This is a genomic window from Duganella caerulea (genome assembly GCF_040362985.1).
Lineage (GTDB): Bacteria > Pseudomonadota > Gammaproteobacteria > Burkholderiales > Burkholderiaceae_D > Rugamonas > Rugamonas vulcania.
Genome location: NZ_BPWJ01000004.1, coordinates 510,931 through 564,950, shown reverse-complemented (window position 1 = coordinate 564,950; position 54,020 = coordinate 510,931). Strand labels below are relative to the sequence as shown.

56 protein-coding genes, 1 tRNA gene and 2 pseudogenes (2 of these 59 only partly in view) are annotated in these 54,020 nt (G+C 65.1%); 28 read left to right on the top strand and 31 right to left on the bottom strand.

Annotated features, from left to right (window positions below; all coding sequences use genetic code 11):
- Positions 1-250: the beginning of a symmetrical bis(5'-nucleosyl)-tetraphosphatase gene (locus ACUJB0_RS15360; protein ID WP_444845979.1), read on the bottom strand. Its footprint begins 614 nt before the window's first position; the window shows 250 of its 864 coding nt (coding positions 1-250); it begins with the start codon at positions 248-250; the stop codon falls past the left edge of the window.
- A gap of 140 nt (positions 251-390) precedes the next feature.
- Here ACUJB0_RS15360 and rfbB point away from each other — a divergent pair, with 140 nt between their 5' ends.
- The 9 genes from rfbB to waaA all read left to right on the top strand — a co-directional run bounded on the left by rfbB (position 391) and on the right by waaA (position 9,194).
- The gene (gene rfbB, locus ACUJB0_RS15355; protein ID WP_444845978.1) at positions 391-1,464 is read left to right on the top strand and encodes a dTDP-glucose 4,6-dehydratase; all 1,074 of its coding nucleotides are present in this window, start codon (positions 391-393) and stop codon (positions 1,462-1,464) included.
- Positions 1,461-2,357 (top strand): glucose-1-phosphate thymidylyltransferase RfbA, encoded by an 897-nt coding sequence (gene rfbA, locus ACUJB0_RS15350; RefSeq protein WP_161089262.1) that lies wholly within the window; start codon positions 1,461-1,463, stop codon positions 2,355-2,357. Before rfbB ends, rfbA begins: the two co-directional genes overlap by 4 nt.
- Positions 2,354-2,902 (top strand): dTDP-4-dehydrorhamnose 3,5-epimerase, encoded by a 549-nt coding sequence (gene rfbC / locus ACUJB0_RS15345; protein WP_444845977.1) that lies wholly within the window; start codon positions 2,354-2,356, stop codon positions 2,900-2,902. The genes rfbA and rfbC overlap by 4 nt, the downstream gene beginning before the upstream one ends.
- Positions 2,899-3,756 carry a dTDP-4-dehydrorhamnose reductase gene (gene rfbD, locus ACUJB0_RS15340; RefSeq protein ID WP_444845976.1) on the top strand — a complete coding sequence of 286 codons (858 nt, stop codon included), beginning with the start codon at positions 2,899-2,901 and terminating at the stop codon, positions 3,754-3,756. The genes rfbC and rfbD overlap by 4 nt, the downstream gene beginning before the upstream one ends.
- A 191-nt stretch (positions 3,757-3,947) precedes the next feature.
- The gene (locus tag ACUJB0_RS15335; protein ID WP_444845975.1) at positions 3,948-5,042 is read left to right on the top strand and encodes an MraY family glycosyltransferase; all 1,095 of its coding nucleotides are present in this window, start codon (positions 3,948-3,950) and stop codon (positions 5,040-5,042) included.
- Positions 5,043-5,110: 68 nt separating this feature from the next.
- Positions 5,111-5,428 carry an H-NS histone family protein gene (locus ACUJB0_RS15330; protein ID WP_444845974.1) on the top strand — a complete coding sequence of 106 codons (318 nt, stop codon included), beginning with the start codon at positions 5,111-5,113 and terminating at the stop codon, positions 5,426-5,428.
- 80 nt (positions 5,429-5,508) lie between these two features.
- The gene (locus tag ACUJB0_RS15325) at positions 5,509-6,891 is read left to right on the top strand and encodes a phosphomannomutase/phosphoglucomutase (RefSeq protein WP_444845973.1); all 1,383 of its coding nucleotides are present in this window, start codon (positions 5,509-5,511) and stop codon (positions 6,889-6,891) included.
- A gap of 4 nt (positions 6,892-6,895) precedes the next feature.
- On the top strand, positions 6,896-7,903 hold the full coding sequence (gene waaC / locus ACUJB0_RS15320; protein ID WP_444845972.1) for a lipopolysaccharide heptosyltransferase I: 1,008 nt from the start codon (positions 6,896-6,898) through the stop codon (positions 7,901-7,903).
- Position 7,904: 1 nt separating this feature from the next.
- Positions 7,905-9,194 (top strand): lipid IV(A) 3-deoxy-D-manno-octulosonic acid transferase, encoded by a 1,290-nt coding sequence (gene waaA / locus ACUJB0_RS15315; RefSeq protein WP_444845971.1) that lies wholly within the window; start codon positions 7,905-7,907, stop codon positions 9,192-9,194.
- On the opposite strand, the gene ACUJB0_RS15310 is transcribed toward waaA, so the two are convergent.
- Both ACUJB0_RS15310 and ACUJB0_RS15305 read right to left on the bottom strand, forming a co-directional pair.
- On the bottom strand, positions 9,191-10,249 hold the full coding sequence (locus ACUJB0_RS15310; RefSeq protein WP_444845970.1) for a patatin-like phospholipase family protein: 1,059 nt from the start codon (positions 10,247-10,249) through the stop codon (positions 9,191-9,193). The genes waaA and ACUJB0_RS15310 overlap by 4 nt on opposite strands.
- 122 nt (positions 10,250-10,371) lie before the next feature.
- Positions 10,372-10,926 (bottom strand): cytochrome b, encoded by a 555-nt coding sequence (locus tag ACUJB0_RS15305; protein WP_444845969.1) that lies wholly within the window; start codon positions 10,924-10,926, stop codon positions 10,372-10,374.
- A gap of 170 nt (positions 10,927-11,096) precedes the next feature.
- Between ACUJB0_RS15305 and ACUJB0_RS15300 the strand changes: the two genes are divergently transcribed.
- Positions 11,097-11,417: a type II toxin-antitoxin system RelE/ParE family toxin gene (locus ACUJB0_RS15300; RefSeq protein ID WP_444845968.1), complete on the top strand. Its 321-nt coding sequence runs from the start codon at positions 11,097-11,099 to the stop codon at positions 11,415-11,417.
- A complete protein-coding gene (locus ACUJB0_RS15295; RefSeq protein WP_444845967.1) occupies positions 11,414-11,668 on the top strand; it encodes a hypothetical protein in 255 nt (84 codons plus the stop codon). The genes ACUJB0_RS15300 and ACUJB0_RS15295 overlap by 4 nt, the downstream gene beginning before the upstream one ends.
- Before the next feature lie 33 nt (positions 11,669-11,701).
- Here ACUJB0_RS15295 and ACUJB0_RS15290 read toward each other — a convergent pair whose 3' ends face one another.
- The 11 genes from ACUJB0_RS15290 to ACUJB0_RS15240 all read right to left on the bottom strand — a co-directional run bounded on the left by ACUJB0_RS15290 (position 11,702) and on the right by ACUJB0_RS15240 (position 25,008).
- Entirely contained in the window at positions 11,702-12,829 is a 1,128-nt protein-coding gene (locus ACUJB0_RS15290; protein WP_444845966.1) for a hypothetical protein, read from the bottom strand.
- Between the two features lie 6 nt (positions 12,830-12,835).
- Positions 12,836-15,379: a hypothetical protein gene (locus tag ACUJB0_RS15285; RefSeq protein WP_444845965.1), complete on the bottom strand. Its 2,544-nt coding sequence runs from the start codon at positions 15,377-15,379 to the stop codon at positions 12,836-12,838.
- A gap of 114 nt (positions 15,380-15,493) precedes the next feature.
- Entirely contained in the window at positions 15,494-16,441 is a 948-nt protein-coding gene (locus ACUJB0_RS15280) for a M48 family metallopeptidase (protein ID WP_444846057.1), read from the bottom strand.
- 17 nt (positions 16,442-16,458) lie between these two features.
- A complete protein-coding gene (locus ACUJB0_RS15275) occupies positions 16,459-17,151 on the bottom strand; it encodes a lysophospholipid acyltransferase family protein (RefSeq protein ID WP_371875034.1) in 693 nt (230 codons plus the stop codon).
- Between the two features lie 66 nt (positions 17,152-17,217).
- Entirely contained in the window at positions 17,218-17,784 is a 567-nt protein-coding gene (gene gmhB / locus ACUJB0_RS15270) for a D-glycero-beta-D-manno-heptose 1,7-bisphosphate 7-phosphatase (protein WP_161089250.1), read from the bottom strand.
- 15 nt (positions 17,785-17,799) lie between these two features.
- Complete coding sequence (gene glyS / locus ACUJB0_RS15265; protein WP_444845964.1) at positions 17,800-19,908, bottom strand: glycine--tRNA ligase subunit beta; 2,109 nt, start codon at positions 19,906-19,908, stop codon at positions 17,800-17,802.
- Between the two features lie 14 nt (positions 19,909-19,922).
- Positions 19,923-20,840: a glycine--tRNA ligase subunit alpha gene (gene glyQ / locus ACUJB0_RS15260; RefSeq protein ID WP_444845963.1), complete on the bottom strand. Its 918-nt coding sequence runs from the start codon at positions 20,838-20,840 to the stop codon at positions 19,923-19,925.
- A gap of 101 nt (positions 20,841-20,941) precedes the next feature.
- The gene (gene lnt / locus ACUJB0_RS15255) at positions 20,942-22,513 is read right to left on the bottom strand and encodes an apolipoprotein N-acyltransferase (protein ID WP_444845962.1); all 1,572 of its coding nucleotides are present in this window, start codon (positions 22,511-22,513) and stop codon (positions 20,942-20,944) included.
- Positions 22,513-23,397, bottom strand: coding sequence for a CorC family transporter (locus ACUJB0_RS15250; protein ID WP_117012017.1), 885 nt, complete (start codon positions 23,395-23,397; stop codon positions 22,513-22,515). Before ACUJB0_RS15250 ends, lnt begins: the two co-directional genes overlap by 1 nt.
- Before the next feature lie 89 nt (positions 23,398-23,486).
- Positions 23,487-23,951, bottom strand: coding sequence for an rRNA maturation RNase YbeY (gene ybeY, locus ACUJB0_RS15245; protein ID WP_444845961.1), 465 nt, complete (start codon positions 23,949-23,951; stop codon positions 23,487-23,489).
- Positions 23,935-25,008: a PhoH family protein gene (locus ACUJB0_RS15240; protein ID WP_444846056.1), complete on the bottom strand. Its 1,074-nt coding sequence runs from the start codon at positions 25,006-25,008 to the stop codon at positions 23,935-23,937. The genes ybeY and ACUJB0_RS15240 overlap by 17 nt, the downstream gene beginning before the upstream one ends.
- A gap of 149 nt (positions 25,009-25,157) precedes the next feature.
- On the opposite strand from ACUJB0_RS15240, the gene ACUJB0_RS15235 reads away from it, so the two are divergent.
- Positions 25,158-25,496, top strand: coding sequence for a hypothetical protein (locus tag ACUJB0_RS15235; protein ID WP_444845960.1), 339 nt, complete (start codon positions 25,158-25,160; stop codon positions 25,494-25,496).
- A gap of 346 nt (positions 25,497-25,842) precedes the next feature.
- The gene (locus ACUJB0_RS15230) at positions 25,843-26,175 is read left to right on the top strand and encodes a hypothetical protein (protein ID WP_008451968.1); all 333 of its coding nucleotides are present in this window, start codon (positions 25,843-25,845) and stop codon (positions 26,173-26,175) included.
- A gap of 95 nt (positions 26,176-26,270) precedes the next feature.
- Here the strand turns inward: ACUJB0_RS15230 and ACUJB0_RS15225 are convergent, their stop codons facing one another.
- Together ACUJB0_RS15225 and ACUJB0_RS15220 are read right to left on the bottom strand one after the other, a co-directional pair.
- Positions 26,271-27,116 carry an HDOD domain-containing protein gene (locus ACUJB0_RS15225; RefSeq protein WP_444845959.1) on the bottom strand — a complete coding sequence of 282 codons (846 nt, stop codon included), beginning with the start codon at positions 27,114-27,116 and terminating at the stop codon, positions 26,271-26,273.
- Complete coding sequence (locus ACUJB0_RS15220) at positions 27,109-27,456, bottom strand: hypothetical protein (RefSeq protein ID WP_444845958.1); 348 nt, start codon at positions 27,454-27,456, stop codon at positions 27,109-27,111. The genes ACUJB0_RS15225 and ACUJB0_RS15220 overlap by 8 nt, the downstream gene beginning before the upstream one ends.
- A 167-nt stretch (positions 27,457-27,623) precedes the next feature.
- On the opposite strand from ACUJB0_RS15220, the gene ACUJB0_RS15215 reads away from it, so the two are divergent.
- From ACUJB0_RS15215 to ACUJB0_RS15205, 3 genes are read left to right on the top strand one after another with little or no spacing between them, the layout of a single operon-like run.
- Complete coding sequence (locus ACUJB0_RS15215; RefSeq protein WP_444845957.1) at positions 27,624-29,213, top strand: sensor histidine kinase; 1,590 nt, start codon at positions 27,624-27,626, stop codon at positions 29,211-29,213.
- A 10-nt stretch (positions 29,214-29,223) separates the two neighbouring features.
- A complete protein-coding gene (locus tag ACUJB0_RS15210; RefSeq protein WP_444845956.1) occupies positions 29,224-29,628 on the top strand; it encodes a DUF3224 domain-containing protein in 405 nt (134 codons plus the stop codon).
- 28 nt (positions 29,629-29,656) lie between these two features.
- On the top strand, positions 29,657-29,827 hold the full coding sequence (locus ACUJB0_RS15205) for a hypothetical protein (protein ID WP_444845955.1): 171 nt from the start codon (positions 29,657-29,659) through the stop codon (positions 29,825-29,827).
- A gap of 9 nt (positions 29,828-29,836) precedes the next feature.
- On the opposite strand, the gene ACUJB0_RS15200 is transcribed toward ACUJB0_RS15205, so the two are convergent.
- Positions 29,837-30,184: a PEP-CTERM sorting domain-containing protein gene (locus ACUJB0_RS15200; RefSeq protein ID WP_444845954.1), complete on the bottom strand. Its 348-nt coding sequence runs from the start codon at positions 30,182-30,184 to the stop codon at positions 29,837-29,839.
- A 242-nt stretch (positions 30,185-30,426) separates the two neighbouring features.
- On the opposite strand from ACUJB0_RS15200, the gene ACUJB0_RS15195 reads away from it, so the two are divergent.
- The 5 genes from ACUJB0_RS15195 (at position 30,427) to ACUJB0_RS15175 (ending at position 35,680) form a co-directional block, all read left to right on the top strand.
- Positions 30,427-31,308, top strand: a complete 882-nt coding sequence (locus tag ACUJB0_RS15195) for a ChaN family lipoprotein (RefSeq protein ID WP_444845953.1) — start codon at positions 30,427-30,429, stop codon at positions 31,306-31,308.
- 4 nt (positions 31,309-31,312) lie between these two features.
- Positions 31,313-31,633 (top strand): thioredoxin family protein, encoded by a 321-nt coding sequence (locus ACUJB0_RS15190; protein WP_444845952.1) that lies wholly within the window; start codon positions 31,313-31,315, stop codon positions 31,631-31,633.
- A gap of 80 nt (positions 31,634-31,713) precedes the next feature.
- Entirely contained in the window at positions 31,714-33,006 is a 1,293-nt protein-coding gene (locus ACUJB0_RS15185; protein WP_444845951.1) for an MFS transporter, read from the top strand.
- Between the two features lie 191 nt (positions 33,007-33,197).
- The gene (locus ACUJB0_RS15180) at positions 33,198-34,598 is read left to right on the top strand and encodes an MFS transporter (RefSeq protein WP_444845950.1); all 1,401 of its coding nucleotides are present in this window, start codon (positions 33,198-33,200) and stop codon (positions 34,596-34,598) included.
- A gap of 89 nt (positions 34,599-34,687) precedes the next feature.
- Positions 34,688-35,680, top strand: coding sequence for a LacI family DNA-binding transcriptional regulator (locus ACUJB0_RS15175; RefSeq protein WP_444845949.1), 993 nt, complete (start codon positions 34,688-34,690; stop codon positions 35,678-35,680).
- Position 35,681: 1 nt separating this feature from the next.
- Here the strand turns inward: ACUJB0_RS15175 and ACUJB0_RS15170 are convergent, their stop codons facing one another.
- From ACUJB0_RS15170 to ACUJB0_RS15150, 5 genes are read right to left on the bottom strand one after another with little or no spacing between them, the layout of a single operon-like run.
- A complete protein-coding gene (locus ACUJB0_RS15170; RefSeq protein WP_444845948.1) occupies positions 35,682-36,593 on the bottom strand; it encodes a dihydrodipicolinate synthase family protein in 912 nt (303 codons plus the stop codon).
- A gap of 43 nt (positions 36,594-36,636) precedes the next feature.
- A complete protein-coding gene (locus ACUJB0_RS15165) occupies positions 36,637-37,902 on the bottom strand; it encodes an FAD-dependent oxidoreductase (RefSeq protein ID WP_444845947.1) in 1,266 nt (421 codons plus the stop codon).
- Entirely contained in the window at positions 37,899-38,153 is a 255-nt protein-coding gene (locus ACUJB0_RS15160) for a 2Fe-2S iron-sulfur cluster-binding protein (protein ID WP_444845946.1), read from the bottom strand. Before ACUJB0_RS15160 ends, ACUJB0_RS15165 begins: the two co-directional genes overlap by 4 nt.
- The gene (locus tag ACUJB0_RS15155; RefSeq protein ID WP_444845945.1) at positions 38,146-39,252 is read right to left on the bottom strand and encodes an NAD(P)/FAD-dependent oxidoreductase; all 1,107 of its coding nucleotides are present in this window, start codon (positions 39,250-39,252) and stop codon (positions 38,146-38,148) included. The genes ACUJB0_RS15160 and ACUJB0_RS15155 overlap by 8 nt, the downstream gene beginning before the upstream one ends.
- Complete coding sequence (locus ACUJB0_RS15150) at positions 39,249-40,181, bottom strand: 4-hydroxyproline epimerase (protein ID WP_444845944.1); 933 nt, start codon at positions 40,179-40,181, stop codon at positions 39,249-39,251. The genes ACUJB0_RS15155 and ACUJB0_RS15150 overlap by 4 nt, the downstream gene beginning before the upstream one ends.
- Before the next feature lie 48 nt (positions 40,182-40,229).
- Here ACUJB0_RS15150 and ACUJB0_RS15145 point away from each other — a divergent pair, with 48 nt between their 5' ends.
- The gene (locus ACUJB0_RS15145) at positions 40,230-41,066 is read left to right on the top strand and encodes a helix-turn-helix domain-containing protein (RefSeq protein WP_444845943.1); all 837 of its coding nucleotides are present in this window, start codon (positions 40,230-40,232) and stop codon (positions 41,064-41,066) included.
- Between the two features lie 13 nt (positions 41,067-41,079).
- On the opposite strand, the gene ACUJB0_RS15140 is transcribed toward ACUJB0_RS15145, so the two are convergent.
- Positions 41,080-42,084: a YeiH family protein gene (locus ACUJB0_RS15140; RefSeq protein WP_444845942.1), complete on the bottom strand. Its 1,005-nt coding sequence runs from the start codon at positions 42,082-42,084 to the stop codon at positions 41,080-41,082.
- A gap of 98 nt (positions 42,085-42,182) precedes the next feature.
- On the opposite strand from ACUJB0_RS15140, the gene ACUJB0_RS15135 reads away from it, so the two are divergent.
- From ACUJB0_RS15135 to sorB, 3 genes are read left to right on the top strand one after another with little or no spacing between them, the layout of a single operon-like run.
- Positions 42,183-43,085, top strand: coding sequence for a LysR family transcriptional regulator (locus ACUJB0_RS15135; RefSeq protein ID WP_444845941.1), 903 nt, complete (start codon positions 42,183-42,185; stop codon positions 43,083-43,085).
- A 33-nt stretch (positions 43,086-43,118) separates the two neighbouring features.
- Entirely contained in the window at positions 43,119-44,372 is a 1,254-nt protein-coding gene (gene sorA, locus ACUJB0_RS15130) for a SorA family sulfite dehydrogenase catalytic subunit (protein ID WP_444845940.1), read from the top strand.
- A gap of 10 nt (positions 44,373-44,382) precedes the next feature.
- Positions 44,383-44,721 (top strand): SorB family sulfite dehydrogenase c-type cytochrome subunit, encoded by a 339-nt coding sequence (gene sorB, locus ACUJB0_RS15125; RefSeq protein WP_444845939.1) that lies wholly within the window; start codon positions 44,383-44,385, stop codon positions 44,719-44,721.
- A gap of 4 nt (positions 44,722-44,725) precedes the next feature.
- Here sorB and ACUJB0_RS15120 read toward each other — a convergent pair.
- The 4 genes and pseudogenes from ACUJB0_RS15120 to ACUJB0_RS15105 all read right to left on the bottom strand — a co-directional run.
- Positions 44,726-45,658 (bottom strand): annotated as a pseudogene (locus tag ACUJB0_RS15120) (purine-nucleoside phosphorylase); the annotation flags it as partial.
- 54 nt (positions 45,659-45,712) lie between these two features.
- Positions 45,713-46,723, bottom strand: a pseudogene (locus ACUJB0_RS15115) (purine-nucleoside phosphorylase); the annotation flags it as partial.
- Positions 46,724-46,767: 44 nt separating this feature from the next.
- The gene (locus ACUJB0_RS15110; RefSeq protein WP_444845938.1) at positions 46,768-47,304 is read right to left on the bottom strand and encodes a glycosyl-4,4'-diaponeurosporenoate acyltransferase CrtO family protein; all 537 of its coding nucleotides are present in this window, start codon (positions 47,302-47,304) and stop codon (positions 46,768-46,770) included.
- A 75-nt stretch (positions 47,305-47,379) separates the two neighbouring features.
- Positions 47,380-47,456: transfer RNA gene (locus tag ACUJB0_RS15105), tRNA-Met, on the bottom strand.
- Positions 47,457-47,603: 147 nt separating this feature from the next.
- On the opposite strand from ACUJB0_RS15105, the gene ACUJB0_RS15100 reads away from it, so the two are divergent.
- Positions 47,604-48,011, top strand: coding sequence for a VOC family protein (locus ACUJB0_RS15100; RefSeq protein WP_161089221.1), 408 nt, complete (start codon positions 47,604-47,606; stop codon positions 48,009-48,011).
- Here the strand turns inward: ACUJB0_RS15100 and miaA are convergent.
- From miaA to ACUJB0_RS15085, 3 genes are read right to left on the bottom strand one after another with little or no spacing between them, the layout of a single operon-like run.
- Positions 48,008-48,964 (bottom strand): tRNA (adenosine(37)-N6)-dimethylallyltransferase MiaA, encoded by a 957-nt coding sequence (gene miaA, locus ACUJB0_RS15095; protein WP_444845937.1) that lies wholly within the window; start codon positions 48,962-48,964, stop codon positions 48,008-48,010. The genes ACUJB0_RS15100 and miaA overlap by 4 nt on opposite strands.
- A gap of 1 nt (position 48,965) precedes the next feature.
- Positions 48,966-50,975, bottom strand: a complete 2,010-nt coding sequence (gene mutL, locus ACUJB0_RS15090) for a DNA mismatch repair endonuclease MutL (RefSeq protein ID WP_444845936.1) — start codon at positions 50,973-50,975, stop codon at positions 48,966-48,968.
- Between the two features lie 53 nt (positions 50,976-51,028).
- Positions 51,029-51,952, bottom strand: a complete 924-nt coding sequence (locus tag ACUJB0_RS15085) for a peptidylprolyl isomerase (protein ID WP_444845935.1) — start codon at positions 51,950-51,952, stop codon at positions 51,029-51,031.
- A gap of 136 nt (positions 51,953-52,088) precedes the next feature.
- Between ACUJB0_RS15085 and ACUJB0_RS15080 the strand changes: the two genes are divergently transcribed.
- Complete coding sequence (locus ACUJB0_RS15080; protein ID WP_444845934.1) at positions 52,089-52,733, top strand: VTT domain-containing protein; 645 nt, start codon at positions 52,089-52,091, stop codon at positions 52,731-52,733.
- 105 nt (positions 52,734-52,838) lie between these two features.
- The gene (locus ACUJB0_RS15075; RefSeq protein WP_444845933.1) at positions 52,839-53,864 is read left to right on the top strand and encodes a carbonic anhydrase; all 1,026 of its coding nucleotides are present in this window, start codon (positions 52,839-52,841) and stop codon (positions 53,862-53,864) included.
- Positions 53,865-53,871: 7 nt separating this feature from the next.
- On the opposite strand, the gene ACUJB0_RS15070 is transcribed toward ACUJB0_RS15075, so the two are convergent.
- Positions 53,872-54,020, bottom strand: partial view of a D-hexose-6-phosphate mutarotase gene (locus ACUJB0_RS15070; protein WP_444845932.1) — the 3' end only. The gene runs 694 nt beyond the window's last position; only the last 149 of its 843 coding nucleotides appear in the window; its start codon lies off the right edge, out of view; the stop codon is at positions 53,872-53,874.

Genomic DNA, 54,020 nt, shown 5'->3' with positions numbered 1-54,020 from the left:
CCACCGCCAGCAGGTGCAGGTCGTGGTTGCCCAGTACGCTGTCGATGCGGCCGCCGCTGCCCATGGCCAGCGCGCGCACGTGGCGCAGCGTGGCCAGCGAGTCGGGGCCGCGATTGATCAGGTCGCCCGCGAAAAAGATGCGGTGCTCGACGCCGGGATCGCGCTCGGCGGCGTCGGCGTTGACGCGTTCCAGAAGGGAAAGTGTTTGCTCATGGCAACCTTGAAGGTCGCCAATCAGATAGGTTCTCATTGTTTGACCTGTTTGCGTGGAAGCGGACGTGAAATATCGTCCAAAAAGCGTTAGCACTGGAACGATTTTTCGCACCAGTGAGCGCAAGATCACATAAAATTGTAGCCATTGCTAAATTAACTTGCTCTTCGGGATACTAAATGATTTTTGTAACGGGTGGTGCTGGTTTTATTGGTTCAAATTTTGTGTTGGACTGGCTGGCGCAAAGCGATGAACCAGTCCTCAATTACGATAAGCTGACGTATGCGGGCAATCTGAACAACCTGGCCTCGCTCAAGCAGGACGCGCGTCACATCTTCGTGCGCGGCGACATCTGCGATCAGGCCCAGGTGCTGGCGCTGTTCCAGCAGCACAAGCCGCGCGCGGTGGTGCACTTCGCCGCCGAGAGCCATGTGGACCGCTCCATCCTCGGACCTGGCGAGTTCATCAACACCAACATCAACGGCACCTTCAGCCTGCTGGAAGCCACGCGCGCCTACTGGTCGGCGCTGCCGGCCGACGAGCAGGCCGCCTTCCGCTTCCTGCACGTGTCCACCGACGAGGTCTACGGCACGCTGGGCCCGGACGACGCGCCGTTCAGCGAAACCACCGCGTTCGCGCCGAACAGCCCGTACTCGGCGTCGAAGGCCGCCTCCGACCACCTGGTGCGCTCGTATCACCACACCTACGGCCTGCCGGTGCTGACCACCAACTGCTCCAACAACTACGGCCCGTACCACTTCCCGGAAAAACTGATCCCGCTGATCATCGCCAACGCGCAAGCCGGCAAGCCGCTGCCGATCTACGGCGACGGCCAGCAGGTGCGCGACTGGCTGTACGTCAGCGACCACTGCGCGGCGATCCGCCGCGTGCTGGAGGCCGGCCGCCTGGGCGAGACCTACAACGTCGGCGGCTGGAACGAGATGGCCAACCTGGACGTGGTGCACACGCTGTGCGACATGCTCGACAAATTGAAACCCAAGGCGGACGGCGCCAGCTACCGCGCGCAGATCACCTACGTCAAGGACCGTCCCGGCCACGACCGCCGCTACGCCATCGACGCCCGCAAGCTCGAGCGTGAACTGGGCTGGAAGCCGGCCGAGACCTTCCAGACCGGCATCGCCAAGACCGTCCAGTGGTACCTGGACAACCAGGCCTGGGTGGCCGACGTGCAGTCGGGCAGCTACGCCAAGTGGGTGGAAACCAATTACTTTAATCGCGAAGGCCAGCAATGAGCATTTCTAACCGCAAAGGCATTATCCTGGCAGGTGGCTCCGGCACCCGGCTGTATCCGGTGACGATGAGCGTCTCCAAGCAGCTGCTGCCGATCTACGACAAGCCGATGATCTACCACCCGCTGACGGTGCTGATGTTGGCCGGCATGACCGAGATCCTGCTGATCTCGACGCCGCAGGACACCCCGCGCTTCCAGGACCTGCTGGGCGACGGCAGCCAGTGGGGCATCAGCATCAGCTACGCGGTGCAGCCGTCGCCGGACGGGCTGGCGCAGGCCTTCATCATCGGCAAGGAATTCGTCGGCGACTCGCCGTCCGCGCTGATCCTGGGCGATAACATCTACTACGGCAACGACCTCGACGCGCTGCTGCGCCATGCCACCGAGCAGACCGACGGCGCCACCGTGTTCGCCTACCACGTGCAGGACCCGGAACGCTACGGCGTGGTCGAGTTCGACGGCGACCGCACCGCGGTGTCGATCGAGGAAAAGCCGCTCAAGCCGAAATCGAACTACGCCGTCACCGGCCTGTACTTCTACGACAACCAGGTGTGCGACATCGCGGCCGGCATCAAGCCGTCCGCGCGCGGCGAGCTGGAGATCACCGACGTCAACCGCGTCTACCTGGAGAAGCGCCAGCTCAACGTCGAAGTGATGGGGCGCGGCATGGCCTGGCTCGACACCGGCACCCACGACTCGCTGCTGGACGCGTCGCAGTTCATCGCCACCATTGAAAAACGCCAGGGCCTGAAAGTGGCCTGCCCGGAAGAGATCGCGTACCGCAAGGGCTATATCGACGCCGCCCAGCTGCGCAAGCTGGCCGAGCCGCTGAAGAAAAACAACTACGGTCAATACCTGTTGCAAATCCTCGAAGATAAGGTCGTGCCACGATGAATGTGATCGCTACACCGTTGGAAGGCTTGCTGGTGCTGGAGCCGCGCGTGTTCGGCGACGACCGCGGTTTTTTCTATGAGAGCTTCAATGCCCGCCGTTTCGCCGAGCTGACCGGCGTGACCCTGCCCTTCGTGCAGGACAACCATTCGCGCTCGGCCAAGGGCGTGCTGCGTGGCCTGCACTACCAGATCCAGCAGGCGCAGGGCAAGCTGGTGCGCGCCACCGCCGGCAGCGTGTTCGACGTCGCCGTCGACATGCGCAAGAGCTCGGCGACCTTCGGCCAGTGGTACGGCATCGAACTGTCGGCCGAGAACAAGAAGCAGATGTGGATCCCGCCCGGCTTCGCGCACGGCTTCGTGGTCACCAGCGACGCCGCCGAATTCCTCTACAAGACCACCGACTACTGGGCGCCCGAGCACGAGCGCTCGGTGCTGTGGAACGACCCGGCCATCGGCATCGAGTGGCCGGCGCTGGACGCGGCGCCGCTGCTGTCGGCCAAGGACCAGGCCGCCGTGCTGCTGGCCGACGCCGAGGTGTTCGCATGAAGGTGCTGCTGACCGGCAGTACCGGCCAGGTGGGCTATGAACTTGCGCGCAGCCTGCAGGGCATCGGCGAGGTGGTGGCGGTGGACCGCAACGTGATGGACCTGTCCGACCTGGACCAGGTGCGCGACGTGATCCGCCGCGAAAAGCCGGGCCTGATCGTCAACCCGGCCGCCTACACGGCGGTCGACAAGGCCGAGAGCGAGCCCGAGCTGGCGCACCGCATCAACGCCGAGGCGCCGGGCCTGATGGCGCAGGAAGCCAAGCTGCTGGGCGCGGCCATGGTGCACTACTCGACCGACTATGTGTTCGACGGCGGCCAGCCGTCGGCGCGCAGGGAGGACGACCCGACCGGCCCGCTCAACGTCTACGGCGCCAGCAAGCTGGCCGGCGAGCAGGCCATCGCGGCGGCCGGCATTCCGCACCTGATCTTCCGCACCAGCTGGGTGTACGGCATGCGCGGCAAGAACTTCCTGCTGACCATGCTGCGCCTGGCCAAGGAGCGCGACGAGCTGCGCGTGGTGGCCGACCAGCACGGCGCGCCGACCTGGAGCCGCACCATCGCCGACACCACCGCGCTGGTGCTGTCGCAAGCCCACGCGGGCGGACGCGAGTGGTGGGTGCAGAACAGCGGCGTGTATCACCTGAGCGCGCAGGGCCAGACCACCTGGTTCGACTTCACCCGGGCCATCGTCGAGGCGGCCGGGCTGGAGTGCCGCGTGCTGCCGATCACCAGCGCCGAGTATCCGGTGCCGGCCAAGCGCCCGCAGTACTCGGTGATGTCGTCCGAGCGGCTGATGGCGCGTTTCTGCCATTTGCCGGACTGGAAGGAAGCCCTGCGCCTGTGCATGGGCTAAGTTGTATCGGTTGGTAAGCCCGTTTCATCCCGCCCCCTCGCTGCTGCTATCATGCCGACGCGCCAATACCGCGCGCCGGCAGGATGGCAAGCCATCAATTCCGGCCAGGCCGGCTTAATCCGGTACAATCCCCAGTTAGCGTGCAATCCATCCTTATCGGTTAGCGCCCCGGTAATTTTGTATAGAAAAATATGTTTTCCTTTTTACTGAGCTTTGTCGCTTCCGCGCTGCTAACCCTGCTGGTGATTAAAGAAGCGAGATTGCACGGTCCTGCGCTCGATTCCGATTTCATGGGGGTGCAAAAAGTGCACGCCCACCACGTCGCCCGCATCGGCGGCTTATCGATATTCCTGTCGGTGGCGCTGAGTTCTTTCATTTCCATTTGGCGGGTGCCCGCCATGACGCAATTGCTGATGTCGCTATTGGCCTGCTCGGCCGTGGCATTTGTCGGCGGCATCGTCGAGGACTACACCGGCCGCGTCAGCGCCGGCCGCCGCCTGCTGCTGACCATGGCCGCCGCCGCGCTGGGCTATTTCCTGCTCGACGCCCGCGTTGACCGCATCGACTGGATGTTCACCGCCTGGCCGCTGCAATACATGTGGCTGACCCTGCCGCTGACGGTGCTGGCCGTGGCCGGCATCGCCAACGCGGTCAACATCATCGACGGCTTCAACGGCCTGGCCAGCGTGGTGTGCATCTGCATGCTGCTGTCGCTGGGCTACGTTGCGCTGCAGGTCAACGACATGTTCGTGCTGATCGCGGCCCTGATGGTGGCGGGCGCCACCGCCGGCTTCCTGATCTGGAATTATCCGGTCGGCATGATTTTCCTGGGCGACGGCGGCGCGTATTTTATCGGTTTCATGCTGGGGGAGCTGACCCTGCTGCTGGTAATGCGCAATCCGCAAGTTTCCACATGGTACGCGGCGTTGCTGTTAATCTACCCGACCTTTGAAACCTTGTTTTCCGTTTATCGCCGGATGTTTGTCCGTGGAAAATCTCCGGCCATGCCGGACGGTATCCATTTGCATAGTTTAATCTTCCGCCGCATCGTGCAATGGGCGGTCGGCCGCAAAGAAGCGCGCGCGCTGATACGCCGCAATTCAATGACCTCGCCTTATTTATGGCTGTTTTCATTGATGGCGGTGATACCGGCCACGGTATTCTGGCGCTATACCTGGGCATTAATGGTGTGCTGTATTTTGTTTATCGGCAGTTACATCTGGATTTATGTGCGCATTGTCCGATTTAAAGCCCCGCGCTGGATGATACGCCATAAGAAAAGCTGATATTTTTATGTTGATGTAATATATTCCCGCCGGGCTTTATATATCACTTCACTTAAAAGGAATATCCAATGGATCTGTCGAATATGTCCTCCGCGGATTTACGCGATCTGCAAGAAAAAGTTAAACGCGAATTAAAACAGCGCGAAAGCCAGGACCTGGCCAAGGCGCGCGAGCAGATACTGGCCATCGCCCAAAGCGTGGGCGTGCCCTTGAAAGACCTGGTGGGCGGCGCCAGCGGCGGCACCCGCGCCAAGACCGGCAGCGTGGCGCCACGCTACCGCAACCCGGCCGACCCCACCCAGTTGTGGACCGGCCGCGGCCGCCAGCCAAAATGGGTCAAGGAGTGGGTCGATGCCGGTAAAGACATCGCCGGCTTAAAGGTTTAAACTGTTGGCACTTCGATCACCCGGCGGCCGGATAGGCCGGCCGCCGGCTTCAACCATCCTCGCAACTACATTCCCACACTATGGTTTCCTTATCTAAAACGATCTTCAAGGCTTACGACATCCGCGGCATCATCGATAAAACCCTGGATGCGGGCGTCGCCCGCCAGATCGGCCAGGCGTTCGGCCAGGCCGCATTGGCCAAGGGTGAAAAGAAGGTCGTGATCGGCCGCGATGGCCGCCTGTCCGGCCCGGTGTTGGCGGCGGCGCTGGCCGAAGGCCTGCAGGCGGCCGGCGTGGATGTGATCGACCTGGGCGTGGTGGCCACGCCGATGGTCTACTTCGGCACCCACGTGCTGGGCGCGGCGTCCGGCATCATGGTCACCGGCAGCCACAATCCGCCGGACTACAACGGCTTCAAGATGGTGCTGGCCGGCGAGGCCATCCACGGCGAGGCCATCACCGCGCTGTACCAGCGCATCGTCGACCATGACGGCTCGTCGGCGGCCACCAAGGGTGCCTACAGCACCCATGACATCCGCGCCCAGTACCTGGAGCGCATCATCGGCGACGTCAAGCTGGCGCGCCCGATCAAGATCGCGGTGGACTGTGGCAACGGCGTGGCCGGCGCGTTCGCGGGCGACCTGTTCCGTGGCATGGGCTGCGAAGTGATCGAGCTGTTCTGCGAAGTGGACGGCAACTTCCCCAACCACCACCCAGACCCGGCCCATCCGGAAAACCTGCAGGACCTGATCCGCTGCCTGCAAGAGACCGACGCCGAGCTCGGCATCGCCTTCGACGGCGACGGCGACCGCCTGGGCGTGGTCACCAAGGATGGCCAGATCATCTACCCGGACCGCCAGATGATGCTGTTCGCGGCGGACGTGCTGAGCCGCCATCCAGGCGAGCAGATCCTGTACGACGTCAAGTGCACCCGCCACCTGGCGCCGTGGATCAGCAAGCACGGCGGCGTGCCGCTGATGTACAAGACCGGCCACTCGCTGGTCAAGGCCAAGCTGCGCGAGACCGGCGCCCCGCTGGGCGGCGAGATGAGCGGCCACATCTTCTTCAAGGACCGCTGGTACGGCTTCGACGATGGCCTGTATTCCGGCGCCCGCCTGCTGGAGATCCTGACCCGCGAAGCCGATCCGTCCAAGCTGCTGAACTCGCTGCCGCAGTCGGACAGCACGCCCGAGCTGCACCTGCACCTGAGCGAAGGCGAGAACGTCATCGTGATGGACAAGCTGCGCAGCGACGCCAAGTTCCCCGGCAATGTGCAGATCATCACCATTGACGGCCTGCGCGTGGAGTACGAGGACGGCTTCGGCCTGGCGCGTTCGTCCAACACCACGCCGGTGATCGTGATGCGCTTCGAGGCCGAAACGCCGGCCGCGCTGGCGCGCATCCAGGGCCAGTTCAAGAGCGTGATCCAGGCCGCCAAGCCTGACGCGGAACTGCCGTTCTAAGCGCATGACGGCGCAAGCGGGCGGCCGCAAGCCGCTGAACATTCTGCTGGTGCGCGTCTCCTCGCTGGGCGACGTGCTGCACAACCTGCCGATGGTGGCCGATATCGCCCGCCATTTCCCGGACGCGAACATCGACTGGGTGGTGGAGGAGGGCTACGTCAGCCTGGTGCGGCTCAACGCGCGCGTGCGCACCATCATTCCGTTTGCGCTGCGGCGCTGGCGCAAGAGTCTCGGCAAGCCCGAGACGCGCGCCGAGATCAAGAACTTCTTCCGCACGCTGCGCCAGCAGCAGTACGACTACGTGTTCGACACGCAGGGATTGCTCAAGACCGGCATCATCATGGGCGCGGCCCGCGTGGTGAAGGGCGGCCGCAAGGTCGGCCTGGCCAACGGCAGCGAAGGTTCCGGCTACGAGGGCATCTCGCGCATCTTCCACAACCTGAGCATCCCGACCGACCCGCGCACGCACGCGGTGGCGCGCGGCCGCCTGGTGGCTGCTGCGGCGCTGGGCTACGAGGTCGACACGCCGGCCGATTTCGGCCTGCCGGAAGTCTCGGCCAGCGAGCCGCGTCCCGAGTGGATGCCGGCCGAGCCGTATGCCGTCTACTTCCACGGCACCGCGCGCGATCCGAAGAAGTGGGCGCCGGAGAACTGGATCGCCCTGGGCCGCGAACTGGCGCCCATGCCCATCCTGCTGCCATGGGGCTCGCCGAAGGAAAAGGCCGAAGCCGAAGTGCTGGCCGCCGGCCTGCCGAACGCGCGCGTGCTGCCCAAGTTGTCGATGGCCGACGCCATGCTGCTGGCGCGCCACGCCGGCCTGGTGATCGGTGTCGACACGGGACTGACCCATATCGCCGCTGCCTTCGTGCGGCCGACGGTGGAAATCTACGCCGACTCGCCGCGCTGGAAGACCGAGGGCAACTGGTCGCCGCGCATCATCAACCTGGGCGACCGCGGCACGCCGCCATCGGTGGCCGAAGTGCTGTCCGCAGCCCGCAGCCTGCTTGCATAGTATGCGTATTTTCTATTCCGTGATGTGGTTGCTGGCCTTGCCGCTGGTGCTGACCCGCTTGTGGCTGCGCGGCCGCAAGGAGCCGGGCTACCGCCAGCACTGGGGCGAGCGCCTCGGCTTCTACAGCGGCGCCGCCTCCTCGGCGCCAACGCTGTGGGTGCATGCCGTCTCCGTCGGCGAGACGCGCGCCGCCGAGCCCTTGATCGACGCGCTGTTGGCCGAGTATCCGCACAGCCGCATCGTCCTCACCCACATGACGCCGACCGGCCGCGCCACCGGCAAGACGCTGTTCGCCAAACATGGCGCACGGCTGGTGCAGTCCTACCTGCCATATGACACCGCGAGCATGGTGGGTCGCTTTATTAAACACTTCAAGCCTGCGGTCTGCATCCTGATGGAGACCGAGGTGTGGCCGAACCTGATCGCCGTATGCGGCAAGCGCGGCGTGCCGGTGGTGCTGGCTAACGCCCGCCTGTCGGAACGCTCGCTGCGCAGGTCGCGCCGCTTCGGTTCCTTGCTGGTGGACGCCGCGCGCGGCATCTCGCTGGTGGCCGCGCAGACGGCGGCCGACGCGGAGCGCGTGCGCTCGCTGGGTGTGCAGCGCGTGGAGATCACCGGCAGCATCAAGTTCGACGTGGTGGTGCCGGATGCGGCGCTGGCCATCGGCGCCGCATTGCGCGGTGTGACCGGCGGCCGTCCGGTGCTGCTGTGCGCCAGCACGCGCGAGGGCGAGGAAGAGCTGATACTCGATGCGTTCCGCCGCGAGCGCGCCGCGCTGCCGGCCAACGTGCTGCTATTGATCGTGCCGCGCCATCCGCAGCGTTTCGATGAAGTGGAGAAGATGATGGGCGCCCACGGCCTGAACGTGCAGCGCCGCAGCAAGCTGGCGCTGGATGGCGGCGATGCCGTGTTGCCGGGCTTTGTCGATGTGCTGCTGGGTGATTCGATGGGCGAGATGTTCGCCTATTACGCGGCCTGCGATGTGGCCTTCGTCGGCGGCAGCCTGCTGCCTTTGGGCGGCCAGAACCTGATCGAGCCGGCGGCGCTGGGCAAGCCGGTGCTGATCGGTCCACACACCTTCAACTTCGCGCTGGTGACGGAAGACGCGCTGGCCGCAGGCGGCGCGCAGCGCGTCGCCGACGCGGCGGAGCTGATGACCGCCGCAGGGCGCCTGCTGAACGACGAAGCGGCGCGCGCGGCGATGGGCCTCAACGCGCTGGCCTTCGCCAACCAGCATCGCGGCGCCACGCGCCGCACACTGGCCTTGCTGCCGCCGCTGGTCAGGCTTTAACCCGCCAGCTCCGCCTCTTCGGCGTAGCGCAGCACCGTGGAGTGCTGGCGGCAGAAGCGCGTCGCCGCCTTGTAGCCGATATCGAACAGGAACTGCATGTTGGACGTCGACCAATCCATCGTGTTCGGCATGTGATCGTCCGGCACGGCGGCCATCAGTTCCAGCTTCAGCATGCGGCGCTTCGGCAGGCCGGTCTTGCGGTCGGTGTTGTGTTCCAGCTCGAACAGGCGGATCTGGTTCTGCGAAATCTTCACCAGCGGCGTGATCATCGAACCCACCCACGCGTCATACAGGTTGCGCGGCTTGCGTAGCAGGCGCTCGTCGCCGAGGATGTCGAGCACGATCAGCGTGTCGGTGTCGTGGTGCGCGCCTTTGCCCTCGATGAAGGGATCGAAGTTCAGCGTCTCCAGCGCGGCGCCCTCGATGTATTCCTCGCCGTCGATTTCGGTCGGCGCATACAGGAAGGGGAAGGACAGCGCGGCGCGCACATGCTCCGCCTTGATTTCATGCTTGTCCCAGATCGTCATCCGATGCTGGTTCAGGTTGTAGGCGTTGATGTAGAATTCCGGTTTCATGCCGGCGATGGCGGAGAAGTCGACCGCGCCTTCCAGGAACGGCGCGTGCGCGCACAGGCCCAGGCTCTTGGCGGACAGGTTGGACGGCGACATGGTCGACATCAGCAGCTGGGTCCAGTCGGTCCACGGCACCTGGCCGAAAACATTTTGCATCGCACCAAAGACCGGATGGCTGGTGGCCGGCGCGAAAGCGTTGCGGAAGGCGTCCGCCTCCTGGCCCGGTTTATGGAAGACCTTGTAGTTCACCGGCATCATCTTGTAGATGCTGTCGGAGACGCCGGTATCGGCCCAGCGTTTCAGCGCCTGGCGTGGCGAGCCTTCCAGCGGCGCCGCATACAGCAAGCCCATCAGAACGCCCGCGCCCGAGGCGGAAATCACGTCGAATTCGACTTCCTGGTCGAGGAAGGCAGCCAGCGCACCGGCGATCAAAGGCGAGTTCGGCGCGCCTCCACCCAAGACCAGGCCGGTCTTCTTTTTCATGGTTTGTTGCATTAAATTTATCCTTTATGCGGCAGTGCAGCATAAGTTATCATGATAAATTCCGTGCAGCAACTTTTATTATGGAATGAAGGATATTTGCGGAACGGATAACTGTCTTGTCTTTATGTTGATTCCGGGGCGCGGCCCAGCATGCGCTTCAGGGTGGCATCCTTGTCGATCAGATGGTGCTTGAGCGCGGCGGCGGCGTGCAGCACGATCAGCAACAGCAGCAGGTAGCCGAGGAAGCCGTGCATGGTCTGGCCGAAGTCGGACCAGCGGGCGCTGAGCGGTACGGCCTGGCCGGCCACTTCGTGGCTGGGGAAGAGCTGCCAGTCGAAGATGCCGAAGCCGTGGCCGCTGGCGCCGGAGAACAGCATGCCGGTCAGCGGCAGCACGACGGTCAGGATCAGCAGCACCACATGCGCCGCCACGGCGGTCACATGCTCCAGCCGCGACACCGGCCGCACCGGCTGCGGCAATCCATTGCGCCAGCGCCAGGCCAGCCGCGCCAGGATAGCCACAAACGCCAGCAGGCCGATCGATTTGTGGATGTCGTACAGGTGCCAGGATTCCGTCTCGACCATGTAAATGCCGAGCGCAATCAAGCCAATGATGGTGGCCGCCACCAGCCAATGCAGAACGATGGTGGTGCGGCTGAATTTTTGTAAAGTATCCATCGCGACAAGGTACGTCGAGGTGATAGAAGCGTCAATTGGTTTTTGGTGGCGTGAAAAATCAGAAGCAGCTTTGATTTTGCCGAAACCGGCGCGAGGTAACGACCGCATACTGATCTATTGGGATGGCTTGCATACCAACAGAATAACTTCTAAGCTGCAGATGCGCGATCATGCAAATTCTTCGATACACGCCTGATAATGTGCGCGTTCCTTTTAGCGCATGGCTCGATGGCTTGCGCGATAAGACAGCGCAAGCTCGTATTCGTTTTCGTTTACGCCAGCTGGAAAACGGGAACTTCGGTGATGTGGCGCCAGTCGGACGGGGCGTGCTTGAGATGCGTATCCACGTGGGCGCCGGTTATCGGTTGTACTATGGACGGCACGGCGACGCGGTTGTAGTGCTGCTTTGCGGTGGCGGTAAGCGCGGGCAGGCTGCGGATATAAAAACGGCCAAGATATACTGGGCTGACTGGAAACGGAGGCAGAAATGAGCAATTTCTTTGCCAGTGTCTCTCATCATGAGTGCGAAGTGATGGAACTGCGCGCCGACCGGGAGCTGGCGGTCGAATACATGAAGATGGCAATACAGGCGCTGGGGAATCCTGATGAGTCTGCGTCTGCTTTACGCGTGCTACAGGCATTGGCCGAGGCATACGGCGGGCTGGAATCATTGCGGCCGGACGCCGGCGTCAATGGTTCCGATTGGCAGAGCGCAACGGCGGCCTTAGCTTTGCATAACTAGGAAATAGCACAGGCCGCTCCCGCGCGCTGTGGTTCAGAACATCAAATACAAGCCCGTCTCCAGGCTGAACGCATGCGCTTCGCTGAACGGCAGGCGGTCGGTGCGCAGACGCAGGCGGAACGGGCCCTGTTCGTAGCCCAGCCCCACCATGTTGAAGCGCGTGTCGTAGCTGGTGCTGAACGTGCCCCACTGGCTGGCGTAGCTGCCGATGGCTTCCGGTATGGTGGTACCGGCGATGCGCTGCGCGCCAACTCGCACCGTCCATTGCTGGTGGCGGTAGGTGAGGTTGAGCGCAGTGCTGGCGCCGATGGTGCCGGTGCGTTCGATCAAGCTGTTCTGGCCCACGATGTACGGCTTGTAGTTGACGTAGCCGTCGCCGTCGACCGTGCGCACATCGGAGGCGATGTTTTTCACCACCGACGGCAAATTGGTCCAACGCATGCGGCTCCACAAGTCGTTGACCGCCAGGTTGGCGGTGAGCTGGCTGCTCAGCGGCCATTGCAGGGCCGCCGAGATGCTGGCTCCCGATGATTTTTGCGTCGCCTCGGGCATGAACGGATAGGCGTAGTCGGTGTTCGAATTCGCATACGTTCCGTCGATCCGGTACGCGGTGTCGGTCTTGTAGACGACTTTGCCCGACACGCCGCTGTCGTGATTGCGGGCGTGCCCATACACCGCAGCCGAAACCATCAGCAGGGGACTGCCGGCGCCCTGGTCGGGCAGGGCGAAGGTGCGGCCTACGCGCGCGCCCGCCGCCGCCCACTGTTTCGAATGGGCGTCCGCCGTGAACTCGCGTGACTTGTCGGGCGTCCGGTGGCTCTGGTAGACATGGTACAGGTCCACCGTGTCGCGGTTCGCATCCAGCGTCAGCTCCAGCCGGTATTCCGCGCCGACGCGCCAGCCGTCCTTCTCCACGCCGAACTCCACGCGGTCGCGCTGCAGGAAGGCGTTGCGGCCGTCGCGTGGCGTGTAGCTGCCGCCCCAGTCGCGGCCCAGGTCGCGGATCGGCACCGCGTCGTAGGCCGCCCAGGCCTGGGCCTTGGCATAGGGTTGCCAGCTGGCGCTGGGGGCGTGCAGCGCGATGTCGCTATCGGCGACGGACGATTGCGCGGCAGCCCCGCCCGCGACGAGCAGGGTGCCCAGTAAAAAAATCAAGCGCATGATGGATCAGTTCAGTGTCTCGAAGCTGCCATCGATGTAGTTGATCATCCTGGTGCCGGTATTGATCAGCGCAGTCTTGCCGTTGTTCTTGTAGACGTCGAGGTACTTCGCGCCGTCCACCAGCGTGACCGTTACGCCGGTGGCGCTGGCGATGTGGATCGTCCTTGGCAGGGAGTTGTCGCCGTCGAAGGAGATGGCGTTGGTGCCGTCGTTGTAGGTCGCATTGAACTCGTTAATCCGGTAGCCCGTGGTGCGGGCGGCGAACGTCACCGCCAGCGTCGGACGGCTGACGATCTTCAGGCTGCCCTTGAACGATGCGTTGGCGAGAACGAAATTGGTCGCCGACAGCGTGACGGCGCTGTCGTAGTTCTTGTAGTTCGACGCTTCGGCCGTGATGACGCCGTTGAAGTTCTCCGAACGGCTGTTGGTGAAGCTGCCGGTGAACTGCGCGTAGTTGGGCAGGTAGCGGTTGCCGTGTTTGTCGGTGTCGAATTTGCTCAGGTACAGGGTGCCGTTGACGGTGCTGCTGGCGGTGGAGATTTCGATGCCCAGCTTGCCTTCGGTGACGCGGTACGTGCCGCCGCTGTTGGACGCGCGGAAGTAGGACGTGTCGGCGATCTTGACGCTGCCCAGCGTCGCGCCGTTCTTGACCGCGCTGATGGTGCCGGAGAACGCATAGTTGTTGATGCCGCCCGCCTCCGCCGTGGTGGAGGTTTTGATGCGCCACGTTTCGTAGTCGGTGAGGACCATGCCGCTGGCGTCGGTGCGGGCGGGCATGGTGCCTTCGATCAGCGCGCTGGTGACGGTGTTGCCGTTCATCGCGTAGGTGATCGTGCCGCTTGCCGCGCTGCCGATGCTTGCCACGCTGCCCGAGAGCCGGATGTTGTTGGGACCGTTCTGGTCCTTCTGGTATTCCTGCGAGAAGCGCAGCGTCTGGGCAGTGTAGCTGAAGGTGCTGTTGGCCGACGGCACCAGCGTGATGCTTCGGCCGATCATGGCGCGGGTGTAGGTGCCGTTGCCCGTGGCGCGCTCCGAGCTTTCGGCGACTTTGCCGTTCAGCGTGCAGGAGACGCTTGCCGGCGTGACCGTGCCCGACCACGCTTCGCTGTCCGTCATGGCGATGGTGGCTGCCGAGTCCTTGTAGAGCGTGCAGGAACCCAGCGCCGACGCTGCCCAGCCGTCATTGACGGTGACGGCGTGGGACTTCTTCTGGATGAAGTCGTTGTACAGCTTGATGCCGCGGCCGGAGACAACGGTCCAGTCAGCCAGGCTCTGGTCCAGCGGCGATACGGCGGTGTCGAAATCGGCCTTCATCGCGTCCAGGCTGTTGCGCAGGCCGCCGCCGTCCTTGCCCGCGTCCGACCAGGCCTGCAGGTTGGTGCGCAAGCTGGCGAACAGGGCTTTCGTGTCGGCGACTGGGGTGGACGGTGTTGGCGTTGGCGTCGGCGTTGGAGTAGGCGTCGGGGTTGGTGTCGGCGTTGGAGTAGGCGTCGGCGTTGGCGTCGGTGTTGGAGTCGGCGTAGGCGTAGGCGTTGGGTCAGGAGTCGGCGTCGGCGTTGGAGTAGGCGTCGGAGTTGGAGTAGGCGTTGGCGTCGGCGTAGGTGTTGGGTCAGGAGTCGGCGTAGGCGTAGGCGTCGGCGTCGGAACGGGAACCGGCGCAGGGGTATTGATGGCCACGTCCGAGAACAGCTTTTGGCCATCCAGCGTTTTGATCGTTGTCTTGTTGACGTTGGCGTCGCCGGCCACTGCCGTCAGCGCGTTGAGCAGCGCGTTCTTGGCGCCACCGGAAATGCTGACGGCGCCATTTTTCATCGTCGCGGTGCCGGTCGTTGCGGCGACTGCGCATTTGACTTTTTCGCCCGGCGTGCCGGCGCATCCCAAGCCGTTGGCGTGGGCAATCTGCGAGATCGCCGCCAGCGCCACGGACTGCAATTTTTCCGACGCGTTGTTCGTGGTGGCGGCCGCGTCGCTGTTGGAATTGAGCGGCTTGGTGGTCAGCGGATTGAAGCCCAGGATCTTGGTCACTTCGGTCTGGGCCGACGCCACGTTCGCCGTGGTCAAGCCATTTGCCGTGCCGGCGCTCATCGCGGCGGTCACCAGCATGTCGGTGAACGGCGTCACATGGCCGGTCACGGTAGTTTCGCTGCCGCTGTCGAGCTGGACCAGACTACGCATCGTCATCGTGGCGGGCATGGAAATCGTGCCGCTGTACTCGTCTTCCATGGTGGTGCTTGCGTCGGCGCTGATCTCCACGGTGAACAGGCCGGTGCGGTTACCCAAATTGATCGAATAGCTGCCGTCGGTCCTGGACGTGCGTCCGGTGGCGACCGGCGCCGCGGAGCGGTTGCCTGCGGCATCGTAGGCATAGACGTTGACGATACCGTCCTTGATGAGGCCTTTGGCGGCGATGCCGCTCACGGTGCGGGATGGCGCGGCCACAGGGCCGGCGTCGGGAGCGGACGGGGTGCTTCCACCTCCGCCGCCGCCACCGCCGCATGCGGCCAGGGCGGAAGTGAGGGCACAGACGAGAGCGAGTTTCGATAAATTCATTGCATTAGCCAAATAATTGTTTTCCATTTAACAATTATAGCATATGCAATTAGTTGACTAGAATAAATTGAGGAATTGGCACCCTTGCTGAAGTACTAAGCACGGCCCTTGCCGCTATAGGAACAGCACCGGCAGCTCCTGCGCGCGCTTGCGCAGCAGGTTCTTGGCTTCCTCGTATTCGGGATAGATCAGGCCCACCGTGTTCCAGAACTGCGCGCTGTGGTTCATCTCCAGGATGTGCGCCAGCTCGTGCGCGATCACGTAGTCGATCAGCGGTTGCGAGAAGTGGATCAGCTTCCAGTTCAGGCGGATCTTGCGGTCCACCGTGCACGAGCCCCAGCGCGTGCCGGCCGACGACAGGCCGAACGAGTGATAGCGCACCCCCAGCCGCTCGGCGTACATGTCCAGCCGCTGCTCGAACAGCACCTTGGCTTCCTGCTGGTACCAGGCCTTCACGCGCTCCTTCAGCAGCGTCTCGGTGGCGCCGGGCACCAGCACCATGGACAGCTCGCGCGTGGCCGGGTTGTAGCTGCTGCGATTGCGGCCACCCACCAGCAGCCGCAGCGTGATGTCGGCGCCGAGATAGGGCAGTTGCGCGCCGTCGATCCACTCCACCGGCGGCTTCTCCAGCCGCGCGGCGCGGCGTTCGCGGCGCTCTTTTAGTTTGCTCAGTATCCAGTGCTGCTTGGTGCGGATGGCGTTGTCGATTTCAGCGATGCTGATGCGCTTGGGCGCCGTCACGCGCAGGCCGTCGTCGTCGATCATGAAGCCGATCGAGCGGCGGGTTGAGCGGCGTAGCGAATATTCGAGTACGAAGTCGCCCACCATCAGCTGGCGCTTGGGCATCTGCTCCGGCGGCGGTGGCGTCTGCGCACGCGGCTTGACCGGCACCGCGGTCTGCGGCGGTGCGACGTAGGGCGAAATGGGGGGAGGGGTATTCGAGGCAGGCGCGGTCGGAATCGACCATACCGGTGCGGTGTACACCGGCTTGAGAGACGACTGCGCCTCCCGTCCAAACAGGTCCAGCTGGCTGGCGTCGTCTTTCGGCGACGCCGGCTTCACCAGCGTGGCCAGATCATCTAGCCAGCGTTGTAGGCGTGGGGCGAAATGACGCGCATTTCTGATTCTATCCAATTTTCCACCTGTTGCATCATGCCGTCCGGGGTTAGTCCTTCCGGAGAAATCGGTTTGCCTATCGATACTGTAACAAGCCCTGGGCGCTTGATGAAAGAATTTTTTGGCCAGCACTCACCGGAGTTGTGGGCAATCGGCACAACCACCGCGCCGGTCTCGATGGCGAGGCGGGTGCCGCCGCTTTTGTACTTGCCGGCCTTGCCGACCGGGATGCGCGTCCCTTCCGGGAACATGATAATCCATTGGCCGTCGGCCAGCCGGCGCTTGCCGTGGCGGACCACGTCCTGGAAGGCGTACTTGCCCTGCTTGCGGTCGATCGGGATCATGCGCAGCAGCGCCATCGCCCAGCCGAAGAAGGGAATGTACAGAATCTCCTTCTTGAACACGAACACCAGTGGACGCGGCATGTTAGGCAGCAGGAAGATGGTCTCCCACGCCGACTGGTGCTTCGACAGCACCACGGCCGGCGCGTCAGGGAAGTTCTCTGCGCCCTTGATTTCGTAGCGGATGCCGCAGATGACCTTGAGGCACCAGATCATGAACACGTTCCAGCGTCCGGTGATGTAGAAGCGCTGGTTGTACGGCAGCGGCGCGGCCAGCAGGCATACGCAGGCCCAGACGATGGTCGATACCACCATGATGATGGTGAAGATCAGGGAACGCAGAAACAAGACGGGATGACCCAATGCAGACTCCAAAACTGTTTAGCTAACGACGTGCAGCGCCGGCGGGGCGCTGGTTTTCAGCAGATGATTGACCATCGCGGCGAGGTCGGGGAACACCATGGTGCCGGGCGGTAGTCCGCCGGTGGCCTGGGTTTTCTCGCCCTTGCCGGTCAGGACCAGGTAAGGCACGCAACCGCTGACATAACCGGCTTGCAGGTCGCGCAGCGAGTCGCCGACGGTCGGCACGCCCTTCAGGCTGATTTTATAACGCTGCGAGATTTCCGTGAACATGCCGGGCTTCGGCTTGCGGCAATCGCAGGCGTCAGCCGCGGCGTGCGGGCAGAAGAAGATGGCGTCGATGCTGGCGCCCACTTGCTGCGCCAGGTTGTGCATCTTCTGGTGGATCGCGTTCAGGATCGACATGTCGAAGAACTCGCGGGCGATGCCCGACTGGTTCGACGCCACCACCACCCGATATCCCGCCTGGTTCAGGCGGGCGATCGCTTCGAGTGAGCCGGGGACCGGGATCCACTCGGCCGGCGACTTGATGAAGTCCGGCGAATCATGGTTGATGACGCCGTCGCGATCGAGGATGATCAGTTTCATGGACGGCGTACCCATTTAGGCCGCCAGCTTCGAAATGTCGGCCACCCGGTTCATCATGCCGTGCAGCGACGACAGCAGGGCCAGGCGGTTGTTGCGCAGGGCGACATCCTCGGCCATCACCATCACGTCGTTGAAGAAGGCGTCGACTTCCTCGCGCAGCTTGGCCAGCGTTTTCAGCGTGCCGGCGAAGTCGCCCTTGTTGAAGGCGGCGTCGATTTCCGGCAGCACGCGCACCACGGCCGCGTTGAGGTTCTTCTCGGCGGCGTCCTGCAGCAGCGCGACGTTCACGCCGCTGTTGCCGGCGGCGGCCAGCGCTTCCTCGTTCTTCTTCAGGATGTTGGTGATGCGCTTGTTGGCGGCGGCCAGCGAGGCCGATTCCGGCAGCGCGGCGAAGGCTTGCACAGCCTCCAGGCGTTGCACGATGTCGTCCAGGCGGTCCGGGTTCTGCGCGACCACCGCTTCGATTTCGTTCGGCGAGAAGCCGCGCTCGCGCAGGATGCCGCGCAGGCGGTCGATCATGAAGGTGTAGACGTCGGCGCTCGGATCTTTGAAGCCGGCCACGGAAGCAAACAGCTGCGCGGCGTGCGACAGCAGGCCGGAGATCGACAGCGGCAGGCGCTTCTCGATCAGCATCCGCAGCACGCCCAGCGCGTGGCGGCGCAGCGCGAACGGGTCCTTGTCGCCGGTTGGCGCCAGGCCGATGGCCCAGATGCCGACCAGGGTTTCCAGCTTGTCGGCCAGGGCCACGGCGGTGCCGGTGACGGTGGACGGCAGGGCGTCGCCGGCGAAGCGCGGCTGGTAGTGCTCGGACGCGGCCAGCGCCACGTCTTCCGGCTCACCGTCGTTGCGGGCGTAGTAGGTGCCCATGATGCCTTGCAGCTCAGGGAATTCGCCGACCATCTCGGTGACCAGATCGGCCTTCGACAGCTTGGCTGCGCGGGTGGCCAGCGCGGCGTCGCCGCCGATGGCGGTGGCGATGTAGCCGGCCAGCGCGGCCACGCGTTCGCCGCGTGCGGCCTGCGTGCCCAGCTTGTTGTGGTAGACGATTTTTTCCAGCAGCGGCAGGCGCGATTCCAGCGTCTTCTTCTTGTCCTGCTCGAAGAAGAACTTGGCGTCGGACAGGCGCGGACGCACCACGCGCTCGTTGCCGTCGATGATGGCGGCCGGCGTGTCGGTGGCGATGTTGGAGACGATCAGGAAGCGCGAACGCAGCTTGCCGTTGGTGTCGGTCAGCGCGAAGTATTTCTGGTTGGTCTGCATGGTCAGGATCAGGCATTCCTGCGGCACGGCCAGGAACTCTTCCTCGAACTTGCATTCGTAGACCACCGGCCATTCGACCAGCGCGGCCACTTCGTCCAGCAGCGATTCAGGCATCAGCACCGTGTCGGCGCCGGCTTTGGCCAGCAGTTCGGCGCGGATCTTCTCCTTGCGGTCTTCGACGCTGGCCAGGACCTTGCCTTCGCTCGCCAGCGTGGCGGCGTAGCTGTCGGCGTTGGCGATGGTGACCATGCGCTGGCCGGGAGCGGTCAGGAAGCGGTGGCCTTCGCTGACGTTCGACGCGGTCAGGCCCAGCAGGGTCAGTGGCAGCACGGTGGCGCCATGCAGTGCGATCAGGCTGTGGGCCGGACGCACGAATTGCACGGTGGCGCCGTCGGGACGCTGGTAGCTCATCACTTTAGGAATCGGCAGCTTGGCGACCGAGTCTTCCAGCGCGGCCTGCAAGCCGGCATGCAGCGCGCTGCCGGCTGCGGTGTAGGTGTAGAAGAAGCTTTCGGCCTTGCCGTCCTGCGCGCGTTCCAGGTCGGCCACGGTCAGGTTGGGGAAGCCCAGCGCGGCCAGTTTCTTGGCCAGCGGCGGCGTGCCGTTGCCGGCGGCGTCCAGCGCCACCGACACCGGCAGCACTTTTTCGCGGATCGATTTGTCCGGCGAGGTGGCGCGCACCTTGGTGATGGAGACGGCCAGGCGGCGCGGCGAGGCGTACGAGGTGGCGACGCTGTCGGCTTCCAGGAAGTCGCGCGATTTCAGGCCGTTGACGATGCCGTCCGCGAAAGCCTTGCCCAGTTTGGCGAGCGCCTTCGGCGGCAGTTCTTCGGTCAGCAGTTCGATGAGCAGAGTTTGAGTCATATTATTTATACAGTTTATTCAGCGGCGGCGACAGCGGCGGCGGGAGCCATGGGGAAGCCCAGGCGTTCACGCGAATCGTAGTAGGCTTGCGCGACCAGGCGCGACAGGGCGCGCACGCGGCCGATGTAGGCGGCGCGTTCGGTCACGGAGATGGCGCCGCGCGCGTCCAGCAGGTTGAAGCTGTGCGAGGCCTTCATGATCTGCTCATACGCCGGCAGCGTCAGTTGCAGCTCGATCAGGCGCTTGGCTTCCGATTCGTGGTTGTTGAACTGGGCGAACAGCAGCTCGGTGTTCGAGTGCTCGAAGTTGTAGGCCGACTGCTCCACCTCGTTCTGGTGGAACACGTCGCCGTACTTCAGCGTTTTCGTCACGCCGTTTTCTTCCCAGGTGGTCCACACCAGGTCGTACATGTTCTCGACGCCCTGCAGGTACATGGCCAGACGTTCGATGCCGTAGGTGATCTCGCCCAGCACCGGCTTGCAATCGAGGCCGCCGACTTGCTGGAAGTAGGTGAACTGCGTCACTTCCATGCCGTTCAGCCAGACTTCCCAACCCAGGCCCCAGGCGCCCAAGGTCGGCGATTCCCAGTCGTCCTCGACGAAGCGGACGTCGTTCTGCTTCAGGTCCAGGCCCAGCGCTTCCAGCGAACCCAGGTACAGGTCCAGGATGTTTTCCGGCGCCGGCTTCATCACCACCTGGTACTGGTAGTAGTGCTGGCCGCGGTTCGGGTTCTCGCCGTAGCGGCCGTCCTTCGGGCGGCGCGATGGCTGCACGTAGGCCGCGCGCCAAGGCTCGGGGCCGATCGCGCGCAGGAAGGTGCCGGTGTGGAAGGTGCCGGCGCCGACTTCCATGTCGTAGGGCTGGAGCAGGGCGCAGCCTTGCTTGTCCCAGTAGGTTTGCAAGGTCAGGATAATTTGTTGAAATGTCAGCATCTTGTGTAGTCGGTGGCGCAGCCCAAAGGCGCGCGGTTGCGGTTTCGCTAAAGCGGCAATTTTAGCGGGTTTTACGGGGAGCCTGTAGAGATTAAGCGGCTTTAGGCCGGTTTTGGCTGGTTTTTTGCGCGCCGGGCCCCAAACCAGGCCCCGCCCAGCGACAGCGCGGCCAACGCCAGGAACAGCTTGTTCCCCCACAGGATGTACGGGGTGCTGCCGGCCGTGCCCTGCACCGTGGCCGCCAGCGCGCCGTAGGTGTCCACGGGCAGCTGCTGCACCACTTTGCCTTCGCCATTGATGATGGCGGTGGCGCCGGTGTTGGTCGCCCGCAGCATCGGGCGGCCGGTCTCCAGCGTGCGCATTTGCGAGATCTGCAAATGCTGGGGGATGGCGATGGTGTCGCCAAACCAGGCCAGGTTCGAGATGTTGAGCAGCATGGTGGCCGGTTTCTGGCCCTGCGCCGGGTTGTTCAGCTGCTCGGCGATCTCTTCGCCGAACAAGTCTTCGTAGCAGATGTTGGGCAGCACGCGCTGGTCCTTGATCGGGAACGACGGCTGGATGTCGCGGCCGCTGGTCTGGTCGCCCAGCGGGATCGACATCAGGTTGACGAACCAGCGGAAGCCGAACGGGATGAACTCGCCATACGGCACCAGGTGGTGCTTGTCGTAGCGGTAGTAGCTCGAGCCCAGCTTGGACGGGATGCCGATCGCGCTGTTGAAGTACGCGGTCTGGCTGTCGGCCAGCGGGATGCCCAGGATCAGGTTGCTGTTGGTCTTGTTGAGGAACTGGGCGATGCCGGGCAAGTAGTCGGGCGGCAGCTGCTGCGGCAGCATGACGATGGCAGTCTCCGGCGTGGCGATCAGGTCGGCGGGCGCGGCCGTGATGGCATCCTGGTACAGCTTGAGCGCCGCCATCACATGGGCTCCATTGAATTTCTCGTCCTGCGGGATATTCCCCTGCAGCAGGCGCACCGAGATCGGCTTGCCTTCCGGGTAGGTCCAGTGCAGGTAGCTCAGCGCGACCCCGGCCACGCAGATGGCGACGATCAGCCCGGCCGCGCGCAGGCGTGTGCGGTGCAGCAGCAACAGCAGGGCGCCGGCGATCACCGCAGCCAGCCAGCCCAGGCCGTACATGCCGATCAGCGGCGCGAAGCCGGCCAGCGGGCTGTGGTTGTGGGCGTAGCCGGCCGACAGCCACGGGAAGCCGGTGAACAACCAGCCGCGCAGCCATTCGAACAGCGACCACATGGCCGGCAGCACCAGCAGGTTGGCGGCCGGCAGCGGCAGCGCCCAGCGCTTGCGCAGCCAGGCCGCGCCGCCCATCGCCAGCGCGACGTAGAAGCCCATGCCCCAGCCCAGCAGCAGCACGGCGGCGGCCGCCAGCGGCGCCGGCATGGCGCCGTAGGTGTGCATGGAAACGTAGAGCCAGTGGACGCCGGCGGCGGTCCAGCCGAAGCCAAAGGCCCAGCCGATCAGCGCGGCGGCCTTGACGCTGCTGCTGCGCAGCACCTGGTAGAACAAGGTGGCTAGGCCGAGGATCTCCAGCGGCCACCAGCCGAACGGCGCGAAGGCGAACACGCACAGCGCGCCGGCCACGGCGGTGATGGCCATGCGGCCACGGGTGGAGCGTTGCGGCTTGGGCGGATCGTTCGGATTGGCGCGGCGAAAACGCATCAGGCGTCGTCGCCGGCTTCAACGGCGGGCGGCAGTTTTTCCACCAGCAGCACGTGGATCTGGCGGGCGTCGGCGCGCAGCACTTCGAAGCGCAGGCCTTCCATGTCGAACACGTCGCCCTTGTGCGGCATGCGCGCCAGGTGCTTGGCGACCAGGCCGCCGATGGTGTCGACGTCGTCGTCCGGCAGCGCGGTGTCGAGTTCCTCGTTGAATTGCTCGATCTCGGTCAGCGCCTTGATGCGCCAGCGCGGGCCGTGCACGCCCTCCTTGATCGACAGGATGTTGTCCTCTTCCTCGTCGAAGTCGTACTCGTCCTCGATGTCGCCGACGATCTGCTCCAGCACGTCCTCGATGGTGATCAGGCCGGCCACGCCGCTGTACTCGTCCACCACGATGGCCATGTGGTTGTGGTTGGCGCGGAAGTCGCGCAGCAGCACGTTCAGGCGTTTCGATTCGGGGATGAAGATGGCCGGGCGCAGCATGTCGCGCACGTCGAACGATTCCTCGGCGTAGTAGCGCAGCAGGTCCTTGGCCAGCAGGATGCCGATCACCTTGTCGCGCTCGCCTTCGATGGCGGGGAAGCGCGAGTGGGCGGTGGACAGCACTTGCGGCATCCATTCCTCGATCGGCTTGGAGATGTCGATGACGTCCATCTGCGAGCGGGGGATCATGATGTCGCGGGCGGACAGGTCCGACACCTGGAACACGCCTTCGATCATCGACAGGGCGTCGGCGTCGATCAGGTTGCGTTCGTGGGCGTCGTGCAGAACTTCGAGCAGTTCCGCGCGGTTCTCTGGCTCGGGGGAAATCAGTGCGGTCAGGCGTTCAAACAGCGACCGGTGGGGTTTGGCGTCAGTCTTGACGCCACTAGAGTGCTCTTGCATAGGAGGCGTGAGCCATTGTTTCGAAGGGGTATAGGATACACGAAATGGGGCGGCGGGGCCTTTTTTGTCAAAAAGGCAGCGCCTGCCCCTCAGTCGGCGTAGGGATCGGCGTAGCCCAGGCCGGCCAGGATTTCCGTTTCGATGCCTTCCATCTCCGCCGCTTCCTCGTCGTCCATGTGGTCGTAGCCCTGCGCGTGCAGCACGCCGTGGACGATCAGGTGGGCGGCGTGTTCCTCCACGGTTTTCTTTTGCTCGGCCGCTTCCCGCTCCAGCACGTCGGTGCAGAGGATGATGTCGGCCTGGGTCGGCGCGTCGTCCGGCAACTCTTCGCCTTCGTTGTAGGCGAAGGTCAGCACGTTGGTGGCGTAGTCTTTTTCGCGGTAGTCGCGGTTCAGCGTGCGGCCTTCGTCGGCGTCGACGAAGCGTATCGTCAGCTCGGCCGGCGCGAACAGCGCGGCCTGCACCCAGCGGCGGATCTTGGGACGGGTGAGGCTTTCCTGCAGGCGGGCGTCGGGATATTGCACCGACAGCGTCAGTTTATTTTTTGCGGACATTTTTGAGAGCTGTGGCTTTGAGGAGGGGAGCGATTTCCGCTTCGTGGTTGTGCGCGGTTTCGTAGGCGTCGACGATGCGCGCCACCAGCGGATGGCGCACCACGTCTTCGCTGTTGAAGTGGCTGAAGGCGATGCCGCGCACTTCCTTCAATACCTGGATAGCGTCCACCAGGCCGCTCTTCTGGCTCTTGTGCAGGTCGACCTGGGTGACGTCGCCCGTCACCACGGCCTTGCTGCCGAAGCCGATGCGGGTCAGGAACATCTTCATCTGCTCGACCGTGGTGTTCTGTGCCTCGTCCAGGATGACGAAGGCGTGGTTGAGCGTGCGGCCGCGCATGTAAGCCAGCGGCGCGATCTCGATCACCTGCTTCTCGAACATCTTCTGCGTGCGGTCAAAGCCCAGCAGGTCGTACAACGCGTCGTACAGCGGACGCAGGTAGGGATCGACCTTCTGCGCCAGGTCGCCCGGCAGGAAGCCCAGCCGCTCGCCCGCCTCGACGGCGGGGCGGGTCAGGATGATGCGCTTGACCGCGTCGCGCTCGAGCGCGTCGACCGCGCAGGCCACCGCCAGGTAGGTCTTGCCGGTGCCGGCCGGACCGACGCCGAAGCTGATGTCGTGCTCCAGGATGTTGCGCAGGTAGCGGATCTGGTGCGGCGTGCGGCCGCGCAGGTCGGCGCGGCGGGTTTTCAGGATCGGGCTGTTGATGTCCGGCTCGACGAACGGCGCTTCGACCACGCGCGGCTGGTCCGGCGCGGACGGCGATGCGACGGCGGCCGCGGCCAGGCCGGCGCGCTGTTCGACCAGGGCCAGCTGCACTTCCTCGATCGGCACGATCTTGTTGGCGACCGCGTAGAACTGCTCCAGGATCTGCACCGCGCGTTCGGCGTTGTGGCCGCTGACGATGAACTTCTCGCCGCGGCGGAAAATGGTGACGTCCAGCGCGGCGGAAATCTGGCGCAGGTTTTCGTCGAGGGGGCCGCACAGGTGGGCCAGGCGCGCGTTATCGAGCGGCTCCGGGACGAAGTAGTACGGTTGGACTGGCGTTTTGGTTTTCAATGGCATGCTTTATGAGAGAGGCCGGCAGTGCCGGCACAGGCGATAGTTTAACGTAATTTTCCGCCGCCAGACGCGATAGGCCTTGATTTTGGACGGCCTGCCTTCTACATTGAAAGCGTAGCCTGCGGGCAATTTCCAGCGAGGGGAACATGGCAGCCAACACGATTTCGTCGTCGCGCATCAGCGCCCCTCTCGATGGCGTGCAGGCGGCCAACCAGCGCGAGACCCGCGTCAACCGCGAGCGCCAGCGCAGCGAGCAGGCAGGCGCTGCCGAGCGCGCCGACCGGGCTCAGCGCAGCACGGAGGCCGAGCGCGCGGTGCAGACCCGGGTGGAGCAGAACGCCGACACCCAGCGCGCCCGCGCCCAGGCCAACGACGACGCCGCCGCCCAGCAGCGGCGCCAGGCGCAGGCCGCCGACAAGCATACCCAGCAGGACCGCCGCCAGACCGAAAAGACCGTCGGCCGCCACATCGACACCACCGCCTGATCCGCCGCCACAGCGCGTGCGCCGGCGTCCCGCCGGCCCCGCTTTTCCGCCATTTCCGCCCGTGTAAAGCTGAACTTGCTTTGTGTAACAGTTTCCTACAAGTTCTTGCGTGCGACACCCTCCAGCCCCATGTGATGAAATAGCATTGTTGCTAAGGTTTCTAGCCCGTGATTGATGTCGAACAATCTTCGCTCGGCGCACAACGGCGGAAACAGGCCCTTTTGAGCATAGAATTATCTTGCACGAAAGGCAATCAGCAGAGGCTAGCTGAAACTTAGTCCAAGGAACTAAGTTGCGCTTAAGTTCAGGCCTGCACACTTCATTCACCCAACCAACGAGGAAAATCATGGCACACCACGCTCTCGCTTCCCAGGAAAGCTACAACCCTAACCATCTCCTGGATATCTTGCTCGGCAAGATGCAGTTGAAGAACGATGCAGCGCTGTCGCGCCTGCTGGAAGTCGCGCCGCCGGTCATCAGCAAGATCCGCCACCACCGCTTGCCGGTCGGCGCCTCGCTGCTGATCCGCATGCACGAAGTGACCGGCATGAGCATCCGCGACCTGCGTGACTTGATGGGCGACCGCCGCACCAAGTACCGCCTGTCCGACGCCCAGGGCCGACCAAAGCCGGAAGAGCGCACCGAAAAGGCCGAGGCCGGAAACTACGCGCGTCACTAATGCGCGCGCATGCCCGCTGCTGCCGTTGCCGTGGCTGATTCCAGCCCGGCCGGCAGCCAGCCCGCCGCTTCAGGAGTTTTGCTTCAGAAAGATAATCAGCTCAGCAGCACCATCGAGATTTCTTCATATTGCAGTTCCGTCTCGCGGAACAATTGCAGATAGATTTCCTCATCGAGGCCCAGCGCAGTCCAGGCCACGGTGGACACCGGCGGGACCAGATCGTCCTGCGCCTGCGCCAGATCGAGCGCATGCACGATGGCGTCGGCCACATGGATGATGGCCGCCAGGAAGCCCGCGCCCGGCGCCTCCGGGTCGTGGTGGCCGCCGATGGCCAGCCGCATCGTGTCGGAAAAATTCCAGTGCTCGGCCAGCGCCATGCCGGCGTCGACATGATCGACGCCCAGCACCGTGCGTTCCGCCTCCAGCAGATAGCAATCGTGCTGGTCGCGGTAGGCGATGGTTTCCGAATACTGGTTCGGGAAACACGACACCAGCACCAGCCGGCCGATATCGTGCAGCAGCCCGGCCGTGAAGGCGTAATCCTGGTTGAAGCGCATCTGCCGCGCCAGCACCTTGGCGCAGGCGGCGGTGGCGATCGAGTGGCGCCAGAACGCCTTGTGGTCGAAGCCGGGGCAGTGGCCCTCGGCAAAGCAGCCGGTGACGGCGGCCGCCGTGATCAGGTTGCGCGTGGTCTGGAAGCCCAGGTAGGTGATCGCCTGCTGGATGGTGGTCACCTTGACCTGCAGCCCGTACAGCGAGGAGTTGGCCAGCCGCAGCGTCTTGGCCGTCAGCGCCTGGTCGTAGGACACCTTCTTGGCCAGCACGGAGATGTCGACATCGTCCTGGTCGATGCTGTTGAGCAGCTCCATCACCACCGCCGGCAGCGAGGGCAGGTCGTCCAGCGTGCGGACGACGTCGTCGTAACTCAGCGTATTACTCATGCTCGGCGGCCTCCTGCGGACCCATCCGGAAGTCCGAGACGAAACGGCGCAGCAGCGCGGTGGCCCAGTCGCTGTCGCTGTCGGGATCGTTCTTGCGGAACAGCCGGGCGATGCGCGCCTCGTGGTGCTCCAGCGTGGCCTGCACCGCTTCCGGCGACACCTCTTCCTTCAGGATGGGCAGCACGGCGATGCCGTGGCGCGGCATCAGCGCCAGCATGGCCTCGGTCAGCGCCGTGCCCTGCGGCAGCAGCACATGGCCCTGCACGTCCAGCAGCACGTCCGACAGGACCATGCCCGGCCGCACCTCCGCCAGCGTCAGTTGATGGTAATTGCTCGTCATGTTGCCTCCCGGTTTGCCACCTGATCCACTTTGCGTGATCTTACCATTGCGTGCAAGCAAAGTCTGCCATGCCGGCGTGGCGGCGGGGGCCATAACTTGCCAAGTCGCATGTCATACCGTACATTGGGGCGTTGCCGTCAATTCCATCAATGCAGGGAGGTTGGTCGATGTTTGGTATCCAAGGCCGCTTGACGCTGCTTTTCGTGGTCATCGTCACGTTGGTGCTGGGCATTTCCGGCACCTACGCCCAGTACAGCCTGGGCCACGAGCTGGAAGTGAGCAGCCAGCGCCTGCGCCAGGGCGTGCTGACCCGTCTGCAGACCAGCCTGCCGTCGGCGCTGTGGGACCTGGACAAGGCCAAGGTCGACAACATCGTCGCCGCCGAGATGCTGCCGCCCGAGCTGGTCTCGATTCGCGTGTACGACACCTCGGTCGGCCTGTTCTCCGGCAAGCTGCGCAACGAAAACGGCAGCGTCAGCTCGATCGAGAACGACGCCGCCGTCGGTGGTTCGCCGGTGGTGGCCGACCTGGCCTACCGCGATTCCGGCGCGGCCGGCGCCTCGCTCAAGCCGGTCATCGTCGGCCGCGTGGTGGTCAACTTTAGCCGCGCGCAGATCGACGCCACGCTGGCGGCCGAGGTGCGGCGCAAGGTGATCGAGGTGCTGCTGCTGGACCTGATCCTGGTGGCGGCGCTGGCGCTGTCGCTGCGCATCGTGTTCGATCCGCTCAAGCGCCTGCGCGACGGCCTGTTCGACCTGGCCACGCGCGGCAGCGACGAGGTGGAGGAATTGCCCGACAGCCGGCACGACGAGCTGGGCGAGGTGATCCGCGGCTTCAACGCCATCCAGCGCAAGATCAAATCGAACATCCAGCGCATCCGCGAGGCCGAGGACGAGGCCCGCAAGTCGGCCCAGGCCACGGCCAAGGCGCTCGACGACCTGCGCCGCACGCAGGAGTCGCTGCTGCAGGCCGAGCGGCTGGCCTCGCTGGGCGGGCTGGTGGCCGGCGTCGCGCACGAGATCAACACGCCGGTCGGCATCGCGCTCACCAGCGCCTCGGTGCTGATGGAGGCGACCGAGAAGGTCAACTCGGCCGTGGCGGCCGGCAACATCAAGAAATCCGACATCACGCGCTACCTGGAGACGGCGGCCGAAAGCACGCGCCTGATCATGAACAACGCCTACCGCGCCGCGCACCTGATCCACAGCTTCAAGCAGATCGCGGTCGACCAGGTCAGCGAGGCGCGCCGCCGCTTCGAGCTGCGCGACTACATCAACGAGGTGGTGTCGAGCCTGCAGCCCAAGCTGAAGAAGACGCACATCACCGTCAGCATCGCCTGTCCGCCGGACATCATCCTCGACAGCTATCCGGGCGCGCTGGCCCAGGTCATCACCAACCTGACGCTCAACTGCGTCGAGCACGCCTTCGACCCGGGCGACGAGGGCCGCATCACCATCGGCGTGGCGCAGCAGGGCGACTGGATCGAGATGCAGGTGACCGACGACGGCAAGGGCATCCCGCCGGACATGCTGGACAAGGTGTTCGACCCCTTCGTCACCACCCGCCGCGGGCAGGGCGGCACCGGCCTCGGACTCAATATCGTGTTCAACTTGATGGCCAAGCAGTTTGGCGGCACCATTACGGTGTCCAGCGTGCTGGGACAGGGCGCCAGCTTCGTCCTGCGGATGCCTTGCGTGACGCCGGTGGACGACCCGTCCGCCGCCGCGGCCAGCGCCGACGCCCGCCTCCCCAACTGAAAGGACAGTCATGCCACACATCAGCGGTGAATTCAACGTCAAGATGGCGGTCGAAGCCATGTCGGCCGTGGCGGCCGACAGCGGCATCGGCCGCATGTCGCTCGACAAGCAGTACCACGGCGCGCTGGACGCCGTCGGCAGCGGCGAAATGCTGGCCTACATGGACCGCGAACTGGGTTCGGGCGCCTACGTGGCGATGGAGCGGGTGCAGGGGACGCTGGAGGGACGGCGCGGCAGCTTCCTGCTGTACCACACCGGCACCATGGAGCGCGGGACGCCGGGACTGAAGGTGGCGGTGGTGCCCGATTCCGGGCGCGACGAGTTGTCCGGCCTCGGTGGCACGTTGCAGATCCGCATCGAGGGCGGCAAGCACTACTACGATTTCGACTACACGCTGGGGCCCGCCGTTGCTTAGGCCGGCGGCGCCGCGCTAGAATGCCGCCATGGACAAGGACACACTCAAAGGCTTGGCGATACTGGTAGGCGTGGCGCTGGCGGTGGCGATCTTTGCGGTGCTGGGCACCGAGGACGGCGTCCAGAAACTATCGTGCGTCGGGCGCGCCATCCTGCATGGCGTCGCCATCACCAACATCCATTCGGTGTGCGGCCTGTAGCGGCCGCGTTCAGTCGGTGAAGGTTTCCGACGCTTCGCCGCGGCGCGAGGCGAAACCCAGGACGACCAGGCCCAGCATCAGCATGACAAAGGTTTGCGGTTCCGGCACTTCGGCCACCGGATCGATGGCTTGCTTGTTGTTGGGAGCGTTCGACGCCAACGCCTCGGGTTCGCGATCCCGGGTGGTCTTTTCCGCAGAGGCCGAATCGTTGATGCCGCACGGCGTGGTGCTGTGGGTGTCGCAATGAGCCAGTACAATTGCTGCAGTTGCGACTTCGCCTTTTTCCGGGGCGGCCTGTGCGGCGCCGATGGTACCCAGGGCAAGCAATAATGTTGTTATTAAAGTTGACTTCTTCACGACGTTTCTCCTGACTATGCTGCGGACGCAGGACGTTAAGGCTACATTAAAGCATAAACATTAGATTAACAGCGGACGCTAGTCCAACCGTGCTCTACAAGTTCACATTAGATCATATTTGGTAACATATTGCCATCTGTATTTTTCCGGGGGCAATTTATTCGTGCAACGCAACAACGCTTTTTGCCAGTCTGCCTGTGGCGTACACGATCCCGACTTCGCAACAATTAATTAGATTAGATATGGCCCAGACACAGACGATTTCCACATATAGCGGCACGCCGGGATTGACTTTCGCCGTGGCCGCGCTGGCCTTGCTGGCCGGCTGCGCCAGCGGCGGCAAGCCGGCCGGCGGATCGGCCGCCGCGGTGCCGGCGCCGGCCGGACCCAATCCGCAGGTGCTGCTGCTGGGCGAGGTGCACGACAATGCCGCCGGCCACAAGCTGCGCTACGAGCTGCTGCGCCAGCGGGTGGAGGCGGGCTGGCGCCCGGCCATCGTCATGGAGCAGTTCGACCGCGAAAACCAGGACGTGCTCAACAAGGCCCAGAAAGGCTGCCTGGACGCGCAATGCGTGATCCGCGTGGTCGGCGGCGTCCGCTGGGACTGGCAGCTCTACTATCCGGTGATCCAGCTGGCGCTGACCTACCAGCTGCCGCTGGTGGCCGGCAACCTGTCGCGCGCCGACGCCTCGCGCGTGGTGCGCGACGGCATCGCCGCCACCTTCGACCCGCAAAGCGTGCGCGACTACCACCTGGACCAGCCGCTGCCGGCCGACGTGCGCGCCGGCCAGTACAAGGAAATTCTCGCCGGCCACTGCAACATGCTGCCGGAGATGATGGTCGACGGCATGATCAACGCCCAGGTGTCGCGCGACATCTGGATGGCCAAGATCGTGCGCGACCAGCAGCCGCGCGACGTGGTGCTGATCGCCGGCAACGGCCACGTGCGCAAGGACATCGGCGTGGCGCGCTGGATCAACACGCTGGCGCCGGCGCTGACGGTGCGCAGCGAAGGCTACCTGGAAGACGCCGCCGGCGCCGGCCGCTACGACGCGGTCTACACGGTGGCGCCGCAGCCCCGGCCCGATCCGTGCGCCCAACTTAAATCCAAACCCCTATCCTGACATCATGGAAAAAATCTACACTCCCGCCGCGCCGGACCGCGCCGCCATCGACGCCCTGGCCGGCGCCACGCTGCTGGAGTTCGGCGCCAACTGGTGCGGCCACTGCATGGCCGCGCAGGCCCCGCTGGCACAGGCCTTCGCCGGCCACGAGGGCGTGCGCCACTACAAGGTCGAGGACGGCCCCGGCCGCGCGCTGGGCCGCTCCTACCGCGTCAAACTGTGGCCGACCCTGATCTTCCTGCGCGACGGCCAGGAAGTGGCGCGCCTGGTGCGGCCGCTGCAGGCCGAACCGATCAGCGTTGCCTTTACGCAAATCGATACCTAGGTAACAAGCTTAACTGCTTGGCAGCGGGCAAGGCCGGTGTGTATGATGGGCCGCACCATCCACCCGCAGGAGCGTCAAGCATGAGTCAGTCTCACCCCGGATCGCCCAAGGCCAATTCCCCGGCCACCGTGCTATTTGCCAGCCTGATCGGCACCACGATCGAATTCTTCGATTTCTACATCTACGCCACCGCGGCGGTGCTGGTGTTCCCCAAGCTGTTCTTCCCGGCCAGCGACCCGGCCGCCGCCACGCTGCAATCGCTGGCCACGTTCGCCATCGCCTTCTTCGCGCGCCCGGTCGGCTCGGCCGTGTTCGGCCACTTCGGCGACCGCATCGGCCGCAAGGCCACGCTGGTGGCGGCGCTGCTGACCATGGGTATCTCGACGGTGGTGATCGGCGCGCTGCCGACCTACGCCTCGATCGGCACGCTGGCGCCGGCGCTGCTGGCGCTGTGCCGCTTCGGCCAGGGCCTGGGTCTGGGCGGCGAGTGGGGCGGCGCGGTGCTGCTGGCCACCGAGAACGCGCCGCCGGGCAAGCGCGCCTGGTACGGCATGTTCCCGCAGCTGGGCGCGCCGATCGGTTTCTTCCTGTCGGGCGGCATCTTCCTGCTGCTGAGCCAGACGCTGACCGACGCCGAATTCTTCAGCTACGGCTGGCGCATCCCGTTCCTGTCGAGCTCGCTGCTGGTGATCGTCGGCCTGTACATCCGGCTGAAGATCCATGAGACGCCGGACTTCCAGAAGGTGCTGGACAAGAACGAACGCGTCAAGGTGCCGGTGGTGACGGTATGGCGCGACCATCGCCGCGTGCTGGTGCTGGGCACGCTGATCGCGCTGGCCACCTTCGTGCTGTTCTACCTGATGACCGTGTTCGCGCTGAGCTGGGGCACCAGCGCGCTCAAGTTCAGCCGTAAGGACTTCCTGATCCAGCAGCTGTTCGCCGTGATCTTCTTCGGCCTGACCATCCCCGTGGCCGCGCTGTGGGCCGACCGCTACGGCCGCCGCGCCACGCTGATCTGGGTCTCGGCCGCGATCGCCGTGTTCGGGCTGGCGATGGCGCCGATGTTCGGTTCCGGCAGCAGCGTGCAGGTGACCGTGTTCCTGTCGCTGGGCCTGGGCCTGATGGGCATGACCTACGGCCCGCTGGGCACCATCCTGTCCGAGCTGTTCCCGGCCGAGGTGCGCTACACCGGCGCCTCGCTGACGTTCAACCTGGCCGGCATCCTGGGCGCCTCGCTGGCGCCGTACGCGGCCACCTGGCTGGCCACCAACTACGGCCTGCAATACGTCGGCTACTACCTGTCCACCGCCGCGGTGATCAGCCTGGTCGCGCTGCTGCTGGCCAAGACTGGCGGCAGCGCCAAGTCCGCTTAATTGCAATAAATGTCATCATACAACGCCGCCATGGCAGCCCTCGCAACGGGCTGGCATGGCGGCGTAATCCCTTGAATAACCGCATCTTTCCGCTTGCCTATCGCGTTTTATAGTTGTACGATGACTTACGACTAGAATGATCTCGTGGAGACCGAGAGATCATCACCCAAAAACCAGAATAGAGTGATGCCATGAACCTGAGCGAGCCTGTGAACGCGCAAGCGGTGGGAGCAACCGTCGGTAAATACCGGTGGACCATCTGCGCGCTGTTGTTTTTTGCCACCACCGTCAACTACCTGGACCGGCAGGTGCTGAGCCTGCTGGCGCCCGACCTGTCCAAGGAATTCGGCTGGAGCAATACCGACTACGCCAACATCGCCGCCGCCTTCCAGTTCGTGTACGCCATCTCGATGCTGTTCGCCGGCCGCGTGGTCGACAAGATCGGCACCAAGGCCGCCTACGTGGTGGCCATCACCGTGTGGTCGCTGGGGGCGCTGATGCACGCCTTCTCGGTGCCGATGGGCGAGGGCGCCGGCGTGCTGCTGGGCGCCTTCGGCATCGCCGCCGCGCCGTCCATCCTCGGCTTCATGATCTCGCGCGCGGTGCTGGCGGTCGGCGAGGCCGGCAACTTCCCGGCCGCGATCAAGGCCACCGCCGAATACTTCCCGAAGAAGGAGCGCTCCTTCGCCACCGGCATCTTCAACTCCGGCGCCAACGTCGGCGCCATCCTGGCGCCGATCTGCGTGCCGCTGATCGCCGGTATCTGGGGCTGGCAGGCCGCCTTCATCATGATCGGCATGCTGGGCTTTATCTGGATGAGCGTGTGGATCACGCTGTACGAGAAGCCGGACCGGCAGAAGCGCCTGTCGGCGCAGGAGCTGGCCTACATCCGCAGCGACCTGCCGCAGCAACAGCAGCAGCCGCAGACGCAGGCGCCGGCCGGCGGCAAGGTCTCGTGGCTGCAGCTGCTGAAGTACCGCCAGACCTGGGCCTTCGCCTTCGGCAAATTCATGACCGACGGCGTGTGGTGGTTCTTCCTGTTCTGGCTGCCGACCTACCTGTCCGCGCAGTACGGCATGAAGGGCGACGCCATCGTCGTGCCGCTGGCGGTCCTGTACAGCATGACGATGATCGGCTCGATCGGCGGCGGCTGGTTCCCCAGCTACTTCATGGCGCGCGGCCACGCGCCGTACGACGGCCGCATGAAAGCCATGCTAGTGATCGCCTTCTTCCCGCTGGTGGTGCTGCTGGCGCAGCCGCTGGGCGCGATCAGCTTCTGGGTGCCGGTGCTGCTGATCGGCGTCGGCGCCTCGGCGCACCAGGCATGGTCGGCCAACATCTTCACCACCGTCTCCGACATGTTCCCGCAAAAGTCGGTAGCCTCGGTGATCGGCATCGGCGGCATGGCCGGCGGCATCGGCGGCGTGCTGCTGACCAAGCTGGGTGGCTGGGTGTTCGACTACTACAAATCGGTCAACGACATCCGCACCGGTTACATGATCATGTTCGGCATCTGCGCCTTGGCCTACCTGGTCGCGTGGAGCGTGATGAAGGCGTTGGTCCCGCGCCACAAGGAGATTACCGACCTCTGATCGGTCCCGGAGCAGAGATGCCGACATGCTAAGATTGTCCTTTGGCGCTGCCGCGGTATGGGCAGCCAGGCATCCCCGATAGTCAGAACATGAAAAAAAACGTAGCAACCATCCGCGACGTGGCGGCGGCGGCCGGCGTCTCCACCGCCACCGTCTCCAAGTTCGTCAACGGCGCGCAGCGCTTCTCGCCGGCGGTGGAGGCGACCATCAAGGAAGTCATCGCCAAGCTGGGCTACCGTTCCAACCCGCTGGCGGCATCGATGATCACCGGCCGCACCAAGAGCATCGGCCTGTCGGTGCTGGATGTCGCCAATCCCCACTTCACCAGCATCGTCAAGGGCGCCAACCGCGTGGCGCTGGCGCACGGCTACACGCTGCTGCTGGTCGACACCGAGGAAAACCCCGACCGCGAACGCCCGCTGCTGGAAGCCCTGAGCCGCCGTGTGGACGGCATCATCATGTTCTCGCGCATGCTGGAATCGGAGATGGACTGGGTGATGGAGCTGGGCAAACCGCTGGTGTATTTCGGCCGGTTGTCGCGGCTGCAGATTCCGTGGGTGATCAGCGACGACCACCGCGGCGCCTACATGCTGGCGCGGCACCTGGTCTCGCAGGGGCACAAGCGGATCGGCTACCTGCGCTTCCCGCGCTCGCGGCGCGACGAGGAGCGGCTGGCCGGTGTGCGCGCCTGCCTGGCCGCGCACGACATGGAACTGACGGTGTATGAAGGCGGCGCGCCGACGGCGGCCGAGGGCGAGCGCGTATGCTCGTCCATCCTGCTGGGCGGCGAGCACCCGGATGCGCTGATCTGCTACAACGACCTGATGGCGCTGGGCTTCATGAAGGCGGCGCAGGCGCTGGGCTTCAAGCTGCCGGAGCAGCTCTCGGTGGCGGCCTTCGACAACATCGAGTACGGCCAATACACTTCGCCGGCGCTGACCACGGTGGACCTGCAGAGCGAGCGTATGGGCGTGGCCGCGATGGAGAAGCTGATCGCCGCCATCGACGGCAAATCCCCCGCCGCCGCCACGATGATCGAGCCGCAGCTGATCCTGCGCGGCTCGACCATCAAGCGCGACTAGCTTAGAACAAGGTGCTGACGTCCGGACGGTTGGCCAGCGCCGCCTGGACCACGGCGGTGACGCGGGCGCGGTCGGCGCCTTGCAGCGGCTGGCGTGGACGGCGCACGTACTCGTTGCCGACGCCGGCCAGCGTTTCCACCAGCTTCAGGTTCTGTACCAGCTTGGTCGAGACGTCCAGGTGCATCAGCGGCATGAACCACTGGTACAGCTTGAGCGCTTCATCCCAACGCTTGGCCTTCATCAGCTTGTACAGCGCCACGGTCTCTTTCGGGAAGGCCACCACCAGGCCGGCCAGCAGGCCGTCCGCGCCCACCGCCAGGCCTTCGAACGACAAGTCGTCCACGCCCATGAACAGCTGGTAGCGGTTGCCGACGGCGTTGCGCAGGTCGGTGATGCGGCGCACGTTGTCGGTCGATTCCTTGATCGCGACGATCCATTCGCAATCGGCCAGTTCCTTGAAGTCTTCCGGCGTCAGGTCCACCTTGTACGACACTGGATTGTTGTAGACCATGATCGGCAGCTGCGACGCCTTGGCGATCACGCGCAGATTGTCCATCGCCTCGCGCGAGTCGGCCGCGTACAGCACCGACGGCATCACCATCAGGCCCTGCACGCCCATCTCGTGCGCCTTCTCGGCGAAGCGGCAGGCGGTGGCGGTGCGCGTCTCGCTGACGTTGACCAGCACCGGCACGCGGCCGGCGGCGACGTTCAGCGCGGTCTTGGTGACGGCCAGCTTCTCGTCGAACGACAGCGTGCTAGCTTCACCCAGCGAGCCGCAGGTCAACAGCGCGTGCACGCCGCTGTCGATCTGGAAGGAGAAGTGCTTCTCCATTTCGGCGTGGTCGAGATCCTCGTTCTCTTTGAACTTGGTGGTTACTGCGGGGAAGACCCCTTCCCATTTTGCTGCTGCCATGCTGTTCTCCTTGTGATGAATCGGTTGTTGTGAATCGGGTGGATTAATCGTCGATGATGCTGGCGATGCGGGCCGGTGAAATCGGCATCCGCACCGCGTCCGGCCGCCAGCCGTACAGCAGTTCGGTGGCGCCGCCGCAGATGCGTCCCTGGCACGGCCCCATGCCGCAGCGGGTTTGCAGCTTGGCGCTGCGCCAGCTGGTGTGCGTACGCAGCTCGTTGTGGCAGACGTCTTCGCAGCGGCAGACGATGGTGTCGTCGCCGGCCAGCGTCAATAACTCCGGCCGCAGCGCGAAGGCGCGTTCCAGCCTTGCCGCGAATTTTTTCCAGCGCGCGCGTTCGGCGTACAGTTCCTGCGCGGCGGCCGGCTTGCCGCAGGCCGCCAGGCCGGCGATGCGGCCCTCCGCCAGCGCCAGGTCGACACCGCCGACGCCCGTGCCTTCGCCGGCGCAGTAGACGCCGGGCACGGAGGTCAGCTGCGCTTCGTCCACCTGCACGGCCGTTTGTCCGTTCTTCGATGTCGTGGCGCAGCCCAGTGCCAGCGCCAGTTCGACGTTGGGCAGCAGGCCGTAGCCGCAGGCCAGGTAGTCGCATTGCAGCGCTTCCAGCTCGCGCGCGCCGCCGCGCTGTATCAGGATCGATTGCAGCGTGCCGTCGCCATGCGCCGAATGCACATAGCTGTCGCGCAGGTAGGGGATGCCGCTCAGCTGCGCCGCCAGTTGCAGCGCCTGCGTGATCTTGGACGGCGTCGCCAGCAGGCCGAATCCGAAGCGCGCCAATGCCGGCAAGGACGCCTGCTCGATGATGGCGGCGATTTCCGCGCCCTTGGCGGACAGCGTCGCGGCCACCGCCAGCAGCAGCGGGCCGCTGCCCGCCACCACCACGCGTTTGCCCAGCAGCGGATAGCCGCCCTTGGCCAGGGCTTGCAGGCCGCCGGCGCCGGTCACACCGGGCAGCGTCCAGCCGGGGAAGGGCAGCAGCCGCTCGCGCGCGCCGGTGGCCAGTATCAGTTTTTCGTATTGCAGCGTGGCCGACGACGTTGGCGTCTGCACTTGCAGCTGCCCCGGCTCCGGCGCGTACAGCACCCGCGTCTGCGGCAGGTAGGCGACGTTCGGGGCGGTGCGCAGGTCGCTCCACAATCTTGGCGCGCGCGGGTCCTGCTGCTGCTCCGGACCGCCGCGCCAGATCTGGCCACCGGCCAGCGGATTGTCGTCGACCAGGCCGACCTGCGCGCCTTGCACTGCGGCGGCATGCGCGGCCGCCAGTCCGGCCGGTCCCGCGCCGATCACCAGGATGTCGTAGCGGCTCATGGTCGGGACTCGCAGGTGATCACGTGCATGCCGTCGGCGCACAACGTCTGGCATGACAGCTGGTGCATGCGGCCGTCGATGGTGACGCGGCATTCCTGGCAGACGCCCATGCCGCACAAGGGCGCGCGCGCAGCGCCGCGCACCGAGCGCCGGGTGACGGCGCTGCCGGCCATGGCGATCGCCGCGGCCACGCTGACACCTTGCGCCACGTGGACGTCATGGCCGTTGATGTTGAGGACGACGTCAGTCATTGAAGCGCCCCGGCAGGTAAGGAGTGTAGGGGATGCGCGTGCTGTCGCCGGTCATCTGCGCGGCCAGCAGCTGCGCCGTCGCCAGCGAGGTGGTGATGCCCAGGCCTTCGTGTCCGGTCGCCAGCCACAGTCCGCGCCGCGCGGCGTGGGGGCCGATCAGCGGCATGCCGTCCGGCGTGGCGGCGCGCAGGCCGGTCCAGCAGCGCAGCACGTTCAGTTGCGCCAGGGCTGGCGTGAACGTGGCGGCATGGCGCAGCATGCGTTGCAGCATGGCCGGCTCCACCGCCAGGTCGATCGTGTCGAACTGGCGGGAGGAGCCGATCAATACTTGTCCGGTAGGACGGGGCTGCAAATTGAACGCGACCGAGTCGCCGCTGGCGGCGTGGGCGCTTTTGATGTATCCCAGTTCCACCAGCTGGTGGTGGACAAAGCCGGGATAGCGGTCGGTGATGGCGATGTGTCCCTTCTTCGGCTGCACCGGCAGTTCCGGCAGCAGCGCGGCCGAACGCGAACCGGCGGCCAGCACCACTTGCGACGCCTGGTGGCGCGTGCCGTCGGCCAGCAGCACGCCGTTGTTTTCGATGGCGGCGACGCTGCCGCGCAGCGTGGTGGCGCCGCGGTGCATCGCGCGGTCCAGCAGGATGCGCGTGCTCTTGGGCGGATAGACCAGGCCATCGCCGGGCACTAGCAGGCCGCCGGCCAGGCCGGTGCGCAGTTGCGGTTCGCGCGCATACAGCGTGGCGGGCGACAGCATTTCGCAGGGCAGGCCGTAGGCGCTCAGGGTGTCGGCCTTGACGCGCGCCGCGTCCATTTCCTCTTCGTCGGCGGCCACCCAGATGGTGCCGCAACGGCTGTATTCATGGCGTTGGGGCAGGTCGCCCACCAGCGAATTCCACAGCGAGACCGAATACGCCGACAGCGCCAGCTCCGCCGGGTTGTCGTCCATGACCACCAGGTGGCCCATGCCGGCCGCGGTGGCGCCGCCGCCGGGCATGTCCTGTTCGATCACCATCACCCGCAGGCCGCGCTGGCTGAGCGCATCCGCACAGGCGGCACCGACGATGCCGGCGCCGATGACGATCACGTCGTTCTCGGTCACCGTATGCCCCAGACGAAAGGATCGGTCGGATCGAGGATCAGCTGCGCCTGCGAGTTGACCCATGCGCGGCCGCGGATGCTGGGGATCAGCTGCTCGCCGCGATAGCGGTACGAGGCTTCGAACACGCTGCCGATCACGCTCTCCTGCTTCCACAGCGCGCCCTCGGCCAGTTTGCCGTCGGCCGCCAGGCACGCCAGCTTGGCGCTGGTGCCGGTGCCGCAGGGCGAACGGTCGTAGGCCTTGCCGGGGCAGAGCACGAAGCTCTGGCTGTCGGCGCCGGTGCGCGATGGCGCGAACAATTCGATATGGTCGATCAGCGCGCCGCCGTCGCCGGTGATGCCGGCCCGTTCCAGCGCCGCGCCCACGGCCACGCTGTAGGCGGTCAGCGCTTCTACGTTGCCAACGCCCAGTTCCAGTCCATGACCGGAAACCAGGAAGAACCAGTTGCCGCCCCAGGCGACATCGCCGGTGACCGGGCCGTGGCCAGGCACCTCGACGGTGACCTGCGCCTGGCTGCGGTAGGAGGCCACGTTGTCCACGGTGACGCTGCCATCCGCGTGCAGCTCCGCCTCCACCACGCCCACCGGGGTATCGATGCGGTGGCGGCCGGCGCCGATGCGGCCCATGTAGGCCAGCGACGCGACCAGGCCGATGGTGCCGTGGCCGCACATGCCGAGGTAGCCGACGTTGTTGAAGAAGATGACGCCTGCCGCACAATCGGGGGCGTGCGGCTCGCACAGCAGCGCGCCGACCAGCACGTCCGAGCCGCGCGGCTCGCAGACCACGGCGGAGCGGAAGCGGTCATGTTCGCGTTTCAGCACTGCGAGCCGCTCGCTGAGCGGGCCTTGGCCCAGTTCCGGGCCGCCGTCTATGACCAGGCGGGTCGGTTCGCCGCCGGTGTGGGAGTCGATGATGGAGATGTTTTTCATGCTCAAATCTTAGGCTTCCCGAGGCTTGCTGTCTTGCATCTCCTGCGCATGATCGATGACGAAATCTGCACAATCGCGATAAAACAGGAGACGCCGCCCCGCGCCGCTGGCACAATCGCCTTCATGCATACAGAACTCCCTCACGACGACGCCCGCCGCGCCCTGGGCGCGGGCATCGCCGATCCCTTTTTTTCCGAAGCGCTGTTCGACGCGCTGCCGGATGTGGTTTTCTTCGTCAAGGACGTGGAGTGCCGCTACGTGGTGGTCAACCAGACGCTGGTCCAGCGTTGCGGCCAGCGGCATAAATCGGCGCTGATCGGGCGCACGCCGGCCGAGGTGTTCGCCCGTCCGTTCGGGCAGACCTACCTGGCGCAGGACATGGCGGTGCTGGCCGGCGGTAACGACATCGAAGACCAGCTGGAACTGCACTTGTATCCCAACCGCGATCCCGGCTGGTGCCTGACGCGCAAGACCGCGCTGCGCGACGCCGATGGCCGCATCGTCGGCCTGACCGGCGTCTCGCGCGACCTGGCGATGGCCGACAAGAAGAATCCCGCATACCGCAAGGTGGCGGCGGCGGTGAACCTGATCCACCAGGAATACGGCCAGACCTTGCAGCTGGCCGAGCTGGCGCGCACCGCCCACATGTCGGTGGCGCAGATCGAGCGCTACTTCCTGCGCATCTTCCACCTGACGCCGCGCCAGATGATCATCCAGACCCGGGTCGAAGCGGCCTCGCGGTTGTTGAAGGGGACGGCCAGCGTGGCCGAAATCGCCCAGGCCTGCGGCTACGGCGACCACTCCGCCTTCACCCGCCAGTTCAAGGCCACCACCGGCGTCACGCCGACGCAGTACCGGCAGGCGGTGGCGGGCAAGGGCGGTTAAGCGGCGGCGGGCCTCAGGCGATACCCAGCAGTTTGATCAGCAAGAAGCTGACGACGGCGAGGCCCAGCAGCGACAGCACCACCACCGCCGCGACCCGGCCACCGGCGCGCAGCACGGCGCGCGCGTCCACGCCCAATCCCAGCGCGGCCATCGACATGATGGTGAAGAAGTTGGCCGCCTCGCGCGCCGGCGCCAGCGCGGCCGCCGGGATCGCGCCGAACGAGCGCAAGGCCAGCAACAGCAGGAAGCCGGCGATAAACCACGGCACCAGATGCGACAGCGCGGGCCGCGATCGGCCTTCGCGCGGCGCGAACAGCGACAGCGTCAGCACCACGGGACCCAGCATCAGCACCCGCACCAGCTTGACCAGCGTGCCGACATGCACGCTGCTGACGGCCACCGAGCCGGTGGCGGCCAGCACCTGCGGCACCGCGTACACCGTCAATCCTGCGAACACGCCGAACTGCACCGGCGAGAACGACAGCAGCGACACCATCAACGGCAGCACCAGCACCACAACCACGCCCAGCACGGCGGTGAAGGCGATGGCGGCGGCGACATCCTTGCCGTCGGCGTCGATCACCGGGGCGACGGCGGCGATGGCGGAATTGCCGCAGATCGAATTACCGCAGGCGATCAGGATGGCCATCTTGCGCGGCAGCCCGAAGGCGCGGCCGATGGCGAAGCTGAGCGCGATCGCGATCGCCACCACGGCGGCGATCCCGCCAATCAAGCCGATGCCGTTCTCCAGTAGCGAGCGCGCGCTGACCGATGCGCCCAGCAGCACCACGGCGATCTCCAGCAGCAGCTTGGCGCCGACCTGGATGCCCGCCTCGAAGCGCTGCTCAAGAGGCAGCAGCGTGCGGATGGCGGTGCCCAGCAGGATGGCCAGCACCAGGCTTTCCAGCCATGCGCGGCCCAGTAGCGCGCTCTCCACGGCTTCCAGCGCGTAGGCGGAGGCGGTGACCACGCAGCAAAGCGCCAGGCCGGGCAGGGCGTCTGTCATGGTTTTGTTCATTGCGTCATCCTTGATGGTTCGATAAGCGGAATTATCAAGTCGACAGATCGTTGCGTCCATCTTACAATTTATGACGATTCATTCAATCAAATCAAACAATGACACTCGAACAATTACGCATCTTCGTGGAAGTCGCCGAGCGCCAGCACCTGACGCAGGCGGCCAGCGCGCTGGCGCTCACGCCTTCCGCCGTCAGCGCCTCCATCAAGGTGCTGGAGGAGCGCTACGGCACGCCGCTGTTCAACCGCGTCGGGCGGCGCATCGAAACCAGCGAGGCTGGCCGTATCTTCCTGGTGGAGGCGCGCCGCACGCTGGCCAGCGCCCGCACCGCCGAACTGACGCTGGCCGAATTGGGTGGCATGAAGCGCGGCACGCTGACCATACAGGCCAGCCAGACCATCGCCAGCTACTGGCTGCCGCAGTTCCTGGTGCGCTTCCGCCAGGCCTGGCCGTCGATCACGCTCGATGTCGCGGTCGATAACACTCAGAACGTGGCGCAGGCCGTGGTGCAGGGCGTCGCCGATCTCGGATTCGTGGAAGGCGCGATCGACGAGCCGGCGCTGCTGGCCGAGCCGGTGGCGCAGGACCGCATGGTGGCGGTGGTCGCGCCGGATCATCCCTGGGCGGTCGGCAAGGCGCTGCGGCCGGCGCAGCTGCTGGCGGCCCAATGGATACTGCGCGAGGAAGGCTCGGGCACCCGCTCCGCGTTCGAGGCGGCGCTGGCGGCGCGCGGCATCCCGGTGGATGCGCTGCAGGTCGCGTTGTCGCTGCCGTCGAACGAGGCGGTGCGCTCGGCCGTGATGGCGGGGCCGTTCGCCACCGTCGTGTCGGAGCTGGTGGTGGCCTCGCATTTGAAGGCCGGCTTGCTGGCCAAGGCCAACTTCAAGATGGCGGGGCGCGACTTCCTGATGCTGCGCCATCGGGAGCGTTACAAGAGCAAGGCGTCGATGGCGCTGGAACAACTGATTCGGGAGATGCGCGCCGATTTGTGGCAATATTGACGCCGTTATCATCACAACAATTCGGAGACCGGTATGGCGACTAAAGCGTTGGTATTGACAGCGGAGGCGCTGCGGCGCCGTTCCTTTTTGCGGCAGGCTGGCACGCTAGGCGCGGCCGCAGCTTTCGGCAGCCAGGCGCTGGAAGTCTTCGCAGCGGAGGCGGGCCGCGTCACGCTGCCGTTCGAAAATGGCGAGCGCGAACTGGTCGCCTATCCGCAGAAGCGGCCGCTGATCCTGCTCACCGCCCGTCCGCCGCAACTGGAAACGCCGTTCAGCGTCTTCAACGAATCGGCGATCACGCCCAACGACGCTTTCTTCGTGCGCTACCACTGGAGCGGCATTCCGACCTCCATCGATCCGCAGACGTATCGCCTGCGCGTGGGCGGCAACGTCAACACGCCGCTGGAGTTGTCGCTCTCCGACCTGCGCCAGATGGCCGATGCGACCGAGTTGGTCGCCGTGGTCCAATGCTCGGGCAACAGCCGTGGGCATTTCGAGCCGCGCGCCAACGGCGGCCAGCTGTCGAACGGCGCCATGGGCAACGCCCGCTGGACCGGCGTCCCGCTGCGCAAGGTGCTGGAGAAGGCCGGCGTGAAAGCCGGTTCGGTGCAGGTGGCCTTCAATGGCCTGGACACGCCGCCGCTCGGCGATGGCCCGGATTTCGTCAAGGCCCTCAATCTCGATCACGCGCTGGACGGCGAAGTGATGCTGGCCTGGCAGATGAACGGCGCCGACCTGCCGATGTTGAACGGCTATCCGCTGCGCCTGATCGTGCCCGGCTACTACGGCACCTATTGGGTCAAGCACCTGTCCGACATCACCGTGACCGACAAGGTGTTCGACGGCTTCTGGATGAGCACCGCGTACCGCATCCCGGATAACCAGTGCGCCTGCACCGAACCAGGCAAGGCGCCAACCAAGACCGTGCCGATCAACCGCATGAACGTGCGCTCCTTCATCACCAGCCTGGCCAACGGCGCGCACGTCAAGACCGGACAGCAGACGGTCGTGCGCGGCATCGCGTTCGACGGCGGCTATGGCGTGAGCGAGGTGGCCTTCTCGGCGGACGGCGGCAAGACCTGGCAGGCCGCGCAACTGGGCAAGGACCTCGGCAAATACTCGTTCCGCGAATGGAGCGCGGCGTTCACGCCCAAGCAGAAGGGCAGCCACGAGCTGCTGGTGCGCGCGGTCAACCGCATCGGCCAGGGCCAGCCCGCCAGCGCCTTGTGGAACCCGCCCGGCTACATGCGCAATGTGGTCGAATCGACGCGCATCGTCGCCGTTTAAGGAGAGCCCCATGATGATCCGTTCCCTGCTTGCCGCCGCCCTGATGACCGCCGCCCCCGCGTTCGCGCTCGACATCAACCTGCCGCCTGAAACCGCGCTGTTCAAACCCAGCACGCTGCCGGGTTATGCGCTGGTGCAGAACAACTGCATGCTGTGCCACTCGGTGCACTACATTCAATCGCAGCCGCCGGCATCGCCGCGCGCGTATTGGGAAGCCACGGTGAAGAAGATGAAGAAGCCGTTCGGCGCCACCTTCGCGGACGCCGATATTCCCGACATGGTCGACTATCTGGTCAAGACCTACGGCGCCGAACGGCCGCCCGCGACAAAGCCTGCCGCCACCAAATGAACGATCACTGACCCGGCACGCCGCGCTTCCACGCGGCCCAGTTGCCGATGATGTTCTGGATGACCGGCCGGGCGGTCAGCGCGAGGTTGGCCGCTGCGGGCGCGAAGCCGCCTTGCTGCGTGTAGTTCAGCAGCACGTCGCTGTCGCTCTGTCCCGGATGCGGACGGTCGACGTCCGAGCCGGCGCGCAGGATCAGTACGCGCTTGAAATCCACCTTCCCGGCGGCCGCGCCGCGCCGCAGCACTTCGAGTGTCGAGTTGTCCTCCTGCTGCGCGGTGCAATACCTGGCCTTGCCGTCGGTGAGCAGCGCGGACCAGCTCTCGGCGCGGCCGGCCAGCGCGGCGCCGCCGAACCAGGTGTCGGTTGATGCGGTGTCACAGCGCAGCACTGCCGGTGGCTGGTTGGCCGGAGCTGTATCGAAGTTGGCCCGATAGGCGATGGCGGCGGGCGAATCGCCGAGCGTGACGTTTTTGGAGAGCTGATACGCGCGCGCCACCAGCTCGGGATTGAGCTGGAAGAATTCGGTCCGGTAGCTGAACGTGGGCTTGATGTCCGGCGCGCTGGTGTGGATGCCGAAGTAGCCGCTCGCCCAGTCCTGCGGCATTTCGCGCGCGTCGATCTCGTGCAGCAGCGAGAAGTCCACCGCGTAGTCGGCCCATGCCGTCGAGCCGACGGTGCCCAGCTTGGGATTGATGCCCGCGATACCCGCGATGATGAAGTAGGTGTGGCGCAGGTCGAAGCCGCCGGCATACAGCAGGGCGGCGACGCTGGACGCCGCGTTACTGTAGCCCATGTCGGTGGTGACCTGGCAGACGTCGCTGCGGTTGCAGCGCAGCGCGGGATAGCGTGCGGACAGCCCCGGCACCGGATGCTCGGTCGTCAGCCCAAGCCCGCTGATGAAGGGCGCCGCTTCGCCGGCGAACATATTGATGATCACGACCTTCGGCGCGAAGGCCGCACGGCGGGGCGCGACGCGCGCGGGCGTGGCCAGTGGCGCACCGCCCTTCCAGTCCGGCCAATGCTGGACGATGTCCTGCACCAGCGGATGCGCCGTGCGGTACAGGTTCTGCAACGCCAGCGGGAAGCCGCCCGCATCGTTGGTCAGCGACGCCAGCGCAGTCTGGCCTGGATGCGGACGGTCGAAGTTGGACGCGGCGCGCAGCACCGCCACCCGCTGCGCATCAAGCAGCCCGGCCTCGGCGCCGCGCATCAAGGCGGTGTAGGTCGCGTTGTCTTCCTGTGAGCTCATGCAGTAGCTGCCCTGCTGGTCGGTGAGCAGCGCGACCCAGTCCCGCGCGCGTTGTCCGAGCAGGTCGCCGTGGAACCAGTTATTCCCGGTCAGCGAATCGCATTGCGTCACCTGCGGCGGCAGGTTCGCGGGCGCGGACGGGTACTGGGCGCGGTAGGCCGCCGCTTCGGCAGAATCGGCCAGCGTCACGCCGCGCGACAGCTCCAGCGCTTTGTTGAGCAAGCCTTCGTTGAGCCGGTACACCTCGGTGCCATAGCCCAGCGCCGGCTTCACGCCGGGCGTTTTGGCGCCGATGCCCAGATAGCCGGTCGACCATCCGGCGGGGCGTTCGCGCGCGTCCACCTCCCAGGCCAGGTCTGAGTCCACCAGGTAGCGCGACCACGCCGCCGTGCCTATCGTGCCCTGTGCCGGATCGACGCCCGCGACCCCGGCGACGATGAAATAGCTTTGTCGCAGGTCGAACAAGCCACTGTGCACCAGCGCCGCGACCGACGCGGCGGCGTTGGCCTTGCCCATGTCGGTCGTCAGCTGGCAGACATCGTCCCGGTTGCAGCGCACCGCCGGATAGGTGGGCGACAGGCCCGGCACCGGAATGGCCTGGTCCAGTTTGAGCGCGTCGGTCCAGACAGCCGCTTCTTGCGCGAACATGCCGATCAACAGGACTTTGACGGGACGGGGAGCGGCGGCGGCCGGGCTGGCGAGTGCGGCGGCAAGGAGCAGGGCGGGGAGGCGGTATGCGAAAGGCGTCATCATGTCGGCGGGATCCTGGTGGGGAGTGGGCGAAAGCGCATGGATGACTATGCAAGAGGTATGCCATTGCGGCTGATCCGGTCCAGCCGCGCGCGAACGAGGCGCAGGTGCAGGATGGGGTAGATGTTGACGACCAGCTGCACCATTAAAAACACTACTGCCTCAAGGTACAGCGCACGTGACAAGGTGTATGCGATATATGGCGTGAACCCGATCGCGGCCCAGAAGTGGATCGCCTCCGAAGACTCCACGCGGCGACTCAGCTTGGCGACACTGCGCCGCCCGTCCGCAAGATAGACGGAACCGTTGAGATAACGAAGAGGTGTGTTGCGGAGCAGCGCGCCGAAAGCGTGCACCCCGAACCAGCGATAGGCGCTGTTCAGTGGATTCACCGGCCGAAGCGCCCGGGGCATCCGGACAGCAAACAAAGGCTCTGCCAAGTTGGCAAGCGCCATGAAGTAAAACATCAGCAGCAGTCCTAGCCAAGGGGATCCGGGGCCTATGACCTCAGCGAGCAAGTCGAAACAGACGGCAAACACCGCCGCCACGATTAAGACCTTGCCCAGATCGCGCCACGCCTTCATCGAGCTGCCTCCCGAATGGGCAACGCAGAAGTGAAAAAGCCGCTGAACCTTGCGGGTCAACGGCTTTAAAATTCTTGGTGGTGATAGATGGACTTGAACCATCGACCCCAGCATTATGAATGCTGTGCTCTAACCAACTGAGCTATATCACCTGCAACGCCCAGCATTATGGGGGTTGGAGTCTAAGCTGTCAACGATGGTTCCGAAAATTTTCGAAAAATTTTGAATCGCGTCGCCAAAAGATAGTCAAATTGGTATGCTGTTTCGGTTGATGTGAGCATTTTTTTAACGGAGACAATATGGCGACCAATATCTTTGTGAACCTGCCCGTGCGCGACCTGGCCGCGTCGGTCAGGTTCTTTACGCATCTGGGCTATACCTTCAACCCGCAGTACACCGATGAGGGCGCCACTTGCATGATTGTGGCGGAGAATATCTTTGTCATGCTGCTGGTGGAGGAGCGCTTCAAGAGCTTCACGCCCAAACCAATCTGCGATGCGCGCACGTCGACCGAGGTGCTGATCTGCCTGCAGGCGGAGTCGCGCGAGCAGGTGGCTTCCATTGTCAGCAAGGCCATCGAGGCCGGCGGCAGCGCGTACAAGGAGCCGCAGGACCATGGCTTCATGTACGGCCACGGCTACCAGGACCTGGACGGCCATTTGTGGGAAATCATTTATATGGATTCGGCGCCGCCGCCGAAGGCCTAACCCAGCTTCTCGGCGATCTGCGCCAGCATCGCGCTGGCCGGATCGGGACCCAGGCAGTCGAGCGCCACGCGCTCCGGCATGGAGCGCAACCACGTCAACTGGCGCTTGGCCAGCTGGCGCGTGGCGATGATGCCGGTTTCGCGCATGGTCTTGTAGTCGATGGTGCCGTCCAGGTATTCCCACGCCTGCCGGTAGCCCACGCAGCGCATCGACGGCAGGCCGGGATGCAGGTCGCCACGGCGGCGCAGCACTTCCACTTCGGTGATCAGGTTACCGTCCGGGCCTTCTTCCAGCATGATGTCGAAGCGGCGCGCGATGCGCTCGTGCAGCACGGCGCGGTCCGACGGCTCCAGCGCGAACGACAGCAGCTCGAACGGCAGCTCGGTCTTTTCCTTCAACGCCAGCAGCTCGGACATCGGCTTGCCGCTCAAGGTGCAGATCTCCAGCGCGCGCTGGATGCGCTGCGCGTCCGCCGGTGCGAGGCGGGCGGCGGTTTCGGGATCGAGCAACGCCAGCTTGGCGTGCATGGCCGGCCAGCCGACGCGGGCCGCTTCGTCTTCCAGTTCGGCGCGCAGGGCCGGGTCGGCGCCGGGCAGGTCGTCGAGGCCATCGGCCAGTCCCTTGAAGTACAACATGGTGCCGCCCACCAGCAGCGGCAGTTTGCCGCGCGCGACGATTTCATCGACCAGCCGCAGCGTATCGTTGCGGAACTGCGCCACCGAGTAGGAGTCGAGTGGGTCGATGATGTCGATCAGGTGATGCGGTGCGGCGGCGCGTTCTTCGCGTGTGGGCTTGGCGGTGCCGATGTCCATGCCGCGATATACCAGCGCGGAATCGACCGAGATGATCTCCGACGGAATGCGCTGCGCGATCGCCAGCGCGGACGCGGTCTTGCCCGACGCCGTCGGACCCATGATGGCGACCGCCAGCGGTTTTGAAACGATAGCGCTCATCTTATTGCCCGCGCAGGAACAGCTTGTCGAGCGCCCCGATTTCCACCTGCACCCAGGTCGGGCGGCCGTGGTTGCACTGGTCGGCGCGTTCGGTGGTTTCCATCTGGCGCAGCAGGGCGTTCATCTCCTGCGTCGACAGGATACGGTTGGCTCGCACCGCCGTGTGGCAGGCCAGTGTGCCCAGCAGCTCGTTCTGGCGCTCGATCAGCACCCGCGAGCCGCCGAATTCGCGCACGTCGCGCAGCACGTCGCGCGCCAGCGTTTGGGCGTCGGCGTTCTTCAGCAGCACCGGCACGGAGCGCACCGCCAGCGTGGTTGGCGACAGTGTGGCGATGTCGAAGCCCAGTGCCTGCAAGGTCTCCTGGTGTTCGGAGGCGGTGGCCACTTCCACCGTGTCGGCGTAGAAGGTGACGGGGATCAGCAGCGGCTGCACCTGCATCTCCTCGCCGGCGACGCGGCTGTCCAATGCGTTCTTCAGTTGTTCGTACAGGATGCGTTCGTGCGCGGCGTGCATGTCGACCAGCACCAGGCCCTTGGCGTTCTGCGCCAGGATGTAGATGCCGTGCAGCTGCGCCAGCGCGAAGCCGAGCGGGAATTCTTCCTGCGCCATCGCGGCCGGCGAGACGGTGAACGGGCTGGCCTGCTGCAGTGCCATGTCCGATTCTGCGCGGTAGCCGGTGACGGGGCCGGAGCCGCCGAACAGGGCGCCGTATTTTTCCGTGCTCTGGGCGACGCCGCCTTCGCTGCCGCCGAAGCGCTGCGCGCCGAAGCCAGCGCCCGCACCGCCTGCGCCGTAGCCGTTGCCCGCGCTGCCCGCGCCAAAGCCTGCGCCAGCATTGCCCGCGCCACCATCACGCGAGCCGAATGGCGACGGCGAGAACGTCGGTGCGTAGTCCGGCGCCAGCAGCGGTCCGAATGAAGTCTGCTCGCCGCGCCAGGTGGAGCTGCCCAGGCTTTCGGCCGCAGGCAATGGCGAAGGCACGCTGCCGTGCGACGTGGCCGAGGTCTGTGCCAGCGCGCGCTGCACCGCGTGGAAAACAAACTGGTGCACCGCGCGGCTGTCGCGGAAGCGCACTTCGATCTTGGACGGATGGACGTTGACATCCACCAGCGCCGGATCGAGATCGAGCGCTAGCACGTACGAAGGGAAGCGGTCGCCGTGCAGCACGTCTTGGTAGGCCGCCTTCACGGCATGCACCAGCACCTTGTCGCGCACGAAGCGGCCGTTCACGTAGAAGAACTGCCCGTCGGCGCGCGCCTTGGATGCGGTGGGCAGGCCGGTGTAGCCGTGCAGGCGCAGCGGGCCGGCGCTTTCGTCGATCGGCAGGCGCGCCTCGGCAAAGCCTTCGCCGAGAATGTGGGCGCTGCGCTTGGCCATCTCGCTGACGTTCCAGTGGTCGATGGTGCGGCCGTTGTGGCTCAGCGAGAACGACACGTCCGGCCGCGCCAGCGCGATGCGGCGCACGACTTCGGCGCAGTGGCCGAATTCGGTCTGCTCGGATTTGAGGAACTTGCGGCGCGCCGGCGTATTGAAGTACAGGTCCTGCACGTCGACCGTGGTGCCCTGGGCGCCGGACGACGGCGCCACCGTGCCGTTGTGCGAGCCGACGATTTCCCATGCGTGGGCGGCATCGGCGGTGCGCGAGGTCAGGGTGACAGCGGCCACCGAGGCGATCGAAGCCAGCGCCTCGCCACGGAAGCCGAGCGTGCCGACGTTTTCCAGGTCGTCCAGCGAGGCGATCTTGGAGGTGGCGTGGCGCGCCAGCGCGAGCGGCATCTGCTCGCGCGGGATGCCGCGGCCGTTGTCGGTGATGGCGATGCGTTTGACACCGCCTTCCTCCAGTCGCACGGTGATCTGCGTGGCGCCCGCGTCGAGCGCGTTCTCCAGCAGCTCCTTGACCACGGCAGACGGCCGTTCGACCACCTCGCCGGCGGCGATCTGCGAAATCAGCTGGTCAGGCAGTGCCTGGATGGGGCGGGGCGTGCGGGGGGAGGTGTCGGGCGCGTTCATCACGAGATTATAACTGCTCGCCGCGCCCCGCCCTCTCCCCTTCGCCGCCGGGATTAGTCCTTCGGATGCTCGCGCACCGGTATCGGCGCGTTGCACAGCTCAACGTAGTGCGGCGTGAACTTGTTCCACGGGCCGCCACGGTTGCGCGCCGCGTCCACCACGTCCTTGTAGATAGGCGCGTCGCTGCGCATCACCTCCAGGTGGCTGCGTTCGGCCTCCGGCACGTCCGCCTCGAGGCGCACCGATTTGATCGGCAGGCGAGTGTCCTTGGCGCCGTAGAAGCCCATGTTCTCGCTGCCGCGCGGCAGGACGGACAGCAGCGGCATGCCCGACACCACCCGGCCCACCGCCGTGATATTGCGGTCCAGGTGGCGCGGCGCGTGGCCGGTGATGGCATACAGCTCGGCGCCGTTGCCGCTGTCGGTCGCGTTGTCGCGGCCCACGCCCACCGTGGCGTAGCAGTGCGCCAGCCATGTGGTCTTGGCCTTGGGATCGCGCCCGACCGGGAAGCCGTTCGAATGGCCGATCTGCGGCGCGTAGCCGTCCAGGTCCAGCTGGCGCACGAAGTGCTTGTCGTTCGCCATCGGCACGGTGAACTCGCCCACCACCTTGGCCTTGGCCGATCCCAGCGATTTCGGCGTGGTCTCGGCGTTCGGGTCGCCCCATTGCGCCACGTAGTTGTCCTGCGAGCGCAGGATGGCCAGGCCGTCGAAATACTGTTCCTTGACCATGGTCTTGATATTGGCGATGTTCTGTGGCGCGAACTCCGGCGCCAGCTCGATCACCACGCGGCCGGTGGGCAGCTCCATGTACAAGGTGTTGTTCGGGTCCAGCGGCCGCCAGTCGGACGGCTTGGATTGCTTGACGAGGTCGGCGACGCTGGGCTTGACCGGCAGGTCGGCGGCGTGCGCAAGGGAGGCCAGGCTGATCGCCAGGACGGAGAGGGGAAGGGCGCGGAACGGGTGGGTCTGGGACATCCAATATCTCCTAGGTTGGTCGCGTCCGCTTGCTGCGGGCGGTCGGACGATTGTAAACTGCTTGGCCGAGTCTGGAAACTTCCGCCGAAGGGGCGATGGTGGTGTATGATTCCGGCGCAGACTTTATGGGAAGAATATGGATTTTATGCAATTTTTTGACATGATCCTTCATGTCGACAAGACACTGGAAGTATTGATTCAGCAATACGGAACCTTGGTCTACGCCGTGCTGTTCGCGATCATTTTTTGTGAAACCGGGCTGGTGGTCCTGTTCTTCTTCCCAGGCGACACGCTGCTGTTCATCGCCGGCGCCCTGTGCGCGCTGGGCGAAATGAATCTGTTCCTGCTGATGCTGCTGCTGATTACCGCGGCGGTCTCCGGCAACACGCTCAATTACTGGATAGGCGAGGCCATCGGGCAGCGCGTGTTCACGCATGATTACCGGTGGCTCAACAAGGATGCGCTGCGCCGCACCCACGAGTTCTTCGAAAAACACGGCGGCAAGACCATCGTGCTGGCGCGTTTCGTGCCGGTGGTGCGCACCTTCGCGCCATTCGTGGCCGGCGTGTCGGACATGACCCATGCGCGCTTCCAGATGTACAACATCACCGGCGCCGTGCTGTGGGTGGCGCTGTTGACCACGGCCGGATACTTCTTCGGCAACATCGCCATCGTGCGTGAGCACCTGACCGAGATCGTGCTGTTCGGCGTCGGCGTCGCCGTGGTGCCGATGGCGCTGGGCGGCATGTGGAAGCTGTCGCGCCGCATGCTGGGCCGCTGAGCCCGATGTTTCATAAATAAATTCCTTTAGAAAGGCCGGCGCCGCTCAAGTTTTGCCCAAATGCATCCGTATACCAGTATGTAATTCTTTTCTTTCTGGATACACATGCGTACTCTGCTCACCCTGATTGCCTGCTGCTGCGTCCTCGCGACCGCCAGCGCCGCAAACGATCCGCTGATTTCGCCATCGACGAAATCTTCGGTGGGCGGGAGCACGGGCTCGATCGCGTCCATCCGTCCCAGCAATCCCGGTTCTTCCAGTGCTTCCGCTTCCGGCGCGTCCTCCGCGCCGCGCAAGCTCACCGAGCGTGAGCGCGAGGCCGAGGCGGAGATGGACCTGTCGGCCAAGATCGCGGCCCGCCTGGCCATCATGCGCGCCAACCAGCAGGCGCGCGCCGCCGCCGCTGCGCGGGCGAAGAAAGTGGCCGCCGCCGCGCCGGTGGTGCCCAAGGTGTACAGCAACCACTGGTCCTACGAGGGCGACGACGGCCCGGCCAACTGGGGCAAGATCAATCCTGAATGGTCCAAGTGCAGCACCGGCAACCGTCAGTCGCCGATCGATATCCGCGACGGCATGAAGGTGGAGCTGGAGCAGATCACCTTCGACTACCATCCCTCTTCGTTCAACGTGACCGACAACGGCCACACGGTGCAGGTCATGGTCGGCAGCGGCAATTTCATCACGGTGAACAACCGCATGTATGAGCTGATCCAGTTCCACTTCCACCGGCCGTCGGAGGAGCGCATCAACGGCAAGGGTTATGAGATGGTCGTGCACCTGGTGCACAAGGATGGCGAGGGCAAATTGGCCGTGCTGGCGCTGCTGCTGGAACGCGGCAAGCCGCAGCCGGTGATCCAGACGGTGTGGAACAACCTGCCGCTGGAGAAGCTGGAAACGATGGCGCCATCGACCGTGCTCGATCCGCTGGACCTGATCCCGGCGCGCCGCGACTACTTCACGTTCATGGGGTCGCTGACCACGCCGCCCTGCAGCGAGGGCGTGCTGTGGCTGGTGATGAAGGAGCCGGTGCAGGCGTCGCCGGCGCAGATGGCGCTGTTCAGCCGCCTCTATCCTTTGAACGCGCGGCCTATCCAGCCGGGCTCCGGCCGCATCGTCAAAGAGTCGAACTAAACCCGAATTAATCCGCCGCGATGCGGTGCTTGCCGGTCCACGTGGCGCCGGCTGCCAGCGGCCGCTGGTCGGCGCATGCCGGCTCGATGCAGACGAAGCGCAGGTATTCGTCGTCCGCCAGGTCCACCAGCGCCTTGGCGTCGTCCTGGCCCGGAT

What these genes read in the sequence shown, in the direction of transcription:
- waaA (WP_444845971.1), top strand. Translation starts at nt 7,905, where the DNA reads ATGCGTATTTTCTATTCCGTGATGTGGTTGCTGGCCTTGCCGCTGGTG.
- ACUJB0_RS15145 (WP_444845943.1), top strand. Translation starts at nt 40,230, where the DNA reads ATGATCGATGACGAAATCTGCACAATCGCGATAAAACAGGAGACGCCG.
- ACUJB0_RS15205 (WP_444845955.1), top strand. Translation starts at nt 29,657, where the DNA reads ATGGACAAGGACACACTCAAAGGCTTGGCGATACTGGTAGGCGTGGCG.
- ACUJB0_RS15165 (WP_444845947.1), bottom strand. Translation starts at nt 37,902, where the DNA reads ATGAGCCGCTACGACATCCTGGTGATCGGCGCGGGACCGGCCGGACTG.
- ACUJB0_RS15170 (WP_444845948.1), bottom strand. Translation starts at nt 36,593, where the DNA reads ATGGCAGCAGCAAAATGGGAAGGGGTCTTCCCCGCAGTAACCACCAAG.
- ACUJB0_RS15210 (WP_444845956.1), top strand. Translation starts at nt 29,224, where the DNA reads ATGCCACACATCAGCGGTGAATTCAACGTCAAGATGGCGGTCGAAGCC.
- ACUJB0_RS15175 (WP_444845949.1), top strand. Translation starts at nt 34,688, where the DNA reads ATGAAAAAAAACGTAGCAACCATCCGCGACGTGGCGGCGGCGGCCGGC.
- gmhB (WP_161089250.1), bottom strand. Translation starts at nt 17,784, where the DNA reads ATGAAACTGATCATCCTCGATCGCGACGGCGTCATCAACCATGATTCG.
- ACUJB0_RS15325 (WP_444845973.1), top strand. Translation starts at nt 5,509, where the DNA reads ATGGTTTCCTTATCTAAAACGATCTTCAAGGCTTACGACATCCGCGGC.
- mutL (WP_444845936.1), bottom strand. Translation starts at nt 50,975, where the DNA reads ATGAACGCGCCCGACACCTCCCCCCGCACGCCCCGCCCCATCCAGGCA.
- ACUJB0_RS15300 (WP_444845968.1), top strand. Translation starts at nt 11,097, where the DNA reads ATGCAAATTCTTCGATACACGCCTGATAATGTGCGCGTTCCTTTTAGC.
- rfbA (WP_161089262.1), top strand. Translation starts at nt 1,461, where the DNA reads ATGAGCATTTCTAACCGCAAAGGCATTATCCTGGCAGGTGGCTCCGGC.
- lnt (WP_444845962.1), bottom strand. Translation starts at nt 22,513, where the DNA reads ATGCGTTTTCGCCGCGCCAATCCGAACGATCCGCCCAAGCCGCAACGC.
- rfbC (WP_444845977.1), top strand. Translation starts at nt 2,354, where the DNA reads ATGAATGTGATCGCTACACCGTTGGAAGGCTTGCTGGTGCTGGAGCCG.
- ACUJB0_RS15195 (WP_444845953.1), top strand. Translation starts at nt 30,427, where the DNA reads ATGGCCCAGACACAGACGATTTCCACATATAGCGGCACGCCGGGATTG.
- sorB (WP_444845939.1), top strand. Translation starts at nt 44,383, where the DNA reads ATGATGATCCGTTCCCTGCTTGCCGCCGCCCTGATGACCGCCGCCCCC.
- ACUJB0_RS15290 (WP_444845966.1), bottom strand. Translation starts at nt 12,829, where the DNA reads ATGCGCTTGATTTTTTTACTGGGCACCCTGCTCGTCGCGGGCGGGGCT.
- ACUJB0_RS15235 (WP_444845960.1), top strand. Translation starts at nt 25,158, where the DNA reads ATGGCAGCCAACACGATTTCGTCGTCGCGCATCAGCGCCCCTCTCGAT.
- ACUJB0_RS15160 (WP_444845946.1), bottom strand. Translation starts at nt 38,153, where the DNA reads ATGACTGACGTCGTCCTCAACATCAACGGCCATGACGTCCACGTGGCG.
- ACUJB0_RS15275 (WP_371875034.1), bottom strand. Translation starts at nt 17,151, where the DNA reads ATGGTGGTATCGACCATCGTCTGGGCCTGCGTATGCCTGCTGGCCGCG.
- ACUJB0_RS15135 (WP_444845941.1), top strand. Translation starts at nt 42,183, where the DNA reads ATGACACTCGAACAATTACGCATCTTCGTGGAAGTCGCCGAGCGCCAG.
- ACUJB0_RS15310 (WP_444845970.1), bottom strand. Translation starts at nt 10,249, where the DNA reads ATGAAAAAGAAGACCGGCCTGGTCTTGGGTGGAGGCGCGCCGAACTCG.
- waaC (WP_444845972.1), top strand. Translation starts at nt 6,896, where the DNA reads ATGACGGCGCAAGCGGGCGGCCGCAAGCCGCTGAACATTCTGCTGGTG.
- glyS (WP_444845964.1), bottom strand. Translation starts at nt 19,908, where the DNA reads ATGACTCAAACTCTGCTCATCGAACTGCTGACCGAAGAACTGCCGCCG.
- ACUJB0_RS15140 (WP_444845942.1), bottom strand. Translation starts at nt 42,084, where the DNA reads ATGAACAAAACCATGACAGACGCCCTGCCCGGCCTGGCGCTTTGCTGC.
- rfbB (WP_444845978.1), top strand. Translation starts at nt 391, where the DNA reads ATGATTTTTGTAACGGGTGGTGCTGGTTTTATTGGTTCAAATTTTGTG.
- ACUJB0_RS15185 (WP_444845951.1), top strand. Translation starts at nt 31,714, where the DNA reads ATGAGTCAGTCTCACCCCGGATCGCCCAAGGCCAATTCCCCGGCCACC.
- ACUJB0_RS15080 (WP_444845934.1), top strand. Translation starts at nt 52,089, where the DNA reads ATGGATTTTATGCAATTTTTTGACATGATCCTTCATGTCGACAAGACA.
- ACUJB0_RS15335 (WP_444845975.1), top strand. Translation starts at nt 3,948, where the DNA reads ATGTTTTCCTTTTTACTGAGCTTTGTCGCTTCCGCGCTGCTAACCCTG.
- ACUJB0_RS15230 (WP_008451968.1), top strand. Translation starts at nt 25,843, where the DNA reads ATGGCACACCACGCTCTCGCTTCCCAGGAAAGCTACAACCCTAACCAT.
- ACUJB0_RS15285 (WP_444845965.1), bottom strand. Translation starts at nt 15,379, where the DNA reads ATGAATTTATCGAAACTCGCTCTCGTCTGTGCCCTCACTTCCGCCCTG.
- ACUJB0_RS15190 (WP_444845952.1), top strand. Translation starts at nt 31,313, where the DNA reads ATGGAAAAAATCTACACTCCCGCCGCGCCGGACCGCGCCGCCATCGAC.
- ybeY (WP_444845961.1), bottom strand. Translation starts at nt 23,951, where the DNA reads ATGTCCGCAAAAAATAAACTGACGCTGTCGGTGCAATATCCCGACGCC.
- ACUJB0_RS15075 (WP_444845933.1), top strand. Translation starts at nt 52,839, where the DNA reads ATGCGTACTCTGCTCACCCTGATTGCCTGCTGCTGCGTCCTCGCGACC.
- ACUJB0_RS15150 (WP_444845944.1), bottom strand. Translation starts at nt 40,181, where the DNA reads ATGAAAAACATCTCCATCATCGACTCCCACACCGGCGGCGAACCGACC.
- ACUJB0_RS15250 (WP_117012017.1), bottom strand. Translation starts at nt 23,397, where the DNA reads ATGCAAGAGCACTCTAGTGGCGTCAAGACTGACGCCAAACCCCACCGG.
- glyQ (WP_444845963.1), bottom strand. Translation starts at nt 20,840, where the DNA reads ATGCTGACATTTCAACAAATTATCCTGACCTTGCAAACCTACTGGGAC.
- ACUJB0_RS15295 (WP_444845967.1), top strand. Translation starts at nt 11,414, where the DNA reads ATGAGCAATTTCTTTGCCAGTGTCTCTCATCATGAGTGCGAAGTGATG.
- ACUJB0_RS15100 (WP_161089221.1), top strand. Translation starts at nt 47,604, where the DNA reads ATGGCGACCAATATCTTTGTGAACCTGCCCGTGCGCGACCTGGCCGCG.
- ACUJB0_RS15305 (WP_444845969.1), bottom strand. Translation starts at nt 10,926, where the DNA reads ATGGATACTTTACAAAAATTCAGCCGCACCACCATCGTTCTGCATTGG.
- ACUJB0_RS15085 (WP_444845935.1), bottom strand. Translation starts at nt 51,952, where the DNA reads ATGTCCCAGACCCACCCGTTCCGCGCCCTTCCCCTCTCCGTCCTGGCG.
- ACUJB0_RS15110 (WP_444845938.1), bottom strand. Translation starts at nt 47,304, where the DNA reads ATGAAGGCGTGGCGCGATCTGGGCAAGGTCTTAATCGTGGCGGCGGTG.
- ACUJB0_RS15220 (WP_444845958.1), bottom strand. Translation starts at nt 27,456, where the DNA reads ATGACGAGCAATTACCATCAACTGACGCTGGCGGAGGTGCGGCCGGGC.
- ACUJB0_RS15330 (WP_444845974.1), top strand. Translation starts at nt 5,111, where the DNA reads ATGGATCTGTCGAATATGTCCTCCGCGGATTTACGCGATCTGCAAGAA.
- ACUJB0_RS15215 (WP_444845957.1), top strand. Translation starts at nt 27,624, where the DNA reads ATGTTTGGTATCCAAGGCCGCTTGACGCTGCTTTTCGTGGTCATCGTC.
- ACUJB0_RS15180 (WP_444845950.1), top strand. Translation starts at nt 33,198, where the DNA reads ATGAACCTGAGCGAGCCTGTGAACGCGCAAGCGGTGGGAGCAACCGTC.
- ACUJB0_RS15225 (WP_444845959.1), bottom strand. Translation starts at nt 27,116, where the DNA reads ATGAGTAATACGCTGAGTTACGACGACGTCGTCCGCACGCTGGACGAC.
- sorA (WP_444845940.1), top strand. Translation starts at nt 43,119, where the DNA reads ATGGCGACTAAAGCGTTGGTATTGACAGCGGAGGCGCTGCGGCGCCGT.
- rfbD (WP_444845976.1), top strand. Translation starts at nt 2,899, where the DNA reads ATGAAGGTGCTGCTGACCGGCAGTACCGGCCAGGTGGGCTATGAACTT.
- miaA (WP_444845937.1), bottom strand. Translation starts at nt 48,964, where the DNA reads ATGAGCGCTATCGTTTCAAAACCGCTGGCGGTCGCCATCATGGGTCCG.